Genomic DNA, 57671 nt, shown 5'->3' on the forward strand with positions numbered 1-57671 from the left:
TTTTCATAGAGCAATCAATCCCAATAATATTTTCAGACTGGAAGCACCGGAATATTCGATGGAACTTGATCAGGAGTCAGGAGTTCTCAATGCGGAAGTTATTATTAAGTACGCCAAAGAACAGGCAGATTTCATCATAAAGAATCATCAGGAAAACACTTTCAATATCATGCTTGGAGGTGACTGCAGCATTTTGATAGGAACAGCCATAGCCTTAAAGAAATTGGGAAATTTCGGGTTATTTTATCTGGACGGACATACAGATTATATTCCGGCTCATCTCTCTCAAAGTGCCGCTGCTGCAGGAATGGATCTTGCTATTATTACAGGATTGGGGCATGAAAAACTGACTCATATTGATGGGCTTAATCCTTATTTTTCAGAAGAAAATATTTATTGCGTAGGAAATGCAGAAACTGATGATAAAGAATATGTAGAGCAGATCCTTAATTCCAATATTGAATATTTTGATCTGGATAAGCTCAGAAAAAACGGCTTTGGGAAAACCGCGGAAGATTTTCTAACAATGATTAACAGTAAATCGCTGGACGGATTTTTTATTCACCTTGATGTAGATGTTTTGAATGATCAGCTGATGCCTGCAGTAGACAGCAGAATGGAAGACGGAATTGATTATGAAAATCTCAGAGAAATTCTGCAGCCGCTTATCAATTCTCCCCTTTGCTTTGGAATAGAAATCACTGTTCTGGATCCTGATTATGATGAAAATGGCACGTACACGCAAGCATTGGTGAAAAATTTAATTCAAATTATCAAATAAAGAAGACTAAATGAAGAAGACTATAAAAAGAACGTTCAGAGTTTCAAAATATGTGATTTATAAGGAAACACTGGTTGACTATAAAGAACATTTCTGGTCGTTTTTAGGGGCATTTTTTGGAATTGGACTGATTGCATTTATCCAATCCCATTCCTTGTTAGAAACTGAAAATATATTCCTGATCGGTTCTTTTGGGGCCTCCAGTGTTTTGATCTATGGCGCTATACAAAGTCCTTTAGCACAACCCAGAAACCTTATAGGCGGTCATGTTATTTCAGCCATTGTGGGCGTTACAATCTATAAACTGGTACCCGATATTATCTGGCTGTCTGCCCCGTTGGCAGTTGCTTTCTCTATCGTGTTGATGCAGTATACAAAAACTCTTCATCCACCGGGCGGTGCTACCGCTTTAATTGCGGTAAGCTCAACCGGAAAGATCCCGGAATTAGGATATTGGTATGTTCTCTCCCCGGTTCTTTCAGGATGTATCATATTGCTGCTGGTTGCTCTATTTTTTAATAATATTACTCCCAACAGAAGTTATCCCAATCACAATAGATTTAAAAAGTTACTAAAGAAAAAACACAATCATACCCTGAAAAAATAATGAATTGCCTAGAATGCGGCGAAAAAATTAACGGAAGGTCAGATAAAAAGTTCTGCAATGATGCCTGCCGGAACGCCTATAACAATAAGCAGAATAAAGATTCCAGTAACCTGATGCGGAATGTGAACAACAAACTTCGTAAGAATTACCGGATCCTTTGTGAAATCAATACAGACGGTAAAGCAAAAACAGCAAGATCCAGACTGGATAGTTTAGGTTTTGATTTTGATTATTTTACGAATCTGAAAATCTATAAAAACGGTTCTGAATACAAATTTATTTATGATTACGGCTATAAACTCTTAGACGATGATTATGTTTTAATTGTAAAAAATCAGGCTTAATTTTCACCATTTACATTTTTAATTATGAAAGAAATTGTTTTAATTACCGGTGCCGGCGGATTTGTTGCCCGTGAACTGTCGAAAAAGATTGAACAACAATATACGGTAAGGTTTTTAACCCGGAACAAAAAACAGGCTAATGAATTTGAATGGGATGTAAAAAAAGGAACCATTGATGAATCAGCCTTTGACAATATCTCTCACATCATTCATTTAGCAGGAGCTAATATTTCTGAAAAGCGCTGGACTGATGAAAGAAAAAAAGAACTGATTTCAAGCCGTGTTGATTCTGCAAAACTATTGTTGAACACTTTACAAAAGAAGAACATCAAACTTAAATCTTTTATTTCTGCTTCAGGAATTAATTTTTACGGGACGACAACCACAGAAAAAATTTATACGGAAAACGACCAACCCGGTAATGATTTTTTAAGTGAAGTCGTGGTTCTTTGGGAAAAATCAGCAGATGAATTTCAGGAACAAAACCTGGCCGAACGGGTCGTGAAAATACGTACTGCAATTGTCCTTTCTGAAAAAGAAGGAGCCTTAAAAAAGATGATGCCTCCGATTCAGTTGGGGATCGGTTCACCACTGGGAAGCGGCAGACAGTATATGCCCTGGATCCATATTAAAGATATCTGTTCTGTTTATGAATTTGCTTTACAGAATCCCAACATCCAGGGCGTTTACAATGCTTCTTCTCCCCAGCATACTACGAATGAAAATTTCACAAAAAAGACGGCCGAAGTTTTAAAAAAGCCATTATTCATGCCGAATGTTCCCACATTTGTTCTGAAAATACTATTTGGAGAACTCGCTGATGCTTTACTGGAAGGTTCTAGGGCTTCATCACAGAAAATTCAGGATGCAGGCTTTCAGTTTAAATTTCCTGATCTCAAGCAAGCACTTGAAGATTTACTAAAAAAATAAAAATCATTATAAAAAGAAATAATCTCTATGCAGCAAAATAAGAATATCAATATTATAAAAACAGAAATTTTATCGGATAACTGGTATACATTACATAAAATCACCTTCGAAAAAACTCAAAGTAACGGAACAATACAAACTCAAAGCAGAGAAGCTTACGACAGAGGAAATGGCGCGGTCATTCTGCTTTACAATAAAGATAAAAATACGGTGATTCTTACCCGTCAGTTCCGTCTTCCTACCTATATTAATGGAAATTCCACGGGAATGCTTATCGAAGCGTGTGCAGGCTTACTGGATAATGACAATCCCGAAGAATGTATAAAAAGAGAAACTGAGGAAGAAACAGGCTATACAATTACACAGGTTGAAAAAGTCTATGAAGCTTATATGTCGCCTGGCTCCGTTACTGAAATATTGCATTTTTTCATTGCAGCCTATTCTGAAGATATGAAAATGGCAGATGGCGGCGGTCTTGAAGAAGAAGGTGAAGATATTGAAGTGCTGGAACTTTCATTTCATAATGCACTGACCATGATTGATAATGGGGAGATTAAAGATGCCAAAACCATTATGCTCTTGCAGTATTTACGTATTAAAAATATCCTGTAGATTAAACAGTATTGTATTTCCTAATCCAAAAATATGATCTAGTTTTGTGCCTCCAAAATTAAACTGATCTTTTACCATGAAAAAAACAATACTAATTATAATCTCCATCTTATCTATAAAATGATTGAACATGTAAAACTCGCTATTAATCCTCAGTTTCAAGATTGGGTTCTCTTCAAAAACGGAACGTATATTATTTTCGATCATGCAGATACTATAAAAGATATACATGCAGAAGCCATAAAGCAAATGAAAGAATTTGGTCCCGTTTTAGCTGGTGGTCCTGCCGGTGATTTTAATACAATTACTTTAAAACACACAGAAGGTTGGATTGTTGCCGGACACGGCTATGGAATGTATACGTATGTAAATCCGATTGAGATTGAAAACAATACTCCCAATGACCTTGAAATTGGATTATTTGGAAGGTCTAAAAGAGATCTCGATGGAAAACAGCCTCAAATCATCTACACCAACCGTAACAATAAATAACGAAAATTATGCTTCAAGATACAATTACTCTACAAAATCAACATAAAAATTTCATAAAAAAAGTAAGTGAATCACAAATTGTGTACGCTCTGAAAGGTGATAAAGGCTATGCTGTCTCCTACTCCAACGATATGGAACATGAAGACGGCAGTCCTGTACAGGTCGTTTGTTTCTGGTCTGTAGAGGCCCTTGCAAAATCCTGTATTGAAAATGAATGGGAGGAATATATTGTCGATTCCATCCCTTTAAATGATTTTCTTGAAAACTGGTGTCTAGGAATGAATAGTGACGGCATTATGACGGGAACTGATTTTAACAGTAATTTATTCGGGAGCGAAGTAGAACCCATTGAGCTAATCCTTGATATTATAGAAGAACTGAAAAGAATTGAAAAACCATTGGAATTTATAAAGTTTGAAAATATTGAAGATCTGGAAACCCAGATCAGAGAGGTTTTAAACAGTTAGAATAGATGAGTTTACAGGAAAAAACAAAGTCCTTTTTATCGGATTCATATGTACGGTTTTTAATTATATTCATCCCGCTTATGTGTATGGAAACCTTCTTTTTAAAACCGTTCATTAAAAATCATTATTTAGATCAGGATCTGACAAACTTTAAAGACGGTTCATGGAAGTATTTAATTCCTATAACATTTTTATTAACTATAGTTTTAACCATCTGCTTAAAAGTTAAAACAATATCCCACTTTATTACCACATGTATATTTTCTACAGTATTTATCTTTTTTGTATTTAGAACAGTACTCATCAGTATTATGTTATATATCAATACCCAAACTGAAAAATCGCAGATAACAAATACTTATAATGTAATCAGATATAAAGAAATGAAGATCTTTTGGCTTAATTCGGACAAGAAAAATTCTATTAATGACAATGATAAAATGAAACTGATTAACAAAAGAAGAAAGGAAAAAGGTCAGAAATCATTGTTTGAATATAAAATGAACGATACCATACAAGTGAAGTTAAAGAAGGGTGTTTTTAATGTAAATTATATTGAGTAATCAAAATCTAAATAACTCATCTCAACCACAATTTTTCAAAAAAGTAATTGGTTTCAGGAGTGAAGAATATTCGTACAACCTGTTAAAAATAAAAAAATGGAAATCCAAAACATAGACCACATTGTACTGACGGTAGCTGATATTGATGCAACCGTTACTTTTTACACTGAAATTTTAAATTTCAAGGTGGTTACTTTCGGTGATAACAGAAAAGCATTGACTTTTGGAAATCAAAAGATCAATCTTCATCAAAGGGGACATGAATTTGAGCCTAAAGCCCATCAACCCACATGCGGTTCTGCTGATCTCTGCTTTATCTCATCAACCGATATTGAAACGGTTTTGGAGGAATTGCAGGAAAAAAGTATAGAGATCATTGAAGGAATTGTTGACAGAACAGGAGCATTGGGAAAGATTAGATCAGTGTATTTCCGGGATCCTGATATGAATCTGATCGAGGTAAGTACCTATCCAAATAAACAATAAGGATAAAAACAGGGAATTGCATACAGATGATTTCTTATTTTTGCAAAACCTGTCATATCATAGAATTATAAACTATTATTAATACCATGAAAAAAATTTTCATCTGCTTTTCAATTATCCTTTCAGCGATGAGTTTTGCGCAGAAAAAAGGAGCTAAACCCAGTCTTCCTTCATATTCTTACCAGACTTTTAATTGCTCCAACATAGGATATTTTGATACTAACACCTATAAAAAAGAAGAAATAGACGGAGTTTACCAACTTCTCTATACCTTCACGGGTGTTAATTTCGATTCTCATCCTGTTTTTAAACTCTCAGACGTTGAAGATATCCGGAAAAATAAAGATACCTATCTCCAACAGCTGGAAAAACAGTATCAACAAAAGAAAAAAGAATTGTACAGCCTGAAAATCATCAACCAGCCTATGTGGAAAAAACTGCAGCAGGAAACCATTCAGACTTTTGAAAATGAATATCAGCTGAACAAAGATAATATCATGGGCTTTTCTGATCCATCTTCACTGAAAAAGAGTCCTTATTACAATACCTGCAAAGAATATGTGGATGTGGCCACGTCTGGTGACAAACAGAAAATGTATTCGGTCTGGAAGAAATTTGTTGAGGCAAGAAGCAAAGATAATGCAGACCCCAAAGGTGTCATGGCTAGATTTAATGAAAAATTAAACGATCCCAACAAAGATGATTATGCCCTGATTGATCTCATTGGATTTGGATTTCATAATTGTGCCAACAGCAGTTTCAGACCTGTTACGGATGATGAAGGAAAAGCTTATACAGCATTTGATAAGATCTTCACAAAGCTAAAGGCAGACTGTGACGAGCCTTAATGGCTAAAAGTGGAAAGTTAAACGTGATGGAGATTGTAGGTAAAGAACAAATCTGAAGATCTATTATCTTATCAGTTTAAGGGTTTAACGTTTGGATATCTTTATTGATCAACGTTTCAGTTGCTGCTCTTATCACTAAAACACATCGTTCTTTACCGTTCAAAACTAACGGTGTTGATAAAAAATAGTGAATTCAAAATTAAAAAACACGGCCAGTATATGATTCAACATATATTATCTGTACTTTTTTTATCGTAGAAACAGTATGATTCAAAAAAATAAAAAACATCAATCAACCATTCCTTATAAAGGTTAATCCCATCGAAAAAAAATGTTTTCAGGATCTATAACTTCTTCCGACCTTTGGAATATAAATACGACCTGTGGTTCTGCAGATTTATTCTTTATTTCTGCAACCGATATTAAAGTGGTTATAGAAGAATTAAAACAGAAAAACATTGAGATTGTTGAAGGCGTTGTAGACCGAACCAGTGCATTGGGAAAGATACGATCTGTTTATTTTCGTGATCCTAACATGAACCTGATTGAGGCAAGTAATTATTCAAAATAAAATTCTATAAACTAATCATATTAAAGTGTAAAATTTGCAATTTAAGTATGTTTAGTTTAGATTCGTCAACAAATACCTTCATGAATAAGATTCTTTTTACCACAGCCTTATGTTTAAGCTTAAACCTTCTGTCTCAGCGTATTATTACCGACAAAGACTATAAGATTCTGAATGCCTGCAGTAAAAATTCTTATATATATGCGGAAAAGCTGTATAAAAAAGTAACTGAAGATGCAGATAGAAATCAAAAATACGTTGATGAAGAGGAATTCTATGATATCATTTGTGATTCGAAATGCAGCTTGTACACCCCTATCATTTTAAAATACTGGAGTGATAGAAGATTTATCTCAAAAGAGTCTTTCGAAAAGTACTTTGTAAAACGTCCAGAGAATTACCCAACATTTCTAAAAGGACTTTTTGTTAATCTCCCTTACAATGACCCCTATGATAATCTTCCTTATGAAGCTTTAATGGAATATGTATACCGGATTTCTCCGGCAGATTTTGACAGACATATGGACTCTCTGCTTACAACCGATGATCTATATGGAGCAAAATTTGTCGAAATGATGACATTTTTGAGGGATAAAAAACTTACTGAAAGTTACAAAAAAACCTTATTTTCTTATGTAGAAAAGTGTACGCCACAGCAGAAAAACATTTTCAAAATGCATAGAATTATTTTTGATCTTTTGCAAAATACGGAAGACAAACAGGCTATTCTCAGGCTGCTTGAGAAAACCCAAGACTGCTGGGAAAGTATAGAGGAAAATAATCGCCTTTCATTTTATGGTCTTTTATGGAATTATAAACTCGATTATCAGACCAAAAACCCCTATTTTCGGTTGAATAAATATTTCAATACCCTTTTCAACTTTGAACCCTATTTATCCGACAAACAGAAAAATAAAATTGTGGGTAAAAATCCAACGGTTCTCGATGGGAATATGAATAAACTCCAGTACAAAGAAGGTGAGCTGATTGATAGAATGAATGAAATAGCAAAAGATAGCCAGATCTATTATATCTATGTCGCCGATCAAAAAGCAACAGCAGAAATCAAAAGACTGTATGGGATAGAAAATCCGGATGGAATTATTATCTATTCATCCAGTCCGTATACAAAAGAATAAACATCCTCAATTTCTCCTTAATAGTTAAGAATATACAGATTTCAATCATTTATATCGTAACCCCATGATTATTCTTCACTTCGGCCATCACAAAGGTACTGTGGGTACTTCCGATAGAATCTACGGAACCTAATTTATTAAATACGAAATCCTGATAATGCTTCATATCTCTTACCTGAACTTTAAGCAGAAAATCAAAATCTCCTGAAATATTATAACATTCCACCACTTCTTCGATCTGCACAATATCTTTCACAAATTTATTCCCTACAGACCGGTCATGAATCTTTAATTTCACCTGACAGAAAACAGTAAACCCCCGATTGAGTTTTTCAGCTTCCAAAACAGCCGCATAGTGCTTAATGTATCCTTCCTGTTCCAATCTTTTTACCCGTTCAAAAACAGGCGATGGAGAGAGGTTAATTTCTTTAGCCAGCTCTTTCACGGTCAGTTTTGCATTTTTTTGCAGGATTCTCAGCAGCTGAAGATCCTTTTCGTCAAGTCTTTCCACAGGATAATATTCTTTTTACGGTTTATTTTTTCAAATTTACAGAATATTTATCTTTAAAAATAAATAACAACAACGTTTTATACTTAATTTTTGACATTAAACCAATTAATTAACGCAATTCAATACCTTTATCCCACAATCTGTTCTTTAACATACTTCATCAAACGGAAAAGGTTTTACGTAGCGTAAATGAATAGGGAATCGTGTGAAAATCACGAGCTGTCGCGCAACTGTAAGTAATATATCAAAGGTTTTTGTCCACGAGTATCCACTGCTATAAGCGGGAAGGACGACAAAAACTGTTACCAGCCAGGAGACCTGCCTGTTCCGGATTGACAATGCTTTCGCGGTTTGAAGCTTTGAGTCATACAGATGATACTTTTTGAACGTATTGGGTCAGTTTTAAAATTAGAGAAATCGGAAGTTTAAAACTCTCCTGATCTATCTCATTATGTATGAATGGGATAATTACGTCCTTATGGTATCTACTCTATTCCTGAAAATTCTTTCTTTGATAGCATTGCGAAGCATTCTAAAGGAACTTTTAAAATAATGATTTACTAATTAAAAGTTTAAAAGAAAATGCAAACACACATTCTAGGCTATCCGCGTATTGGTAGCCACAGAGAACTGAAAAAAGCCTGCGAGCAGTATTGGTCAGGCAAAACCACATTAACCGATCTGTTGGAAACGGGTAAAAACCTTCGTCTTCAGCATTGGAAAATCCAGCAGGAAGCAGGTATCGATCTTATTCCATCCAATGATTTTTCTTATTATGATCAGGTGCTGGATATTACTTTAACTGTGGGAGCGATTCCAGAGCGTTATCAGGAAATAACGTCTAAAGAATCCAATACCGAACTGGATCTGTATTTTGCTATGGCCAGAGGATATCAAAAAGATAGTTTGGATATTACCGCTATGGAAATGACAAAATGGTTTGATACCAATTACCATTATATCGTCCCTGAGTTCAGGAAAGACCAAAAATTTAACCTTTTTTCCACTAAAATAATTGAAGAATTTACAGAAGCAAAACAGGCAGGAATCAATACCAAACCTGTACTTATCGGACCGGTAACGTATCTATTACTGGGTAAAGAAAAAGAAAGTGGTTTTGATAAATTGGATCTCGCTGAGAATCTTTTACCCGTTTATTTGGAAATTCTTAAACAACTTGAACATCAGGGAGCTGAATACATTCAGCTGGACGAGCCCTTTTTAACCTTAGACCTCAATGAAAAAGCAAAAGAAACATATCAGTGGGTCTACAGTGAAATTAAAAGACAGTTTCCAAATCTTACATTCATTGTAGCCACTTATTTTGACGGATTAAAAGACAATCTTAGTCTGGCAGCTGCTTTACCTGTTGATGTTTTACATATTGATCTGGTACGTGCTCCGGAACAGCTGGAGGAGGTTTTATCTACTATTCCATGGTCATTAAGTCTTTCTTTAGGCCTTGTAGACGGAAGAAATATCTGGAAAAATAATTTTGATCAATCTCTGGTTTTTATCCATAAAGCAGTAGCAGCATTGGGTACGGAAAGAGTTTTTATTGCCCCTTCATGCTCATTGCTCCACGCTCCTTTTGACCTGGATCTGGAAAAAAATGAAGATACTTTATCACCGGAAATCAAGCAGTGGCTGGCTTTCGCTAAACAGAAAGTTCAGGAGATTGTTATCTTGCAGAAACTCGCTTCAGGAAATCCGGATTACAACGTTTTGCAGAAATTGGCTGAAAATAAAAAGGCCATTCAAAATCGGGCTACTTCTACTTTAATTCACAATCAGGAAGTTAAGAAACGGGTGGATGCTACGACTGAAGAAGATGCACAAAGAAATAACCCGTTCAATGTGCGAAAAGAAGTACAGCAAGAGGTTTTGAAGCTTCCCTTGTTTCCCACCACGACTATTGGTTCATTTCCACAGACCATAGAAGTAAGAAGCTGGAGATCAAAATTCAAAAAAGGGGAATTAAATGCCCAGCAGTACGACCAATTACTGAAAGAAGAAACCCAGAGAACTATCCAGTGGCAGGAAGAAATCGGAATTGATGTGCTGGTACATGGAGAATTCGAACGCAATGATATGGTGGAATATTTCGGGGAACAGCTTTCCGGATTTACTTTTACTCAAAATGGATGGGTACAGAGTTATGGAAGCCGGTGTGTAAAACCACCCGTTATTTATGGAGACGTTCACAGACCGCATCCGATGACGGTATACTGGTCGGAATACGCCCAATCTTTAACTCAAAAATGGATAAAAGGCATGCTGACAGGCCCTGTAACAATTCTTCAATGGTCTTTTGTACGGGATGATCAGCCGCGCTCTTTAACCTGTAAACAGATTGCCCTGGCCATTCGTGATGAGGTACAAGATCTGGAAAAAGCAGGCATCAGAATTATCCAGATTGATGAACCCGCCATCAGAGAGGGACTCCCATTGCGTAAAGCCGAGTGGCAGAACTATCTGAAATGGGCTGTTGAAGCCTTCCGGCTTTCTGCAAGCGGTGTGGAAGATGCTACACAGATCCACACGCATATGTGTTATTCCGAGTTCAACGATATTATTCAGAATATTGCTGATATGGATGCTGATGTCATTACGATAGAATGTTCCAGAAGTCAGATGGAACTATTAAATGCGTTCGCAGATTTCAAATATCCTAATGAGATCGGTCCGGGAGTCTATGATATTCATTCCCCTAGAGTTCCGTCTAAAGAAGAAATGGTCGAGCTATTGAAAAAAGCACAGTCCGTTATCCCGGCACAGCAGCTTTGGGTGAATCCTGACTGCGGTTTGAAAACAAGACACTGGGAGGAAACTGAGAAAGCGCTGATTGCAATGGTAGAGGCTTCAAGAGAACTGGCAGCTTCATATGTGGCAGAAGAAGTTTAACATATATTTTTTTATGAAAAGCGGGAGTTTACTTCTGCTTTTTTGTTTTAATTCCTACTTCTATTTGCTCCCAATGTAAAAAGAAACTAAATTACAAGCTTAAAATTAATCCCATAATTAAAAATATTTTCCGAACAAATTTGAAAAGAATTTAGATTCTTATAATCTTTTTCATTTTATATATGCTCTTATGAGACATATAAATTCAAATGCAATTATCAAAGTATCTAAATTTTCATGAAGAAAGTATGGAAAATGATTATAAAAAATAAAGTATGTTACTTTAACATGTAAAGGAAAACATAAATTAATATAATTAAGGACTGCATAATATTTAAAAACAAATGACCCCCGAAGAATTCGTAAAAAACTTTTACCAGGAAAAACAAAACATTCTCAATTTAAGTTTTGATAGAAAATCAGAATATAGAACTCTTGTTTCAACAAAAATTGAAGAATTAGATCTAAATGAAGTCAAAACTGAAAAATTAAAAGAAATAGTTTCTCATCTTTTGACAGATAGCTTTTATACCATCTTATTAGGCTTGGATGGTTCTGCAAGTATTGGAGACTCTCAAGAAAGTTTTAAGATCTATGATGGAGAAGACAACTTAATCTCTGAAGGCGGAGATTTGGAAGAACTTGCCTATGAATATTTTCATGAAGATAAATAATATGAAACTTTTATTTCTTTTACTATTAATTTCAACAGCATTGTTTGGACAGTCAAATAATGAAATACAAAATCAAAGAAAGCTAAAAAATTATATTCATTTAGATAGTATTGATGTTTATTCAAAAGATTATCCTACCAAACTTATTGAAGGTTCTGGACTTTTTAAAAATAAGAAAAACAAAGATATCGGATCAATAGGCTATTCTACAGAAATAACAAAAGATAAAAATGGTAAAATTGTTCGTGTTTTAAAATCTGAATCTGATCATTATGATGAGTATAATAAGAAGCCTCAAAAAAGTGTAATTAGTAAAATAACAATTTATTTTGATGAATTTCAACAACCTGATTTGGCAAAATATATTTCAAAAATTTTTATATCCAGTTCATTAGTAACTACCAAAACAAAACTCTTTGATTTAAAAGCAGATAATGAAGACACTTATGAATTTAGACAAGTTAAAGATGTACTAAATGAAATAAAAGAGAAATAAAACTACATTTTCACCCTCCAAATAAATTAATAATGAATAAGTTATGATTTTTTAAATTAAAAAGCTTAATTTTGCACCCCGAAATAAGGATCATACATATGAAAAGAGTTGTTGAGCACAGAAAGCTTCTTGGGGTTGATAAAACTGTTACGTTAAAAGAATTGAAAACAATTTACAGAAATACGATGAAAGATACTCATCCTGATAAATTTGTGAATGATGAAGCCGGGAAAGAAGCAGCTGAAGAAAAAAGCAAGTCTGTAATTGAAGCCTACCACTTTTTGGTAAGCATTAACCAGGAAACACAGGAAAAATATAAAGAGGAATATACTGAAACAATCACAAAATCTAATATTCAGGATTTTTATCTTGAAAAAGCGGTTTTGAAAGTTCAGCATTTGAATGGAAAGATGTATGAATATATCGGTGTTCCAAGAAATACGTATATAAAAATGGTCAACTCTGATTCTCCAAGCCGTTTTGCAAGAAGACACATTTACGGAAGTTTCATCTACCGAAAGTCCGGAGAGGCTATGGAAGATTAATATTCCACTACAAATAAAGCGAAGGCTTTCAGTTCATTCTGAAAGCCTTTATTTTTTTAAATTTTTCCTACATCCATTACAATTTCAGTCAGATTTCATTATTTTAGAATTCGAAATAATCATTCAGTCCCTATGAAAATCATTCCTATTCTATCTTTCGTCATACTCTTGTCATTAGCATCGTGCCAATACAGTCAACAGCAGAAAGATATGATTCAAAAAATAGCATCATCCGATAAAGATCGATTTGAAAATCAGTTTAGAAGTGACTTATTTAAAGAATTCTCAAAAAAGGATATGATTAATCTGTCTTCGCATGAAAACCCGGAAGTGGCACTCTATTTTTTTAACATCTTAATTGAGAAATATCCCCAGGAATGTTTTCAGGTTCTGATGAAAAATCTTGACAATACAAAGACTTCCGATATCTGGACAAGCTATGACACTATAAATGAAATGACTGTTCCACAAGCCATGATATTTTATACCATGTACAAAGGAAATACTTTAACTGAAATACAAAAAGAAAAGCTCTTTGAAGCCATTATCATGGATATTGATAACAAAAGACATCTACATGGAGATCTGTTTTCTTATCTGGGTGAACATCAAAACAATCCAAACCCCAAGTACTATAATATCCTCAAAAAAGAAATGAACAGAAAGGAAAATATCCTTTTTTATGCCAACACTTATTTACTTAACTATTTTGCGAATTATAACAGATATGAAGACACTCTCATCATTAAAAACTATCTCGAAAAAAATATCGACGATAATGGTCCTATCCATATGAATATGTCCGTAGAATTCATCAATAAACATCCAAAACCGTCTTACCTTCCTATATTGGAAGAGTTTTACAGCAAAAGAATTAAAGGAAAAGAATTTACAGCTGATCCAGTTTTTTTTGAATTGGAAGACCTTACTCTTGCTACCCTGAAATACAATACGGAAAGTTCAAAAAACTTATTGAAAAATATCACGTATCACACCCAATATAAACCGGATGAAGAATTGGCCGCGAATGAGCAACTTTATTTCTTCATCAATACCTATGACCGATCCAATTATTTCGCTGATATCAAAAACGATCTAAAATCTAAACTCAACAAAACAAAAATGGATTCAGTTATCTCAAAACATGAGCGTTGGGATCTGTATAAAAAATAAGAATAGAAACTATTAAAAATAAAAAGCGCATCAGAAATCTGATGCGCTTTTCGGTTAATTAAGGTTGTTATATTAGTCTATGTGTTTCGGAGTGTATCCATCTTCACTTAGTTCTTTATGTACATAGTCGGCTTTCATTTCAGCTTCGTAGTCTACTTTTTCATTTTTACCCATTCTTCTAAGAATAGAGTCGAAAATTGAGTATACTACCGGCACAATGATCAGGGTAAGGAATAATGATGATGTTAAACCACCAATAATTACCCATGCAAGACCTTTGTTCATCTCGGCTCCTGCTCCACTTGCCAATGCAATCGGAAGCATCCCGAAGATCATCGCAATCGTTGTCATCAAGATCGGACGAAGACGTGCATGGTTAGCCTGAACTAAGGCGTCATGAGTATTCGCTCCCGCTGCTTTTCTCGCATTCGTAAAGTCGACAATAAGAATCGCGTTTTTGGCAACAAGACCAATCAACATGATCATCCCCAACATCGTAAAGATGTTCAGTGAATTGGCTGTTAAGGCAAGAATCACCATAACCCCGATCATTGCTAACGGAATTGAGAATAATACCACAAACGGATATACAAAACTGTCATACAGAGACACCATTACAAGGTATACCAATACAATAGCTGCCAATAAAGCAATTCCTAACGTACCGAAACCTTCTTCCTGATTCTCCATATCTCCACCCCACTTATAGTTAACCCCTGCAGGTTTTTTATCACTATTCATGAATTGAGCAGACCATTCGTTAGCAACGTCTCCTACAGGGCGACCCACTACTTTAGATAATACTTTTACCGATGGAGACTTATCTCTACGCTGTAGTAAACTTGGCCCTGAACTCATATCCACATTCGCAAACTGGCTCAAACGAACCTGCTCTCCTGCCGTATTGGTAAAGATGAGGTTTTTAACATCGTCAATAGACTTTCTGTTGTTGTCTGCAAGGCGGATATTGATATCATATTCATATTCTCCGGCTCTGAACTTCCCGTCGGTATTTCCGTTGAATGCAGTCTGCATTGTCTGTCCTACACTTTGAAGATTAAGGCCTAATGAAGACATTTTATCACGGTCGATATTTACACGAACTTCAGGGCTTCCTGTATCTGTGGATAATTCAGCATCTACAGATCCCGGCACTTTTTTAAGCAATTCCAAGATTCTTGTTGCTTCTTTCGTTGCTGTTTCGTTATCAGCAGCAGTTACTACCATTTCAATTGGCGCATTATCTGCTCCCATTAATCCGATTGGTGCTGTTTTAAATTCAACTCCGGTGAACTTTTCTTCAAGGTCACGCTTCATTTTTGCAGCGATAATATCAGTACTTTCAGCACGCTCAGACTTATCGGTTAAGATTACCTGAATCTCAGACTGGTATACGGTAGCCTGTGCCCCACCAAATCCTGAAGACTGCTGTCCTACTGTAGTAATCATATCTACTACATCTTTGTTTGCTCTTAAATATTTTTCAACATTTAAAGTAACCTGGTTTGTTTTTTCAACGGTGGCATCTTTTGACAGCTCCATTTGAACAAGGAACTGACCACGGTCCATTTTAGGGAAAAATTCCCCTCCAATAAATCCGAACGCTACCAACATGAATGAAGAAAGTAAGATAATGAATGTCACAACAACAGTCATAATTCTTCTTAACGTTGATTTTAAACACCATTCAAGAATTCCTGTGATCCAGTGCGTAAATTTATCAATCATGCTTTCAAACCAAAGGATAAATTTCTGGAACCAGTTTTTCCCTGTTAAATGCTCCAGCTTACCAAATCTTGAAGATAACCAAGGAATAATGGTAAATGAAGATAATAATGAGAATAACGTTGCAATTACCACCGTGACGCAGAACTGCGCCAGGATGTTTGCTACTAACCCTGAACTCATCGCAATCGGTAAGAATACCACCACGATTACCAAAGTGATCGCTGATACAGTAAATCCAATCTCGGAAGCACCATCGTATGCAGCTCTGATCTTACTTTTACCCATCTCCATGTGACGGTAAATGTTCTCCAACACTACAATCGCGTCATCCACAAGGATACCTACTACCAGAGACAATCCAAGTAAACTCATCAAGTTCAGGGTATATCCCATTAAGTTCATTCCGATAAACGTCGCAATCAACGATACAGGAATAGAAACCATTACAATAAAGGCATTTCTTATACTGTGAAGGAATAACAACATCACGATGGCTACCAGGATTACTGCCAGGAATAAGTCAAAAATTACGTGATTGGCTGCTTCCAAAGTAAAGTCGGTACTGTCATCAACGGTTTTAATTTTAATTCCCTGAACTTTATAATCTTCCTGAACTTTAGCAATGGTTTTCTGAACACTTTCAGAAACCGCCACCGCATTGGCATCAGACTGTTTCTTTACCTGTAATAAAATCGTTGGATTCTGGTTAAATCTCGCTACTTTTTCTACATCTTTCTGGGTATCAAATACGGTAGCAACGTCTGATACACGAATCTGAGCTCCATTTTTAGAAGAAATAACAAGATTACTCATTTCCTCGGTAGATTTATATTTACCGGATAATCTGATCGTTGCCTTATTAGTTCTTGTCTTCAAAAATCCTGTCGGGAAATCAAGGTTTGAAGAAAGAATTGCCTGCTGAACATCTCCAATAGAAAGTCCGTATCCCTGCAGTTTTTTCTCATCAATATTCACCTGAATTTCTCTCTCCTGTCCTCCTACAAGGTCAACCTGAGCCACACCATTTACACGGGAGAAAATAGGTTCTATTTTTTTATCTAATAAATCGTAGAGTTCTTTATTATTCAGCTTATCACTTGAGATACTCAAGGTCATAATCGGAAGATCATCCAGTGAGAATTTATTCAGTGACGGTGCTTTGGCATCATCCGGAAGCTCCGAAAGAATGGCATTTACCTTACGCTGGGCATCATTCAACGCATAGTTGACGTCGGCTCCGTCGTTCAGCTGAACCATAATCACCGATAAACTTTCGTATGATGAAGATTCTACTTTTTTCACGTTTTCCAGGGAACCTACGGCATCCTCTATCTTTCGTGTAACGGAAGTTTCCACCTCAGCAGGTGAAGCTCCCGGATATACTGTAGAGATCGTAACCATGTTGGTTTCAAACTTAGGAATAAGCTCGTACCCCATCATGGTATAACTCAAGATCCCTCCTAACGTCAGCAATGTAAATAATACAATGACTAACGTGGGTCTTTTAATCGATATTTCTGCTAACTTCATGGATCTACTACTTTACAATATTGATTTTTGAACCATTATCAAGGTTGATCTGTCCGCTGGTAATTACCTGTTCACCACCGTTTAGACCGCTTAGGATCTGTACTTTATCTCCATATATTTTTCCAATCGTTACTTTGATCATTTTAGCGGTTCCGTTTTGAACAATAAATAACTGTCCTGAACTTACTCCGTTAACGAAAGCTTCTGCAGGAACGGTTAACATATTTTGAGTTTCAGCACCATGATTGGTTTTAAATACTGCCGTAGCGTACATCCCTGCTTTAAGATTCCCCCTGTTCTGCACTTCAATTTCCACTGGGAAGTTTAAAGAAGCATCACTTTTAGGAGCAATGAATGTAATTCTACCACTGAAAGAATCTTCCGGTAAAACATTCACTTTAATAGGAACTTCCTGACCTAACTGGATTCTTCCGATCTGGCTTTCATCCACTAAAACTGAAAGTTTCAGAGTATTAATGTTCACAATTTCAAACATGGAAGTTCCAATTGAAACAACAGTTCCCGGCTCTACCATTTTCTTGTTGATAGTACCGCTGATTCCTGCACGGATGCTTGTATCATTTACTTTTACTCCCTGAGCTCTTACAGCCGCCTGTGCATTTTTAAGCTGTAATCTTGAGTTGTCAAGCTGTTGTTTGGTAACGCCTCCGGTTTTAAATGCATTTTCATAACGCTGGTTATCAATTACTGCATTCTGCAAATTGTTTTGAGCTTGTGCCACATCAACTTCGATCGCATCTCTTTTGATTGTAGCCAATACCTGACCTGCAGATACTTTTGATCCTTCTTTAACCAAAACACTAACGATACGTCCTCCGATCTCGGAAGCCTGATTCATTTCCTGTTTTGGAAGAAAAGTACCGTTGGCTGAATAATCTGTATTAATGTTCTCTCTTGATACCGTTACTACATTTACGTTAATTTTATCAACCTGTTTTGCAACTTCAGCAACTTCTTTCGTCTGCTTTTCTTTATTGCCGGCAATCTTGTAAGCGGCCAAACCGATTAGGACAGCTGCTACGATGATATATATTAAAGTTTTTTTCATTTCTAGTTTATTATGATGGGTTTTGTAATGTGTTGAGTTCTCCTTTAGCTTTAATCAACTTGATCTCAGCCTGTTTGTAGTCGAGCAATGCATTGGAATAATTCTGTTTTGCCTGTGTTAAAGCATTTTCAGCATCCAGAACTTCGGTAAGGGTTGCTAAACCGTACTGATAGTTGGACTGTGTATTTTTCTGCACTCGTTCTGCTAAATCAACATTATCTTTCATACTCTGGATATTGATGATGGCATTTTCCATATTGGAAATGGCATTTTTATACTCTAGACTCAAATTCAGCTGTGTGTTTTGAATATCAAGATCAAGATCCTGAATATCGATTTCAGCCTGCTGGATCTTAGCTTTGGTAGCTCCACCGGTGAAAATCGGAACATTGATGTTAAGCCCTATCGCTGAATAATCACTCCAAAGTACCCCATTATTCAATCCATTGGTAAGAGGGAATTTCTTTCCTGTTCCTGCCCATCCATAATTCGCCTGAAGGCTTACGGTAGGATAAAGATAAGCTTCAGTAGCTTTTTTATTGTATTGAAGAAGTTCTCTGTTTTTGTTCTTTACTTTGATCTCCAGGCGGTCATCCAGGTTTACATTGCTGGCAATAAGCTCCGGTCTTGGTTCGATCGTTTTTTCTTCAAGTTCAATATCCGTGTCTATGGGAACTCCCATATAAAATTTCAAAGAATTTTTTGAAAGCTCTACAGAATTGATCAGCTGCTGTCTATTTGATCCGATATTGGTAAGCTGTACATTGGTACGGTCTAAATCAATAGATTTTGCAAGTCCGTTATCTACTAAGCTTTTGATTACGTTTCTTACTTTTTCCGTATTTGAATAGCTTGCTTCTACAGTTTTAAGGTTTTCTTCCTGTACAAAAACCTGATAATATGCTGTGGCCACATTTTCAATGATCTGCTCATTGGTCAGCTGTGAATTCAAAACATAAAATTCTCTTGTAGATTTTGCAGCTTTAAGACCGGTAAAAACTCTCTGGTCAAATATAGCCTGCTGAAGACTTACGACTGCACTGGAGCTCCATGGCTGTCCCAACTGAGCGGTGATTCTTTGTCCGCCGAATTCAAGTAAAGACTGTTGAATAACCGGATTGTACGTTAATCCTGCTGTCCCGCTTATCTGTGGCAAAGCACCTGCTCTTGCCTCATCAATTTTATATTCAGCTTTTTTGATCTGTAAAGCAGCTTTTTTGGCTTCTGCTTTATTTTGAAGCGCCTGCTTGATGGCTTCCTGTAAAGAAACCTGCTGTTGGGCAGACACTGATGAAAAGCCGAAAATCATAAATGCTGCAGCTATCCCAATTTTTAGCTTTTTAGCAGTTATACGTTTTCTTTTCATAATTTTATACTTCGTTTATTTTTTTAATATAATTTTCCCGTCACAGTTTTTATTTCTAAAGGACGAATCATTTCTTAAAATACTTTAACATTTTCTTAATTCTTAAAAAGCATATTGAGAATGATCTCTTTTCTTTCGGAAATAATCTTGTCATATTCCTCATCACTGATCATCAGATTCTCCATAAATAAAGGTCTGATAGCACTTGGGAATACAAGCAGAGATACCATATTGAGAATAAACTGAACCGGAGCCATTTTATCTATGTTTCCAAGTTCCATCTCTTTTTCGATATCTTTATAGAGTGTTTCTAAAACATCTTCTTCAATTTCTCTCTGATGGCAGTTTCCTTTATTAATCTGTGAAACGATATAGGTTTCCAGATAAGGATACTGAAGACTGGTGGAAAGGCTGCCTTCTATAAACTTGCTGATCTTTACTTTAAAAGGAAGATCTGCATTCTGAATGATCTTGGATTTTTCCTGTTCTACCCGCTGAGCTTCATCGAAAATAATCTGAATGAGATTATCTCTTGAACGAAAATAATAATTGATAAGCGTTCTGTTGACTCCGGCTGCATCGGCAATTTCCTGGGTAGTAGCATCAAACTTCCCTTTCACAAAGAATAAATTCTTCGCTGTCTCTTTGATTAATTCCTGTGTTTGGTCTTTTTTCGCTTGATTTGACATTATTGTTAAACAATTTTGTACAAATGTAAAATAAATTCTATTTTTGACAAAATTGTTAAACAAAATAATTAAACAATTTTGTATGATTTACATCATATTTCTGGGATCTGGTTTTAGATTATCAGGCTTAACTCGCCGAAAGGAGAGTATTTTCGATATATTTGCCGAAAAATTAATAATCGATGAAAAAAATTTTATTTCTGTTCATGGCTTTGAATAGTATTTTGCTATTTTCACAAAACTTTTCCTGGGTAAAGCAATTCAGAAGTTATACAGATTATGAAGATTTTATTACTAAAAGCGATAAAGACGCTGATGGGAATATTTATTTGATTGGCAGAACCCTTGGATTTAGCGGTATTGATGCAGATCCAGGCCCTAACGTAAATCTAATAATACCAACAAATTACTCAAGTAACGGAACTTATGGAACTACATTCGTTATTAAGCTAGATAGTAACGGAAATTATATATGGAGTTATAAAATAAGCGATCGCCATAATGACTATGATTATGATCTCAAAGTAAAAAATGGAAAAATATATGCATTAACAAGTAAATCCGAACTACAGGGAATTTATGGTTACAGTTACGCAACTATAACCATATTGGGCACAAACGGAAATCTCATTAATGAAACCAAGCTTACCAATTCCACACCCAATTCTCTAGAGGTAGATCATAATGGAAACATATATCTAAGTACATTTACTTTTTCCAACCTCGTATTTTCACAGACCTCAAATTCTGTATTTAATGATACCAATTCCGGTCCGGCATCATATATCATTAAATTTAATCCAAATCTACAGGTTGAATGGCTGAAAAAAATTGCTGGAGGCATGGAAAATAAACTGGCCTTAAATTCTAATAATGATGTTTATTTTGCTATGAACAAGGTGTATGGTCCCGGAGGATATTTATTACGAAGATATTCTCAAAATGGCAATTTATTATGGTCCGGAGAATTGGAAGACCAGAGGTTTTCTGATATAGTAATTGATAAAAATGACAAACTGGTCATATCAGGAGAATGGCAGGCTCAATTCTTCCCGATTGATGTGGATCCATCCAGCCAGCAATATTTGCTGCCATCAAACACTTACGAAAGTCTTTATCTATTATGGTTTGACACCAACAATAATTTATTTGACGTAAAAAAGTATTTGAATACCGGTCAGAACTTCCCGTTGGTTATTTACGGAATGAATTGCGATGATAATAATGAAATTCACATTAACGGAACATTTGAAAATAACTTTGATGCAAATCCTGATTTAGGTGTTAATATGCTCACTAAAGGAAATGGCTATGTAGACGGATGCTCTATTTCTTTTGATTCCAACCGACAGTATAAAAGTTCTTTTAGAATAGGATCTACCAATATAAACTCTCCTAACTCACATTCAAAAATATACCAGACCATCAATAACGGCAATTCTTATTATTATACCGGAACTTTTAGCTGGCATTGTGATTTCGATCCATCATCCAACGAATATTTTCTGAATTCAGTCAATACCAACCAGATCAATACCGATGGCTTTTTACTCAAGATGGAGAAATGCAATAATATTCCACCGAACTCAAGTCAAAACATTTGCCTGGGCTCTACAATACAGTTAAATGCTTCTGGTGGTACTATATATAACTGGAGCGGTCCCAATGGATTCACTTCTAATTTGCAGAATCCGATAATTCCAAACTCTTCTACTGTTAATTCAGGTCTATATACCTGTCACATTTCTGGAACAACAAACGGCTGTGATGGCAGTTTCATGATTCAAATTGTTGTCGGTGACAATACTCCACCAGTTCCAAATATTGCAAGCTTACCAACTATCACCGGAGATTGTCATACGGTTATTTCAACGCTTCCTACTGCTACTGATCATTGTGCAGGACCGATAACTGCAACTACCACAGATCCTCTTTCCTATTCCCTTCCGGGAACTTATATCATCCACTGGACGTATAACGATGGTAACGGGAATATTTCCACTCAAAACCAGAATGTAATAGTAACTTCTCCTGCTCTGCCAACAACAGCAAATCAGGCTCAAATATTTTGTGCAACGAATAATCCCAAAATATCGGATCTTCAGATCACCGGACAAAATATTCAATGGTATAATGCTGCTGGAAATATTCTGACGTCAACAACAGCTCTTGTTACCGGGCAAACCTATTATGCTTCCCAAACGATCAACGGATGTGAAAGCAACAAAATACCTGTTACCGTAACAGTAAACAGTACCCCAAAACCAACCGCCAATGCTGCACAGGATTTTTGTGCTTCTGCCAATCCTACATTGGCAAATTTAGTGGTTACAGGAACTTCTTTAGTATTTTATAATGCTGCCGGAAATATTCTGCCTATAACTACGCCGCTTGTTCACGGACAAACGTATTATGTTTCACAAACGGTAAATGGATGTGAATCTGAAAAACTAAGCATTTCCGTTACACTTTCTATTAATAACGTTCCGGCTAACAATTACGCAGAAACCCTTTGCAACAGCAGTACAGGAAATACTATGGCGGTCAATCTGCATTCTTATGAAGGAAACATCATTAATAATCCAACCAGTTATATTTTCAGCTATTCGGATATTACAGGTAATGCAATTCCCAATCCTTCCAACTATGTCCTGCCTATCGGTACAACAGTTATTCATGTAAAAGTTGCAACCACAGACGGATGCTTCACTGTTGTGAGGCTGACTTTAACCATAAACCCAAAGCCAAGCATTGATCTTCCCGAAAAAATGGATTTCTGTGCAGGAAAAACATTGACTTTAGATGCCGGACCAGGATTTAAAACTTATGTATGGAATACCGGTGCAACAACGCAAACGATCACTGTTTCAACCCCCGGAACTTATACAGTAAAAGTAACCAACAATTTTGGATGCGAAAATACGGACAGCGTCCAGGTAACCTATTCTGTACTGGCACAGATTGTCTCTGTGAATGTCACGAATAATTCAGCAACGGTTATTTTATCTACCTCCGGAAATTATGAATATTCTTTAGACAATTTCATATGGCAGGATTCCAATGTGTTCAATAATCTTAACCTTGGACAGTACACGGTTTATGTAAGAACAAAATCGGGATGTATTATCGGACAAAAAGAATTCACGATCTTTAGTATTCCAAATACCATCACTCCAAATGGCGACGGACTCAATGATACCTGGAGAATTGCCGGATTGGAAAATTATCCGGGAACTGAAGTCTATTTATATGATAGAAAAGGTTTTATGATCCTGAAACAAACCATTAATAAAAAACCTTTCGAATGGGACGGAAAATACAACTCCGGACCGGTATCTACCGGAAATTACTGGTATACCATTAAAATCTCAGACGGAAGATTGTATAATGGCTGGTTATTGGTCAAAAATAGAAATTAAGATAACAAAATAGGCTGTCCGTTGAGACAGCCTATTTTTTGTATTGTTCATCGAGTACTGATGAATGAATGTTTTAAATTATACATTTTTTTATGGATTAACACTTAAATGAGTGAAGCCATGATATAAAAAAAGCTGTTTCAAAAGGATTGAAACAGCTTTTTTTGTTTTTTTTTATACTAACTTGATCTTATCGTCTAAGATATCAACAATCTTATCTTTATAAAGTCCTCCGAGTGCTTTTTTAAAGTTCTTTTTACTCATGTGAAGCTCTTCTTTGATCTGTTCAGGAGAAGATTTGTCTGAAAGATAAAGCAGTCCGTAGTTTTCATTCAGTTTATCGAGTATTTTCTGCTTGAATTCATCAATATTTTCAAATCCTTCAGGCTGCAGGGAAACATCTATTTTCCCATCTTCACGAATGGCTTTGATGTAACCGGTTTCTTCTGAAAGCGGATATAATTTTTTGAAAACATCAGAGGCATATACCAATCCGATGTATTCTTTGTTGACTACAACATTCCAGCCCAGCTCACTTTCGTTCATTAAAATCAGATCGACTTTATCTCCCTGCTTAAACGGCAGATCCTGGTATTGCGGGTTTCTTTTGAATTTCGTTGTTCCGGTAATTAGTTCCAGGTCTTCATCTACATACAGATGAACCAGGTATCTTTTACCTTCAATAATTTTAGACTTCTGCTGCTTGTAAGGAACGAAAAGGTCTTTGATAATTCCCCAGTCCATAAATGCTCCGCTTGGAAGACTCTGTACACAGCTCATTACAGCGAACTGACCAACTTCAGCCAAAGGAATTTCAGTAGTCGCTTTTAATTTATTATCATCCTGATATACGAAAACCTCGATCTCATCATCGACTTCTTTATCATCCTGAACGAAGATTTTGGGCAAAAATGCTTTTTCGCCTGAATCATCTGTTAAGATCCATCCTGAGGTATTTTTTTCTGAAATTTTTAAAGTCTGAGTTTTTCCGAGTTGCATTGAATGATAGAATTAGTCTGCAAAGGTACGGAAATATAAAATTATCGGGCTGTAAATAATCAGTTCTCTTCATTAAATTGCAACATGGTTAAATAAAAATCTACATTTGAAAAATATTAACGTCACAAAAATTATGAAATTATATTATTCCTTTCTGATTGTATTCGCAGGATCAGCAATGCAGGGACAAATTCTGGATAAAACGGTTATCAGTGCGGCGTATCGTTATACCGGGAGAAATGTATTACAGGGAGGGTTAGAATATAAAATGAATACATCCACTTCCGAATCCTTTATTGTCGGCGCATCATTATTATACTCTTCTATACATGATAAAGCTAAATTCTTACCGGAAGCCAATATGTATTATACCAATCGTAAAGGCCAGCTGCTGGGAATATCTTTAAATCCGTATTCTATAGAACCCAGAATCGGAATTTCTTTATTCAGCATCTTCTATCTCAATACCGGATATGCGTTTCCTATTCATAAGGAAAAGTATTTTAAAGGAATCACTTTGGGAATACAGCTTAATATTGCTCCTTTCAAAAACACTACATTCTATGATCAGTTCAAAATGATGTAAATGAAAAAGAGAAGCAAATACTTCTCTTTTTTTATTATTTTGGCAGCTGTGGTGCCCTCATCTTATACTGATAACTGTGCAGTGTATTCAGGAAATTTTCGATATCCGTGAGTTCGCTGTCTGTAAGATTCAGCTTTTGCAGCATCAGCGATTTTTTTGGTGCCAGCGGGCTGTCCCGGTTTCTTTTTTCATTCGGCATTCCGGCATTGTACATATTCAGGACTCCCCTGATATTGGGAAACAATCCATTATGCATATACGGAGCTGTTTTCGAAACTTCCCGTAAGGTTGGCGTCTTAAATTTGCCGACATCTTCATTTTTCTTGCTGATGTTGTACAGTCCGAGATCTTCATATTCCCTTCCGAAATAAGTCAAACCTAAATTATGAAATTTCTTGTCAGAGAAATAAGCTGTGTTGTGGCAGTTGATGCAGTTAGCTTTTGTTCTGAACAAATGCAGACCATTGATTTCAGAATCAGTCAATGCAGATTTCTCACCGCTTACAAACTTATCAAACTTGGATTTTGGGCTAATAATGGTTCTTTCAAATGTAGCAATTGCTTTTGTAATGTTTTCTTCCGTTATTTTATCCTGACCGAAAGCTTTCTGGAAATATTCTTTATATCCTTTGATTTTAGCAATTGTTTTCACGGCTAACCGGGAATGGAAGTTCATTTCCACCGGGTTTTCAATCGGTGCCTTTGCCTGCTCTTCCAAACTTGCCGCTCTTCCATCCCAAAAATATTCTTTGGCATATACGACATTAAGGATCGTCGGAGCGTTTCTGGTTCCTAACTGCCTGTCGTGGCCGTATGCGACCCTTCTTCCATCTGCCCAGGCCAATTCCGGATCATGACAGTTGGCACATGAAATCTGTCCGGATTTAGAAAGCCTTGGGTCGAAGAAAAGCATTTTCCCCAACTCCTCTTTCTCCTTTGAATAAGGATTATTCTTTGGAAATTCCGGTGCTGATAAAGATCCGATATCTTTAAAACCTTCTTTAGCATCATCAAACAAATGCGGCTTGGGCCAGAGATTCTGGTTTCCGCTTCCATAGAGGTCTCTCAGTTCCTGATTCGTATAGCCCTTTTGGGGGCTTTTAAAATCACAGAAAGAATACACCACAAACAAAACTGCCGACAGGGGCAAAATATACTTCATCATCTTTTAATAAAACAGGGATATTCCCGCATTGAAATACAGGTTCGGATTTCCGTTATACTCCGTATTCTGTTCAAACCTTTTGTTCAGCGGAAACAGTGTGGCAAAATTAGTAAATATTTTCAGGGTTGTTTTCGCACTTACTTTCTGATACAACTGAAGTCCCAGCTGCGGTCCCAATTTCGAAGTACTGTCAAACTCATGGTCATTTTTGATTACCTGATCATACAGCAACGTATTAGAAGATGCGGCAGTATATTTCAGGCTCTCACTTACAGGGAAATAAGACATAGCACCCACCTCAAGATTCACTTTCTGGGTATCTCTGTAAAAGATATCTTTATTAAACTTAATATTCAGATCTAAGCTTTTGACGTATTTATGCGTAACTCCCAACAGATCTATAGCTGAAAAATCATTATAAACCGCTTCCACAGTCGCCCCAAATTTTATCTTTTGATTGTCTTTCAAAATCATGCTATTCACGGAAGATAACTTATCTAAAGTCATTCTGTAATTCTGTCCGAATTCAGCATTGTTGTAATTATCTCCGGTGATGCTTTGAAAATTAACGTTTGACGTAAAATCCATTTTGTCTCCTTTATACCAGTAATTGGCATCGGTTTTATAAGTAACAAGACGGTATTTCATCTTTTCCAGACTTTCATCGAAATACGTATAGCCGCTCGTTCTGCCGTCTCTTTCCCCTGTATTTCCGAAGAGATCCTGCATAGATTTACTATACGTAAAATTGATGTTAAAAAAGTTTTTAGGCGTTTCAAAACTATATCCTCCCCCAAAGTTTCTGTCAACGGTTCTGTAACTGTAATCGGTATAAGAAGGGAAATAAATCTGCCTTCCGTACCCGTTTGAAAACCGCACATAATATTCAGGGTTGGAAGTTGCATTCATTGTTTCGTTTACCGACAGAATATCATAGGTTTCTGTTTTTCTTCCTAATCCGCCAAAAACCGACAACTGATGTTTTCCTAAACGATATCCCGCGAATATTTTACCGGAATAATCTGCTGTTTTAATTTCGGGTCTGGGATCAGACTTTCTGTAAGAACTCAGGTTTTTGTAATCTACCAGTGCTCCAAGTTCCAAGCCTTTCCATATCTGGTAAGACAATCCTCCTTTCAGGTGGTAGGTTTGGGTTTCCCAGTTAGCTTTTTTGGGAACAAACAGATAGTTTGGATTCAGTACAAACTGGTCTTCTGTGCGATCGGTAGTCAAATTATAACCTAAATTCTTCTCCGTTAAAAACTGATAATCAAAGCTTCCCAAAAGCCTCAATTTTTCTGAAATATTATAAATACCCTGAGTTTTAAACCCAAACTGGCTGGAACTCTCTGCGGTTTGCACTCTTTTCATATTCAGTTCTTTTACCGTAGCACTAAGTTCTGTTTCTGTAAAGTCTGAAAACTTCTGCTTTGAGAACTGAATGGGGTTATCCCAAACGCTCTCCAGCTGATTATAGTAAAATTGATTTCTGGGGATAAAAATGCTGTCATTCAGCTGTGCCGAAGCCCAACCGAATGACAGAAAAGATGCGATATAAAAAGTCTTGAATTTCATTAATTAATTATTGTTGGAATCCTCTTGGATTAGCCGTTTGTTTTACAAAATCATTCGCCGAATTATTGGTGTCTTCCAACACTTTTCTCTTAGAACCATTAGGAAGCGTGATCTCTTCTTTTGTTTTTCGGATCACAGCCTGAGAATTAAATGAAGCATCACAAGCTACAGATGAAGCGTCTATAGAAGCATTCAGCATTTTAGGTCTTTGAGAATTCGGATTGTAATGTTGTAGTTCTACTCCGTCGATAATAGTACTGTTCGGGATCTGTACGTAGAATTTGGTACTTGAAGTAATCGCCGCAAAAGAAGGATCTGCATAATTCGGAAGTAGGCTAAATTTATCCGTTCTGAAAATCACAAAACTGTCTCTTCCCAGCGTATCAAAAATAAGGTCATTATTTCCGTTAGAATATCCCGGTCTTCCCCAGTAGGCAATTTCCATATCTTTCACTGCCGGATTCTGGATATCAAATTTATATACAGGTTCACCAACCGATAGGTTGAAATTCCCCAGATAGACTTCAAAATCAGAAGTACTTAAGTCAACCGTTAAACCAGGATTTTGAACCGTAATCGGGCTTCCGGTATTGTCTACCAAAGGCGCTTTATGATTGATTCCTGTCTGTGCAATCACCATACTCTCTCCCGGGAAAATAGGATATTGAGATCCGTTTCCAGGAATCCTGATTACATAATCTGCGTAGACATAATCTGTATTGGCGGCACTTCCTAATGTCATTCCTATAGATTTACTCCAGTCATACTGGCCGTTGGCCTGTGAATAGCTATTATTAGTTGCTGTATTTACTTTACCGTACAGCTGAGCAATGTATAATCCATCAGCATAGATAACTTCATTGGAATTATTATAAAGTTCTATAAACTGATCCCTGAATCCTGCACCCTGTATGGCATTAGAACCTGAATAAGAAATCTGTTTGATCAGTAAATCACCAATTCTTGCCCCTTTCAGTTCAATGAAAGTAGTCTGTACGTTGACATTAATAGTAGCATTTTCCTGGATTCCATTAAAACTGATTTCAGAAACAGGAGCGCTGTATCCAAATGTTGTATTGAATTCGCTGGCCAGCATTTTTTTAGCCACCGTCACTTTATACGTTCCCGGAATTACACTTTCAAAATTAGCAAAACCATTGGCATCACTGGTCTGGGTATACGTATCTCCGGAATTATTATTGGTTAAAACTACCGTCGCATTTTTAGCATGCAAAGAACCGTAGTTCGAATCATATTTTACTTCTACTCTGAAGCTTGTCGGTTGAAGATTGGCACCGTTTCCTCCAAAATCATCATCCCTGCAGGAAATCAGCAATAACATGATGGTTAAAAAGCTCAATAGCTGTTTCATAGTCTTTATTTTATAAGTAATTTTTAAAATTGATATTCTATTTTAGCACCGAATGAAAGGTTTAATAAATCCGTTTTCAAAGATTCAACAGGTCTTCCGCTGGTGTAGGTAATCTGTGTCTGTTTAAGATCCAGGAAATTGTTGGCATAGAAAGAAAATCTAAATCCGTTCTGGAAATCTTTAGAAATCTTAAGGTTAAAGTTATGAAAGACCTTTCCCAGCTTCTGATTGATTTCGTCCATATTGGTAGTTTTAATATTGGCGAATTTCGTCGGATCATTGATCTCGTCCTGCGTCAGCATCACTTTTTCCAGGTCTTTATTGATGTAAGCATACAATATTCTTGGATTATACTGCAGTTTATCATCAATAATAAAGTGCTGGGTTCTTAATGTGATCACTAAGCCAGCTTTAGGTAAGTGAAAATTTAAAGCGGCCCCGATATTAAACTGTTTGTATTTAGTTTCATAAGGTTTGTAGACACCATAGATCGCTTCCTGAGTAATCGTTGTAGAAATAAAATAACGATCCGTATTCGAATTATTCCTTGTATCTACATAGCCTCCGGTGATATCTAAACTCACGTTCTTCACTGGAAGTTTGTTAAGTCCTACCATCAGCTCAAGCCCTTTATCTTTGGATTTTAAATTATTAACAATCCTGTTTTGAAGGTAATAATAGTCTTTATATCCTATTATATCATACGTAGGAGTATTGGTGCCGTTGTAATTGATCTGAAGCTGTGCTGCACCTCTTTTACCAGCAAAATATTCATTCGTAAAACCATCATATAAATTATTATAATAGGCTGTTAATCCTATATTCCCAAAAGGAAATTTATAATCCAGCCCTATTTCCGAGCGTATACTTTTGGAGGGTTTTAAATTTTTATTATCGGCATAATCTACGAAAGTCTGCATAATCCCAAGATTATAATAACCTGGTAAACGGACATCTGCCAAAACATCATCATAATATCTTCGTCCTGTATAAATCATATTGATTCCCGGAGCCTTTGAGGAGATACCGAAACCTCCTCTGATCTTGAAATTCTTGTAAATTAAGTAGGAATTAATTCTGGGTTGCAGAACAGAAGCTCCAAACTGATTGTCAAATCGTAGTCCCGCATTCATATTGAAGATATAGCTTCCAAACTTTTTGTACATATTATCTTCGGCATATAGAGAATACTGATATTCTGCTCTCACATTTTCTCCAAAATTATAAGGTCTGAAGGCCTGGCCTCCACCAGAAAACTGAGTTAAGATCGTTTCCGGGCTTCCCAATCTTCCTCTTCCTTTATTGTCGCTGCTTCTCACCGAAGTTCCGATCAGAACATTATGAATCCAATTGGTTTTGGTTTTTATATTTTTCTTCAGATCTGCAGAAAAGAACATCGAAATAGGTTTTCCTTCCACTTCCTGAACCTGCGTATAGTTGGGCGGAGAGTAGGTCGCAGTGTACACGCCTTCGCTGATACTTGTCCCTACAAGCTTTCCTCCATTATTTAAAATCTGGGATTTAAAAGAATTCTGGGAAGCTTGTGAATAGTTCGCACTGATATTTAAATTATCAAAAAAAGCATCTTTAAACCTCCAGTTGAATCGGTTGGAGATACGAATATCCTGTTTCTTATTTTTGACAATCAGTTTACTTTCATCCTCTTCCTCGAAATTGGCGTTATCGAAATTATTTCCATAATCTACAGACAATGAATTGCTGATTCTTTTATTTTTGCTGTACACCGTCCACATCAAATTTGTGGCTATCCTTTGGTAATTGTTGAACTTGGTTCTGGGCTCAGAATTTGAGCTCAGATAATTCACATTTACGTTTATGAAACCTAATCTCTCATTGATCTGAAACCCTTTGTTGATATTATATTCCTGTGTACCATCTCTTAAAGAAAGATAAGCTCTGTACGGAGTTCTTCCACTTTTTTGTTGAATCGTTACCAAACCGGAAGTCAGATCACCATATTTTGCGGAAGGAATTCCCTGTACCACTTCTACACTTTCAATGTTATCAACCGGGATTTCCCTTAAATCAACACCATAATTCGTATTGGAAAAATAGCCGCTGCCAACTCCAAAACCAATGGTATTAGGAGAGAACACAGCACCCTCATGTTCCAGACTTCTGGATATGGGAGAATAGTTTCCTGTGTAGCTCTGCATATTCTCGTTATTGGAAATCGGGATACCGTCTACCACAATGGCAGTACCGAAAGATTTATTTCCAAACCCTTCATCCGTTACGCTTGTAGGAAGAATTGAACGGAATACGATAGGTTTAAATTCGTTAAGGTTAAGATTTTGCAGCTTTTGTCCCGGAATTTGTTCCAATACTTCGTTCAGTGAAAATGCCTGGATGTTCTTCAGGGCCTCTTCCTTGATCTCGATTTCAGAATAATTCTTCTTTTTAGCGGAAAGAGACACTTCATCGATACGGATGGAAGCCACCTTCATCTCAACCGTAATCCGGTTAGCCGGAACGGTGATATAGCTTTTCTTTTCTTCCAACAGCCCCGATCTTGAGAAAACTAAGGTTTCACTGGTATTATAATTAATCTGAAATACACCTGAATTATCGGTTACCGTCCAGATACCGGTATTCTCAATACCGACCTTGACTCCCGAAATAGGCTTCTTGTTGTCTGCTGCCACCACAACCCCGGTCAAAGTCTGACCACTGACGGAAAGGATAACAAACTGAAAAGCAAGAAGTAAAACTCTCTTCTTCAATTTTAACAATTTTTGGCAAAATTATTTATAATTTTTCTAAATAAAAATAAGAAATGAAAATTTTTTTGTGATATATCTCATAGAGAAACAGATTTCACTGTAAAATGAACTAATATTTTCGTTATATATATGTAAAATTTTCAACACAAATCGAAAAATATTGTGTTTTTATCAAAATATATGCTGCCGATGTTTTTTAACATTTCAATAAAAATATTATAATAAATAACCCCAACTCTAATGAATTGGGGTGTATGATAGTTTAAATAATCCTTTTTTCTTGTTAAAGTTTACGATTGAGTTATAAACTCCATGAGTTCACGCTTGCTGCCATCGAAATCAAAAGCGTCATACACCAGAAAGTATTTGTTTTTATCTGCACATTGACGGTATAATAGTTTGGCCATCATCAGTCTGTTTTTATCAAAACTCAAAGATTTCACCAGGTCTCTTATCTGTTGGGATGTAAATGAAGTAGTGTTGGTTTGCTGTCTGATCATCATAATTTTTCCGTCATCAAACTTTTCATTTTTCTGCAACATCTGGAAAAACTGCATGAAGGTGGTATTATCCATTACATTTCCGGATGGATATCCATTTCCCGGCTGATTGCCGTACGGATTATTCCAGATATCATTCCAGTCATTAAAACCATAGGACTGATTTTGCACAGGATAAGAATCTAACAGGTATAATCCTTTATCAGTAAAGAAATCCAATACCATTCTGTTATTGTTTCTGAGTCTAAGGGTAGTTTTATAAATCAGATATCCGTTATCATAAACTGAAATCGGAATTTTACCTGCCTGCAAATCAAAAAACCGGTATTTCCCGGAGGCATTTGAAATAGCCTGATCATCAACCTCAACGGTAAAAAATCCCTGTTCCGGAATTCTTACAAAAACTTCTGCATATCCGTAATTCTGATTCCACTGATAATTTGGATTTTTCTTCGTGTTGCTTTGAGGATTACCTTTATCAGATCTGGAAAAATCAGAATTATTGTTTCTTCTCTCTGTATTTCCGGAAGTTTGCTTTTCGATGGTGGAAACTTCATTTTTCAAAAGTTCACCTGCTTTTCCTGCTTCCTGGGCAAATGAATTTATTCCTGCCAAAAGCAGTAAACTCATAAAAATATTCTTCATGGTTACATTTATTACGTCAATCTCCATTTCTATGCCAAAAAAAAAGAGAAACCAGCAATTGGTTTCTCTTTATCTATATTTCTTGAATTTTTAGTATTCAATACTGATTACATATGGATCGATCTCTTACCTGTCGCATCCAATGCAGCTTCTTTAATAGCTTCTGCATACGTTGGGTGAGCATGAGAACTTCTTGCAATATCTTCAGCACTTGCACGGAATTCCATCGCGATAACGCCTTCTGCGATTAAATCGGCAGCTCTTGCTCCAATGATGTGCATTCCTAATACCTCATCTGTTTTTTCATCCGCAATGATCTTAACCAAACCGTCAACATCCCCGCTTGCACGGCTTCTTCCTAATGCTCTCATCGGGAAAGAACCTACTTTGTAAGTTACTCCTTCTTCTTTCAACTGCTCTTCGGTTTTACCTACTCCAGCAACTTCAGGCCAGGTATAAACAACTCCAGGAATTAAGTTATAGTTGATATGTGGTTTCTGACCAGCCAATTGTTCTGCTACCAATACTCCTTCTTCTTCAGCTTTGTGAGCAAGCATTGCGCCTTTAATCACGTCACCGATAGCATAAATGTTAGCAACATTAGTCTGTAAGTGGTCATTTGTTTTCACTCTTCCTCTTTCATCCAGTTCAACGCCTGCTTTTTCAAGACCAAGACCGTCTGTGTAAGGTTTTCTTCCTACAGAAACTAAACAGTAATCTCCTTCTACAACTACTTCTTCTCCTTTTTTATCTTTAGCAGTAACTTTTACAGAATCTCCTTTTCTTTCAACCGCAGAAACCGCCGTAGAAAGCATGAACTTCATTCCCTGCTTTTTCAGTACTTTCGTCAATTCTTTGCTTAATGCACCGTCCATTCCAGGAATGATCTTGTCCATAAACTCAACAACCGTTACCTGAGCCCCTAATCTTAAATAAACAGAACCTAATTCAAGACCTATAACACCACCTCCGATAACTACTAAATGTTTAGGGATTTCTTTAAGGTTTAATGCTTCGGTAGAAGTGATCACTCTTTCTTTATCTAAAGTGATAAATGGAAGTGAAGACGGCTTGGAACCTGTTGCAATGATCGTATATTTTGATTCGATGGTTTCAGAAGAACCATCTTTTTTCGTTACTTTGATCTGAGTTGCAGATTCGAAACTTCCAACTCCTTCAAAAACAGTAATCTTGTTTTTGTCCATCAGAAAGTTAATCCCTTTGGTTGTCTGATCTACCACTTCGTTTTTACGCTCCACCATTCTTGCAATATCTGCCTGCGGCTCATTGATAATGATTCCGTGACCTGCAAAATTGTGTTTTGCATTTTCGAAGTGCTCAGAGCTGTCCAGAAGTGCTTTTGAAGGAATACATCCTACATTAAGACAAGTTCCCCCCAACGTTGGATATTTTTCAATAATTGCTGTTTTGAAGCCTAATTGCGCAGCACGAATTGCAGCAACATAACCACCAGGACCAGAACCTATTACGGTAACATCGAATTGACTCATGTTATTTTATGAATTTGTTTATTATTATCTTACTTAATTCTTACAAATTTACATATAAATTAGCAAGAACCAAAGTGAGTTTTATCAATTTTTACCATCGAAAGTTTTAATGTAATCCAATATTTTATGAATCTACATTCACTTTCCCCTGACCGAATTCAACAGTATTTCCAAAAAAGGAACCGCCATACAGATACCACTCAAGGCTTTCCAGATAAGCTACTGCATTTTCAGGAGTAATTCCTGAAAGATCTTTTTTGGCAACAATCCCTTTGTACCATCTTCCTGAATAGGAATAATGTTCAAATTCCACAAGATAATGAACCCATATTCTCTGGCAAAGTTTGCACTGCTGAATACTTACCTCTCCATATCTTCCGTTGGTATGGTCTATTCCTACTTCGGAGCTTCTATAATCATTGTGATTCATAGGTGGTTTTTCGCAGATACATCCTAATTTCGGGATCTTTTTCATGTATTGAAGATTGATTTTTTAATAAAATTAATGGACTTCAAAGATAATGAAATATAAGAATCTGTGTCTATTTCCGAATCAAAATAGGTTTATAATTTTTGAAACTCGGATGCTCTCGCAGATTCAACGGATTACATTAATTATTAAAAACATGAGTATCATTAATTGGTAAAAGCAACGAAAAGAAGAAATAAAAAACAGTTATTTTATTTGTTCATCAAATCCAGCAATACTTTCTCGTATTTGTCTAAAATAATATCTTTTGCAAATCTTGATCTTATCGAGTTTTTAATAGCGTCTTTATCATAGCTCTGATGCAGAATTCTCATGATATGCTGAGAAAAATCTTCATGATTTTCAATGTCGGATACTTCACCGTTGACACGGGACTGGATGATTTCATTGATTCCTCCCGGACAGTTATTGGCCAGTGAATAGGTCCCGCAGGCTCCTGCTTCCAACAGGACATTCGGAAAACCTTCATATCTTGAGGAAAGAATAAAGAGGTCTGCATATTTCAGAAACTCATAGGGATTATCCTGTCTGCCGTGAAAAAATACATTTTTAAGTCCCAAAAATTCTTTCATCTGGTGCAGAATCTCCCGGTCCTGGCCATCGCCCAGGATATGCAGTAATATATTTTCATTTTTAAGCCTTGAAAACACCTTCAGCAGGTTATCAAAACCTTTTCTGGAGGATAAGTTCCCGATGGCCACTACATTTTTGTAGTTATATTTAAAACTCTCAGGCTTTTTGGAAGTTAATAATTTGTGATCAATAAACTCAAAGTCTACCGGATTGTTTATTTTAATAATCTTATCCGATTTGATGTTAAAATTCTTGGTAAGATCTTTCAACATGTCATCACTCTGTGCAATGATTCTCTGATAGTTATTATAAAAATTATAGAAGAATTTTATTTCCTTTCTGGTTACATGCTGCGTAACAACATTGGTTTCCCGGGCAATGAATTTTGTCCTTGGAAAAAGTTTGATAAATAATGATAAATAGGCATTTACTTCTCCGTATCCTGAAAACACAATATCCGGTTTTCTGCGGTAGATCTCGGATAATATCGGCTTCAGAGAATGTCTGATCCTTTCTGTATTAATATCAATAATCTCCACATCTTTTTTAAGAAGGCTAAGATAGCCGCCGCGTTTGCGAAGAAGCAAAATCTTAGGTTCAAACCGATCCCGGGAAAGATGGTTCGCAATGGTAGTAATAATTCTTTCTGCACCTCCGGTTTCTAAATCCGGCAGAATAAACATAACAGAAATCTTTTTCATCTTAGGAAAAAACCTTACCCACAATCAGGTAAGGTTAATATTTTTTTAATTAGCAACATCACTAATGAATTTAATTCTCAACATTCTCACTTCTTCATCAGAAAGTTCATCTCCAAATTCATCAAGCAGGATTTTCATACTATCGCTTTCAGAGTCGTTCATAAACTCCATGAAACCGTCTACGATATCTTCATCGAAATTATCTTCAATATAATAATCGATATTCAGTTTGGTCCCCTGATATACAATCCGTTCCATTTCTTTCAACAAATCATTCATGGAAAGATTTTTAGCTCTTGCTATATCTTCAAGATCAATTTTTTTATCCGTACTCTGAATGATGAATACTTTATGGCTGGATTTATTAGCCACCTGTTTCAGCACCATATCCTGGGTACGTTCGATATTGTTGTCTTCTACATAGGTTTTAATGAAGTCTGCGAATTCTTTACCATATTTTTTCGCTTTACCTTCACCTACCCCATAGATTTTTGCAATTTCTTCCACTGTAATCGGATACTGAACCGTCATGTCCTCCAAACTGGGATCCATAAATACCGTATAAGGTGGAATTCCGTATTTCTTGGCTACTTTTTTTCTCAAATCTTTTAACATACCAAATAAATTTTGATCTAAACCGCCACTCGCCTGCATCTGAATCTGATCACTGTCAGCCTTAGTCTGGCTTAAATCAAATTCCCTGTCTTCAGCAATTAAAAAGGTTGGAGCTTTTTTATCTTGTAAAGCCTGTTGTCCTTTTTCAGAAATTTTTAAGACGCCATAAGTTTCAATATCCTTCACCAGGAAATTCTGAACGGTAGCCTGTCTTAAAATTGTTTTCCAATAATTGTCTTTTTCGTGTTTTCCAAAGCCAAAATAAGATTCTTTTTCCATCTTATAGGATTTGGTTACTGCATTTTCTTTCCCTACAATCACAGAAATTAAATCTTTAGATTTGAATTTCTCACCTGTATCTCTGATTAGTTCCAATACCTTTTTAAGATCTTTAGAAGCATCTTTTAGGGTAGGAGGATTGGATGCATTATCACACATATTGGCCCCATCTCCGGTTACCGGATCAAAATTTTCACCAAAATAATACAAGATATACTGTCTTCTGCTCATGCAGGTTTCAGCATAGCCCACAACTTCATTCAGAAGCTGCAGACCGATCTCTCTTTCAGAAACAGGTTTTTGTGCCAGAAATTTTTCCAGCTTTTCTATATCTTTTGGATCATAGAATGCCAGACAATGGCCTTCACCGCCATCTCTCCCCGCTCTTCCCGTCTCCTGGTAATAACTTTCCAGTGATTTTGGAAAATCGTAGTGGATTACAAATCTCACATCCGGTTTGTCAATTCCCATCCCGAATGCAATTGTCGCTACGATCACGTCAGCTTCTTCCATCAGGAATTTATCCTGATTCGCTACTCTTACTTTTTGATCAAGTCCGGCATGATAAGGAAGTGCATTCACTCCATTTACCTGCAGAAGCTGGGCAAATTCCTCAACTTTCCTGCGGCTCAGACAGTAAACAATTCCTGATTTTCCTTTATGCTGATTGATAAACCTAACGATTTCCTTATCTACATTCACTTTCGGGCGTACTTCATAGTACAGATTCGGACGGTTGAAGCTCTCTTTAAACACCAATGCATTCGCCATTCCCAATGTTTTCTGGATATCATCCTGAACTTTAGGCGTAGCGGTAGCCGTTAGTGCTATAACCGGAACATCAGCTATTTTGTCTATAATAAATTTCAAATTCCTGTACTCAGGTCTGAAATCATGTCCCCATTCTGAAATACAGTGTGCCTCATCGATAGCAAAGAAAGAAATTTTAACATCTTTCAGGAAATCCAGATAATCTTCTTTAATTAAAGATTCCGGAGCTACATATAAGAGTTTGGTCTTCCCGCTTTTAATGTCGTCGAAGACCTGCTTGGTCTGCGTTTTATTTAATGAAGAGTTTAAAACATGGGCTACCCCATCTTCGGACGAAAGCCCGTTTACCGCATCTACCTGATTCTTCATTAACGCTATTAAGGGCGAAACTACTATTGCCGTACCTTCTGATATAAGAGCCGGAAGCTGGTAACATAATGACTTACCTCCTCCCGTCGGCATCAGAACAAAAATATCCTTCCCTTCTAACAGGTTTTCTATGATTAGTTCTTGCTGGCCTTTAAAAGTAGAAAACCCGAAATACTTTTTCAATTCGCCTGATAAATTGGCTTTTTTTGCGCTCATCTAATTTTCTATTGCTAAATTTGCATCTATCCCAAAGTTATAAAAAATTCACTTAAAATAAAAGCGAACGAATTTATAAAAAATAAAATTTATATTAAATATTCTTTTTTAAATATAACGTTTTTTAGTGGATTTTTTGTATAACTCATAAAATAAAATTTGTAGACCCCATCAAAATAAAAATGGAAAGAGCCCATATTATTTCAATAGCCAAAAGTACGTTGGAAATAGAGATTTCTGAACTTGAAAAATTAAAAAACAGAATTGATGACGATTTTGCAAAAGCAGTAGAGATCATCCATTCCGCCGAAGGGAAATTAATCGTTGTAGGAATTGGTAAATCTGCCCATGTCGGAAATAAAATTGTTGCCACTTTAAATTCTACCGGTACGCCTTCACAGTTTCTTCATGCTTCGGAAGCTATTCATGGTGATTTGGGGGTTATCCAGAAACAGGATGTTGTTCTTTGTATTTCCCACTCCGGAAATTCTCCTGAAATTGCAACGCTTGTTCCTTATTTAAAGAGCTATTCTTCCGCATTAATCGGAATGACAGGAAATAAGAGCAGTAAGCTTGCCGAATTCTCGGAAGTCATTTTGAATACGCATGTAGATATGGAAGCCTGCCCCAACAAACTGGCACCTACCAGCTCCACTACTCTGCAAATGGTTTTAGGAGATGCTCTGGCGATTGCTTTAATGGAATTGAATGATTTTAAAGCCAATGATTTTGCGAAATTCCATCCGGGGGGAAGTTTGGGTAAAAATTTAATCTCAAAAGTAGATCAGTTCGTTTCTCCGCAAAAACCTCAGGTGACTGAAGATGCACCGGTTAGAGATGTGATCATTTCAATCAGTGCTTCAAGCCATGGAATTACAGTGGTAACCGATCAGGAAAAAATTATTGGAGTCATTACTGACGGCGATTTACGAAGAATGCTGATGAATGGCAGTGATATTACCACAATATCGGCTAAAGATATTATGTCTGCCAATCCGAAGACCGTAGAAAAAGATATGCTGGCAAAAGAAGCCATGAAGATTTTAAAAGAGAATAACATCGGGCAGCTTATCGTTACAGAAAACGGAAAATACTTTGGAATCATTGATCTTCACAAGCTCCTTGATGAAGGAATAAACTAGGCAGGAAGCCGGAAAATGAAAGTTGAAATTCAAACATCTTCATCATAAGACCAGAAGAAAAGTTTTTAATTTTTAAACTTCCATCTTCTCTTATGAAACTTCCCACTTTACTCAAACATTTTTCATAAATTTGAAATCTTAAAAAATTATTCTGTGAGTGAAGGTAAAGAAATGTCCTTTCTTGGACATATTGGAGAATTAAGAGGCCATCTTGTCCGCTCAATGATCGCAATCATAATTGCTGCTTTTATTGTTGGTTTTAATATTAACTGGATCATGGACCATATTTTTTTCGGTCCTACGAGAAATGATTTTCCAACTTTTGAGATTGTGAATCATTTTTCCAGAATGATTTTGGGAGAAGACAGCATTCATCTCCCTAAGGAATTCCCTGTACGTGTGCAAAGACTTTACCAGCAGTTTAATGTCATGATGGCGGTTTCCATTTTTGGGGGAATCGTAGCCGCATTTCCTTATATAGTCTGGGAATTATGGCGTTTTATCGGTCCGGCTTTGCATCCCAGAGAAAGAAAAAATTCAATTTTCATCATCAATTCCGTATGGATTCTGTTTATGACAGGTGTTTTATGCGGTTATTTTTTAATCCTTCCTTTCGCCGTGAATTTTGGGGTTATTTTTAAGATTTCTGACATTATTATCCCTTTATATGATTTAAGTGATTACACGACGTTATTTCTACAGGTAGTATTGGGAATGGGTATTGTTTTTCTTTTTCCGATTCTTATTTATTTCCTTACCAGTATCGGGATTCTGAATCCTAAATTCATGAGGACGTACCGCAGACATGCCATTGTTCTTATTATGGTGGTGGCAGCAATTATTACTCCTGCAGATGTTTTAAGTATGATTATGGCTGCACTGCCGCTGCTACTGTTATATGAATTCAGTATCATTATGTGTGCTTATACGTACAAAAAGGTTCAGAAAAGAGAAGGAAATCTTCCGGCAGTACAGGAATAAACCATTATTATACAGGTAAATTCCAAGAGAAAATTACCTTTTATCATAACATTTTTAAAGGCTCCTATATTTTAAGATTTTATAAAATATGGGAGCCTTTAGCATATCTTACCATCAGTATTTTCAAACGATTCCCTTTCATGGAATTACCGTAAACTTATTTATTTTTTACGTCAATTGGCATTAAATTTTCTACTTTTGGGTAGATTAATTTAATTTATAAATGAAAAAGCTGTCATACACTCTTTTATTTGCATCAGGACTTGTTTTCGGACAAGTCTTAGAGCAGCCCAAAAACTTCACCAAACAAGATACTTTAAAGGGTTCTAACACGTCATTCCGAAACTTTTGGGATGTAAAAAAATATGAACTTTCTGTAGAGCCTGATTTTGATTCAAAAAGTATTAAGGGAAGTAACAGGATCAGCTTTGAAATTATAAAAGATGTTACCAATCCGGTATTCCAGATTGATCTGAAGCAGCCTATGAAAGCAGATAAAGTAGAAGCCAGCTTTGCGATTGCCTCCTACAAACAGGACGGGGATTTCATTTTCATCACCACCAAGAAAAAATTTAAGAAAGGAGAAAAATTCACTATCGACGTAACGTATTCCGGGAACCCAAGAATCGCTGAAAATGCTCCGTGGGACGATGGCTGGGTCTTTACCAAAGATCATAACGGAAATCCGTGGATCAGCGCTGCAGATGAAGCAGGCGGTGCATCTGTCTGGCTTCCTACAAAAGATATCTGGAGTGATGAACCTGACAATGGCGTCGTAATGAAAATTATTACTCCACAGGATCTTGTAGGGGTTGGAAACGGAAGATTAATCAATAAAAAAACGGAAGGCGGGAAAAATATTTTTACCTGGGAGGTTAAAAACCCGATAAACCTTTATTCTATTATCCCGAATATCGGTAAATATGTGAATTTCAAAGATACTTTTAACGGAGAAAAAGGAAAACTGGACTTAGATTACTGGGTACTGGATTATAATTTGGATAAAGCCAAAAAGCAATTCGAACAGGTGAAACCGATGCTTTCGGCCTTTGAATATTGGTTTGGACCTTATCCTTTTTATGAAGATTCTTATAAGATTGTAGAATCTCCTTATCTGGGAATGGAGCACCAAAGCAGTATAGCTTACGGAAATGGATATCAGAACGGCTACCGCGGAAGAGATCTTTCCGGAACGGGAGTCGGACTGAACTGGGATTATATTATTGTCCACGAAAGCGGGCATGAATGGTTCGCGAACAATATTACGGCCAAAGATCAGGCTGACATGTGGATCCATGAGAGTTTTACGATGTATTCTGAAGTGCTTTTCACGGAAAAATATATGGATAAGAAGTCTTCGGAAATGTATGCAGTAGGACTTCGTAAAAAAATTGATAATGATATTCCTATCATCGGAAAATATGGTGTAAAAAATGAAGGCAGCGGTGATATGTATCCGAAAGGAGCCAGCATGATTCACACAATCAGACAGGTGATTAACAATGATGAAAAATTCAGACAGATCTTAAGGGGGCTCAGCAAAGAATTCTACCACCAGACAGTAACCACAGAACAGATTGAAAATTATATTTCATCCAAATCAGGAATTGATTTCTCGAGTGTATTTAACCAATATCTGAGAACCATCAAAATTCCGACTTTGGAATATTCTCAAAACGGAAATATTTTAAAATTCCGTTATACGAATGTGGTTGAGAATTTTAAACTTCCTATCAGAATTGATGGTGAACAAACCATTAATCCTACGGAAAGCTGGCAGACCGTATCCCTGAAAAAAGGAACACCAATTCAGTTTAATCCCAATTATTACATCAATTATACTTCTGTACAATGATCATACAAGGAGAATAATTCCATATGCAAGGCTAATTTTTTAGCTTTTATTAAAAATTAAGAAAAGTTTAATACTGTAATTCGTAACGAATTGAAATTTAAAACAACTACTTAACTATAATTCAGACTCAATGAAAAAAATTGCACTTAGCTTAGGTATGGCCGCCTCTTTTCTGGCCACTGCCCAATCTGTTAAAACCAATATCGATCTGGTGAATGTAAAGGACGATAAAGTGGCTGTTACCATGGAATTTCCGAAAATGAAATCCGGTGACGTTAAGTTTCATTTTCCTAAAACGGTTCCCGGTACGTATTCTCTGGATGATTACGGAAGGTTTATAGAAGGCATCAAATTTTTTGATAATAAAGGAAGAGAACTGGCTTTTACGAAAGTGAATGACAATACGTATTCACTTAAAAATGCCCAGAACTTAAGTAAAATCACGTATCTGGTTAATGACAGTTTCGATGATGAGATGGATACTTCAAAGCATAAAGCGGTATTCTCCCCTTCCGGAACTGATATTGAGCAGGGTAAAGTATATCTGATCAATACCCATGGTTTTATCGGATATATCGATAATATGCAGGATGTCCCTTATCAGCTGGTGATTCAAAAACCTACCGATTTCTATGGAACCACTGCTTTGGTTGATCAGGACAAATCTGAATCTACCGATACGTATACTTTAGCCAATTACGCTAAGGTAACGGATTCTCCTCTGATGTATACCAAACCGGATTATATTACCTTTAATGCAGGCGGAATGGACCTTGTACTAGGCGTGTATTCTCCGACAGGGAAATATAAAGCGGCAGATTTTAAGGATAACTTAGAGAAAATGGTGGTTGCCCAAAAGAAATTCCTGGGTGATATGAATACCAATAAGAAATATGCAATCATGCTTTATCTAGCAGGAACAGACGGACCGCAGATCAAAGGATTCGGAGCTTTGGAGCATCATGAATCTACCAGTGTGGTTCTTCCTGAAATGATGCCGAAAGATGCCATCGATAAAACGATTACGGATGTGGTGTCCCATGAGTTTTTCCATACGGTAAATCCTTTGAAAACGCATTCTGAAGAGATCCATTATTTTGATTATGCAGATCCTAAAATGTCGCAGCACCTTTGGATGTATGAAGGCGGAACGGAATATTTTGCGAATTTATTCCAGATTCAGGAAGGTCTGATCAATAAGGATGAATTTTTACAGAGAATCGGTGAAAAAATTACCAATTCTAAAAATTACGATGATACGATGCCGTTTACGGTGATGAGTAAAAATGTATTGCAGGAGCCTTATAAAGATCAGTACAGAAATGTGTATGAAAAAGGAACCCTCCTTGCCATGTGTCTGGATATTGAACTCAGAAAACTCTCCAACGGAGAAATGGGCTACCGCGATATGATCCGAAAACTGTCTCAGAGATTTGGAGAAAACAAGCCTTTTAAAGATGATAAGCTTATTGATGAACTGGTAACGGTAACCGGATATCCTCAAATCAAGGATTTCTATACCAAATATATTGCAGGAAGCCAGCCGACTCCATATGCCGAATACCTGAATATGGTAGGGGTAGAAGTGAAGAAGCAGGAAGTTCCGCCTCTTTTCTGGTTTATCAAGGATCCGAATCAGACAGGATATAACGAAAAGAACAAAACTTTTATCTTTGATGAAAACTCAGCGTTATCATCATTTTCAAAAAGTATAGGATTTAAAATTACAGATGAAATTCTGGCATTAGATGGTAAAACCGTCGATATCAAAAATGTACAGGATTTTATCAGTTATTCTAAAACGATTAAAGACGGTCAGAACGTTACGGTAACTATTCTGAGAAAGAATGGTGATAAGACCGAAAAATTATCCCTGAAAGGAAAAGCAATCCTGGATAAACTGACTATAGAAAACCTACAGTTTAAAGCAAATCCTAGCCCGGCAGAACAAAAACTGCAAGATCAATGGTTAACTGGAAAGAAATAATAAAAGCGGGAAAAAATTCCCGCTTTTTGTTTTTTTATTTTTAATGATAAATCTCCTTTTTTCCTTATACTTTTCTGATCGTAATTCTAAACGTAGTTCCCTTTCCTACTTCGGTATGAGAGATTTTAATATCTCCGTTATGGTATTCGTGAATGACCCTTCTTGCTAATGAAAGGCCAAGCCCCCAACCTCGTTTTTTGGTAGAATAACCAGGCTTAAAAGCATTTCTGACCTGTTGCTTGGTCATTCCGCTTCCGGTATCTTTCACTTCAATCAAAATGTTTTTATTTCTCTCAAAAACTGACATTTGAAGTGATCCTTCTCCCCTCATGGCATCTACCGCATTCTTAACCAGATTTTCAATCACCCAGCTCATAAGAATTTTATTATGAGGGACCAAAAGTGTATAATTGGGAAGCTGCAACGTGAAATTGATTTTCTTCGAGATACGCGTTTTCAAATAACTGTAATTCTCCTGAATGGTCTGGTTAAAATTCATGTCATTCAGTTCAGGAACGGAACCAATTTTTGAGAATCGTTCAGAGATTGTTCTTAATCTTTCAATATCTTTTTCAATTTCCTGTACGCCTTCAGACTCCGGATTATCTAATTTCATAATTTCCATCCAGCCGATCATTGAAGACAGTGGTGTCCCAATCTGATGGGCGGTTTCTTTGGCTAAACCTGCCCAAAGGTAACCTTCGTCCGTCTTTTTAATGGTCCTTAAAAACCAGAATATAAAAATCAAATAGGAAAGTATGAATAATCCTAAGAAATAAGGATAATACCTTAAATTATTAAGCAATGCTGAGTTATCATAAAACACAAGTTGTTTATCACCATTGGCTACCTCAATTTCAAATGGCTCATAATTGTTCTCCATCTTTCTAATAAGCTTTCGCAGTTCACTAGGATTTTTAAGGATTTCCTGCTCAATATTCCGGGAGCTTCCATCAAATATGAACGGTTTTTTATTTTCGTCGGTAAGAATCGAAGGAATCTGATCGTTTTCAGTTAAAATAGCGAACAATAATTCCTGAGTTTCTGAACTTTTCTGTTGATTATCCTGCAGTATTTTAATGGCCGTTGCAAAAACTTTTATTCTTTCTGCTTCTTTTTCTCTTAAGTTTGTAATGAGAATATTTGAAGAAATAATTAAGGCAATCACAATGACCGTCAGTAATATAAAAACAAACCAATTATTGATTCTCGCTAAGAACGGACGATTTTTCATTCAATTTTATTTTAAAACATTCAGGATTTTCTGCAGTTCCGCACCTCCGCTTCCCTGATAGTTATTAATGATGATTGAAAAAACATATTTCTTACCGTCTTTTGCAGTATGATACCCTGCAAATGATTTGGTATCACGCATGGTTCCGCTCTTCATTTTCATGCCGTTATCCTGAGTGGGAAAACCGTCATAATAGGATTCGAACCAGGGTTGTTTTTTCGCGTACAGCAACGCCTGAACTTCTGCTTTTGCAGCAACGTAATTCTGCGGGGAAAGTCCGCTTCCGTCTGCAAAATTAATCATATTCGCATTAATTCCTTTTGACTTCCAGAATTCTTTAAGATAAGCCACACCGCTTTTAAAGTTCGAATTTCCTCTTTTTTCTTTTCCTAAAGTTTTAATGAGCGTTTCTCCATAAAAATTGATGCTCTTTCTTAGAAACCAGTACACGATTTTATCTAACGTCGGCGACTGGTAGGTAAGGATCATATTATTTTTAGGGGCCATTAAGGGCTGTTTTCCATCGATTTCAAGCTGAGAATTGGTGATTACTTTCCCCGAAAATTCAATTCCCGATTCTTTCAACCATTGTTTCACTTCTACGCCAAGCTGTAAAGGCGGATTGGGTGTAGAACCTGAAACCGTAACCGTTTTTCCGGCCGGCAGCGTTCCATTGATTACCGCAACATCGGAATGAGGCGCCGTAAAAATCAAGCTTTGGTCTGAACTTCCGCCTGTTTTTAAGTCGTTCAGCCACTTTACACCTTCCAGAGGATAGGAAAAACTTTTAAAATCCGTTCCATTAATGTTGATGTCAAACTGATTCTCTCTCCAGTTAATTCCCCAAACTCCTGCGCCATAATAATTTCCGAGATCATCCCAAGGCCATCCTCCCGGAGTCGTCTGATGGTCAAAATAAGAATCATCAATGATCAGATCACCTGAAATTTTTGCAATCCCCGATTTTTTAACGGCTTCTATTAATTTATTTTTAAAATTTTCGGGTTTGTATCCTTCATACCGCCAGCTGCCCAATGTAGGGTCTCCATTGGAAGAAACGAAAAGGTTTCCGTTTAAAGTACCTCCGGAAATCGTTCCGGAATACCCTGAAGTTGTGGTATAGGTATAATTTTTTCCCAACGCCTCCAATGCCGCTCCTGCCGTAAATATTTTCTGTGTAGATGCTGTGGAAAGACCTTTATTTCCCTGGTAGTCATACATTACATTTCCATTTTCATCGGAAACATAAAAAGATAAACCGGAGGCTACAGCCGACGAAGAATCCATGAGATCCTTGGTCACTTTATCCAGTTTTTGGGTGATATTCTGAGCATAAAACAGCTGTGCTGAAAGCGTAAGAACAGCAATCGTTTTTTTCATTGCATTGTTGTTTATCAAATATAATTAAAATAAGGCTTTAGTTAGTACAATTCACTTCCCGACTCTATTTCATAAGGTTCTTTTCCTTTTTCGAAGATTCTGGTCAGCTCACTTCCTTCCACGGTAATGGCATCGCCTTTTCTTCTGATCCAGTTCCCTTCCCGAAGCCCAACTACTTTAAGATCATTCTGGGTTAAGAATTCCAAAATTCTGGTTTCTCTTGTTTCTCCATTATGCTTTAATTCAGGATTAGGATCTAAATAATGAGGATTAAGATTAAAAGGAACCAATCCCATGCAGTCAAAACTTGGCGGATAAACAATCGGCATATCATTCGTTGTTTTCATATTCTGACCTCCGATATTACTTCCTGCACTGCATCCCAGATATGGTTTTCCAACTTCCACATTCTGTTTCAAGGCTTGCATTAAACCTTCTTCATGCAGCGTTTTAACGAGTAAGAACGTATTCCCACCGCCTGTAAAATAGCCCTTGGCCTGATCTAAAGCTTCGGATTTATTTTCAAATTCGTGAAGTCCTCTTATTTTAATATGGATGGTTTCAAAAAAAGAACGTGCTTTGGCTGTATACTCGTCATGAGAAATACCGCCGGGTCTTGCAAAAGGAATGAAAATAATTTCATCAACACCTTCATACAACTTGATTAATTCTTCTTTTAAATATTCTAAATAGGCTCCACCAAAAAGTGTGGAAGTTGAGGCTAATATGATATTCATACCGGGAAATTATATTAATTATTAAAAAAATAGTTGAATGACAAAGATAACTTAAACGCGAATGAATCAAAAATTAAGCTAAAAAAAAACCTATACCCGTTAATATTTTCTAAAAAACCTTAAAGCTTCTAAAATTTATGCTTTTCTGGAATTATTATTGAATTTTAGTACTTAGAAATTTTAAAAAAGTAAGATTATGAAAATGACTAAAATTAATATCAAGACTCTGTTTTTAGGTTTATTCCTTGTAGGAAGTGCAACTTTCATACAGGCACAAACAACTCAGACAGATACCGCAAATAGTACAGCCGCTACCACTCAGGCAGCTCAAACAGCAACTAATCCTACTATTGAAGGACTTAAAAAACAAATTGAAGCCAATCCAAAAGATACGGAATCATTAGCAAAACTGGCTAACGCTTATCAGGAGGCTTCTGATTGGACAAATGCAGTAGCTACATGGAAAAAAATCTCCGTATTGTTACCTGATTGGGCTCCATCATATTACAGCCAGGCGTATGCATATCAATCTGCTAAAGATGATGTGAATGCAAAAATGGCTTATGAGAAATATATTGCTACCGTAAAACCGGAAGAAGTGGAACAGAATAAGAAAAATCTGGCCTACGCTTACTTCTATATCGCGTTTGCAGAGCAGCAAAGCGATCCTGCTAAAGCCAAAGAGCACATTGCTAAGTCGATACAGTATGATCCTACCAACCAGGATGCTGTGAAACTGAGTAAAGCTTTAAATTCATAGTTAAAAATAAAATCCGGAAAATTTTCCGGATTTTATTTTTTATAATATTAAATGATCTTAAAATATTTATTTTTGATTAATCCTTTTACCGAAAAAGTCTGTTTCTCCCTGCAGATGTCTGATGATTTTTTCAATGTTCCTCTGGATCCCTTCTTCTGTTTTTAAATTGTTGATATAACGGATGAGTTCCAGCTTTCTTGAGGGAATAAGGTTTTCAAAATTCTGTAAGGTAACGGGATTTTCTCTGATCGCTTTATCTAATTGAGGATGGATAGAAATTGTTCTGTCCGAATCATCAAATTCAACAGAAACTTCGATAAGTTCGCCTATTCTTTTGGGAGAATTATTTAACATGGTTGTATTGATGTACAATCGCCATTCGCCTAAGTATTTCATTAGGTTTTGCTTAAATTCTTTACCATTTACAGTTCCTTTTACCGGAATCGGGCTTTTATTTTTCTTCGAAGCTTCAAAAACTTTACCTAAAATATCCTCAGGAATGAATACAAAAGGATTGATCCCGATGATCTCGAGCTGAGTTGTAAAGTGATTTTCCATTGAATTTCCTAGTTAACTTTTACATTTGAAATACGTGATAAACAAAATTAAAAATTTCTCACTCAAAAAAGGAATGTTTATCTTTGTAAAAATAAATCTGTAAAACAAATGAAATTTTTTATTGACACAGCCAATTTAGAGCAAATTAAAGAAGCAAAGGATCTTGGAATTTTAGATGGGGTAACCACTAATCCTTCATTAATGGCAAAAGAAGGTATTCAGGGAGCTGAGGCGATCAAAAACCATTATAAAGCAATTTGTGAAATCGTAGACGGAGATATTTCTGCTGAAGTACTTTCTACGACGTACGAAGAAATGATCAAAGAAGGTGATGAACTGGCTGCGATCCATCCTAATATTGTGGTAAAGATCCCAATGATCAAAGACGGTATTAAAGCGTTAAAATATTTTTCTGATAAGGGAATCAGAACGAACTGTACATTAATTTTCTCTGTAGGACAGGCTCTTTTAGCAGCTAAAGCAGGTGCTACGTATGTGTCTCCATTCTTGGGAAGATTAGATGATATCTCTACAGACGGACTTCACCTGATCGAGGAGATCAGATTAGTGTTCGACAATTATATGTATGAAACAGAAATCCTGGCGGCTTCTATCCGTCATTCTATGCATATCATTGACTGTGCAAAAATCGGTGCTGATGTAATCACTTCACCGCTTCCTCCGATCTTGAGTTTATTAAAGCATCCTTTAACAGACAGCGGATTGGCTCAGTTTATTGCAGATTCTCAGAAATTAGCATAATAACTTACTGTCATTTCAGATATAAAAATCCCGAAACTTTTGTTTCGGGATTTTCGTTTATTGTAATAAATCCAGCTCCAGAATATTATTGTCTTTGGCATTGGCTGCTTTGGCATTTTTCTCCCGCTCTCTTATGACCTCACTAATATCCAGCGGTTTTCCGCTTTCATTCACCAGCATTATCTTATTACTCCCCGAAGCCATTTCCTTAAGCCCTTTGGCAGGATCATTCCGGCTCTCCAGAAACTGTTTTTTATACTTTTCAGGGGTTACATTAATGAACTGCTTAGAATTCTTTTTTTCACTTTCACTTTGCCACTCCTTATTCTTGGACAGTTTTTTGGTTTCTTTTAATGTAAAACTGTGAGATTGTGTCTGATCTTCGATTTTTATAATTAGGCCCGGAAGTCCATGGAATTTGTAAGGTCCATCCTGAATAGGAATATCCGGAGCAAACCAGGCGATCCATTTTCTTCCTGAAAAATCCAAGGTTGCTTTTTGCACTTCGATATCACCTATTTTTGCTTTATCAGATACTATTTTCCAGTTTTGTACTCTACCGTCCGAGACTTTATACTGATCCATATCCAGACTTCCATAAAAAACTGTATTATAATCCGGATACGACTTTTCAATGACAAACGGAACAAAATCAAAATTGATTCCGCTGAAATTGCGGCCTCCAATTTTTATTCTTTCTTCACGCAGGGAATCAGAAACATACTTTTCATGGCTGTAAAATTTTGATCCTTTAGGAGCAGTATCTAAAAACATCAGTTCAGATTTTGTCTCGTCTCTGGCTGTAGAATCTTTTACAAATTTATATTCATAAACAAAACGCTGATTTTGTGCATAGCTGCCCATACTCAAAATTGCGGCAAAAACTATTATCATTTTCTTCATTCGTTTTTTTTACTAAAATATATTTTTTAATTTTCTTCTGCAATATCCTTTACTACTTTACAGGGATTTCCGATGGCTACTACTCCATCCGGTATATCTTTAGTAACAATACTTCCTGCCCCTATGACGGTATTACTTCCGATAGAAACGCCGGGCAGTACCACTACGTTGCCACCGAGCCAAACGTTGTCTCCTACCGTGATTGGACGGGCATATTCCAAACCTTCGTTTCTCTGTTTTGCATCCAGCGGATGTCCGGCGGTATAAAAACTGCAGTTGGGACCGATAAAAACGTTATCACCAAATTTTACAGTTGCACAGTCTAAAATCACAAGATTATGGTTGGCATAAAAATTTTCTCCAACCTCGATATTATAGCCGTAGTCGCACCAGAAGGAAGGTTCTATACAGATGTTTTCTTCTGTCTTTCCGATGATCTTTTTAAGCAGTGTATTTCTGTTTTGACTATCCGAATTTTTAAGCTGATTATATTCTCCGCAAAGATCTTTACAGGCTATACGTTCATTCAGCAGCTCTTTGTCATAATTGGCATCATATAAAAGTCCTGCAGCACATTTTTCTTTTTCTGTCATACTATTTAGGATTAAAGCTCTAAAATTAAGACAATAAAAAGAAAAACAGGATGGTCATTAATAACCATCCTGCTCTCTATTAAAAAATTATGTAATGTAATTTAATTTACCAAGTCCGGTTCTATCGGATTATTATTCTTAGCTAAAGATTCTTTGGTACGCTTTTCCATCTCTCTGAAAACCTGATTGGGATCTGACATTTCTTTTCCGTCTGCAGTTTTTACTTTAAAAGTAACTTTTGAAGTGTCTGTATTTCTCATCATCATTTCTCTTATGTTCTTGGTAGGATCGTTTACATAGGCTTTCCAGGCTTTTTTAAACTGATCTTTCGTGACTTCAATTTCTTTTCCTCCAAAACCTATTATTCTTATTCCTTCGGGAAGCTGAGTTTCCTGATCTGTCATTACCGGAGACTGAATGGTTTTATTTCCTACCAGTGTCATGATGTGTGAGCCTGTAGCATCTTCAATTTTCACGATCAGGCCGGGAAGTCCATAAAACTTATACGGTCCGTCCTGAAAAGGAATATCTGAAGCAAACCATGCCGTCCATTCTCTGCCGCCATAGCTCGTTGTAGCTTTTTGAGCATTGTATTCGCCGATTTTCTGTTTATCCGGAAGAATTTTCCATTCCGGTTTTTTATCTTCCTTCACTTTGTACTGATCAGTAGAAATACTTTTGAAAAGATAGGTTTTAAAATCCGGATAGTCTTTCGTCACTTTGTAGGAAACCTGCCCCGGCTTTTCTCTTTTATTTACATTCAGGTTGCCGCTTCCTGATTTTAACTGTCTTTCCAGATCCGCTTTTCCGATAGAATCAGAAACAAATTTGTCATGACTGTAATAGCTGGAACCATTTTTATTGATATCCAGAAACATTATTTCTTTTTTCACATCCTCTTTGTTGTTGGAATCCGGGATGTATTTGTATTCATAGAAAAATCTGTTAGTCTGTGCATGGGCAACTACGCTCAACAGTAAAAAAAGTAAAATATTTTTTTTCATAGTTTTATTTCATGTGATTTATGGAAAAAATAAGCTTTGTCAATAGAAATTCACAAAGCTTACTATTTCTTTATTTTTTAGTCTGGATTCTGATTTCTCCTTTTTTGGAATTCCCATCTTCCTGTTTATTGATATTAATACTGGAAACATTATTCATATTTAAGGCATTCAGTTCGTCTTTGGTCACTTGTTTGCCATCCACATAAATTTTAGTATCATCATCGCCGTTAAATTTAAAATTCTTAACGCCATTCATGGTAATATTCCCATTGCCATCTTTTTTTATAAAATCTGCGTGCATGAACATCGTGTTTTGATCTTTTCCGGATGGTGCTTTTATAGAGCTGTTATAGACGTAAACACTATTTGCTTTAGTATCTCTCATTATTATTCTTGCTTCTTTTCTTGCCTGTTGACCTGCTATTCTCGCCTGCTCGCCTGCAATCCGTGCTATTTCACCTTCTTTTCTTGCTTTTTCAGCTTCAATTTTGCCTCTAGCTCCCGCTATTCTTGCTTGTTCTGCTGCTATTCTGGCATTTACTCCTTCCAATCTTGCAATTTCACTTCTTTTGATAGCTTTTTCTGCTTCTTTCCGTGCTTCTTTTTCAGTTTCAGGGCTCCAGTTTTGATACGAGTAATCCTTTGTTTTATATATTCTGATCTTTGGAGCTTTTGGTGCGTTGGGAGCTTTAGGTGGTGCCGGAGGGTTTTCCGGAAATTCTATATTAAATTCCGGGATTTCTGGGATTTCCGGGATCTCAATGTTTAAATCTTTAAGCTCATTCATATTATCCTTCCATTCATCGGATTTGAAAAAATCATTCATTTTCTTCATATCCATTGCCTCTCCTTTGTATATCATCCTGAAATCATTGGAACTGGCAATCTTTCCGATCTCTGCAGACAAAGTTCCTATTTCGTCTACATTTTTTTTAAATTCTTCACTGTCAGGGTTTAATTTTTTTAAAGCATTGCTTTTTTCCTCAATTTTCTTTCCAAGGTCTGCAATTTTTTCCTGGCTGTTTGATTTCTCACCTGTTGCAGGCTGTATAGCATTATCGATTGATCCAGGTTTCAATGTGTCTCTTTTAATCTTTGAAACCGCTTCTTTAATGGCTGTATTCGTGTCTTTAATCTCTTTATTTTTCGCATTGACCATGTAGGCAAAAGCTATTGAAAATAAAACCGGCAATGCAAAAATTCTTCGCGCATACCCGAATTTGGTTTTAGGTTTTTGTAACATTTTGAGTCGTTTTTTTAGATTTGAACTTAGAAACGGACTGGTGGCAGGCAACTTTGTTCCGGAAAAGTGACTTGCTAAAAGCATCTGCGCAAATGCTTTGGTGTCCGATTGTTTAACGGCTTTTTTATCAGCCAGATATTCGTGGATTAAATTAATTTCTTTTTTGATGATATGAAAGAAAGGATTGAACCAGAAAACAGCGGTAACAATTTCAATAAAGATCTTATCGAAGGAGTGTTTCTGTTCAATATGGACCATTTCGTGCTGTAAGATCTGCTTTCCTATATCCGAGTTCAATACAATTGAATTCTTCCAGAAAAGGTTTTTAAAATATGAAAACGGCGCTTCAGTTAAGTTGGTCTGGTAAAAATTGATCCCATCAAAACTTTCTTTTTGAAATTGGCTCTTAAGCTGGCGGATTCTGAAGATTCCGTAGGTTAATTTTCCTATAAAATAGAGAGAAACCAATCCCAAAGCTGAAAAAATAATTCTAAAATAAGTGTGGTCATTGCTTATGTTTTGAGTTGTGTTAAAATTTTGCAATTTATCAATCAGCATATACACCTCATTATTTACCTCTATCGTAAAATCATCAACATGAATGAGTGGCAGCAGCAACGGTATCAGCATTGCCGACAGCAGATAAAATCTGTTATAATGATGAAATGTCTTGTCTTTTAAAGACAACTGGTAATACAAAAACATTACACCGGAACATAATATTACTTTTCCAAAGTAAAAAAGTGCTGCTTCCATAGCTAGTCTTTATTTTTGAGTTCGTTTAATAGCATTTCAAGATCTTCAACGGTCATTTCATTTTTTTCGACTAAAAAAGAAACCGCACTTTTATAAGATCCTTTAAAATAATTTTTCACCAGGCTTTTCATCGTTTTTCCTGAATACTGTTCTTTTGAAACCAGTGGAAAATATTCGTGCTGTCTTCCATAGACATTATAGTCTACGAATTCTTTATCCTTCAATACTTTCAAAATAGTAGAAACGGTGTTGGTATGAGGTTTAGGCTCAGGGAAAAGATCAAGAACGTCTTTTAGAAATCCTTTTTCCAGTTTCCATAAATACTGCATCACCTGCTCTTCTGCTTTGGTTAAAGTCTGAATTTTCATATCATTTTCATTTTAATTGTGATGTAAAATTGTCACTCAATTCCATATCACTAATAAATTAGTTATACAAATGTAGAAATAAAAATGATTCAAACAACTATTTTTTTAGTGATAGAAAATAAATCAAATTAAGTTACTGATAATCAGCCTAATAAATTTAATTAAAATATATTAAATTATCAACATACTGAATTTATCACCTCAATAATCGACAGAGAAATACATGATTAGACTTTAAATTCTTAAAACTTGTTAATTTTTATTAAATAAAATTAAAATGAATATGTTTAAACTGAGAAAATATATTTATTTTAGTGCTTTAAAAATTTCTCATGAAAAGATATAATTTACTGATTGTACTATTACTACTTATTTTTAACGTTACGACTGCCCAAAAGAAAGGTTCTCCTGCAGCAGATTTCAGCTCGGTAAAAGAAACCAAAACTAAAATTGAAAATACGGTTCCTTTGGTGATCCAACACCTTCAGGCTATTGCAACAAAAGAAGGCGACAATAATATCCTTACCAACGGAAAAAAGGCTTTAGGAAAAGAGTATGGGATTTTAGAATCTGAATGGCGTTTATACAGAATCAATATGAACAACTGTATCCTTAACAATTCTTCCAAAAAAGCTAAAAAGTGCATGGAATACCATACGCTATATCTTCGAAATACCTTAATCAACTACAACAACTACATCACCAACCTTACCAGAAAGAACGGATATTTAGGAGTTGAAGGCGATACGAAATTTGATTTTAAACCCGCTGAATTAGCTACTAAGCTAAGTGAGGCTTATTTTAATGGCAATGATGCTGCCGGCAGAATGAAAGGAAACCAGAAGAAAGAATTTTTGGGACAGACTTTAGCTGACGATTATAAGCTGAGACCTTACGCTGAAATGGCTCAATAATATATGATCCCGCTTTGAAGCGGGATTTTTTTTTATATGATTTATTTTTTTCCGAAATAATAACAGTTTCCATCTGTTTGAATTAATAAGATAAACATAAGATCATACATTTAATCTTTTTATATTTACCGAAATCAATCCCATGTTCATTTTCAATAAAAATAAAATTTTATTTTTTGCCGCTTTATTCATAACGTATATCCACTCTTATAGCCAAAACACTCAGAAAAGAAAGAATCTGGATCATCTATTTCAGCAAGCCCAACAATCCAAAGCTTTTAACGGAAATGTTCTGGTTGCTCAACATGGAAAAATACTGTACGAGAAAGCCTTAGGACGTGCGGATGCAAGCGGCACTATATCTTTAAACAATACATATCGATTTCATATTGGTTCTATTGCTAAAGAATTTAATGCCGTTGGAATTATGATTCTTAAGGAACAGGGGAAATTAAAACTTGATGATCCCGTTTCTAAATTCCTGCCGGAGCTTCCTACCTGGGCCAAAACTATTAAAATCATCCACTTACTTCAATATACAAGCGGACTTCCTCAAATCAAATGGAATGAAGTGAAGCAGGATTCTGACAATATGCAGGCTTTACAAAAAACAGAATCTCTTGATTTTGAACCGGGGACAAGGTATGATTACAACAACAATAATGTATTCCTACAGAGAAGGATTATAGAAAAGATTACCAACATGTCTTTTAATTCTTTTGTAGCACAAAAAATACTCGAACCTCTCGGAATAAAAAACGCACTCATAGATCCTGATGAAAAAGAAAAACTCTTTGCAAAATCATATAATAATAAAGGAAAACAGGATCCGATCGTCTATAATATTTCCGGCTGGACCGCATTAAATATAAGAGATTTTTATACGTGGTCTGAAGCCATTAATTCATTCAAAATCATTAATACTGAATCAACACTAGAGCTGTTCAAGCCTTTTTCCCAGGGAAACCAAACAGGTCTTGGGGAAGGAGCGATTCAACAGGGGAAAGTTATCAGGCATATTCACGACGGAGCTGCTTTTAATTATCAAGCATTACTTGTGAGCACGCCTGATTACACCATTATTTTAGTGACCAATAATAAACAGAATAATGTAGAGGAAATAAGCAACTCAATACAGTCGATACTTGCAGGAAAACCGTTTAAGGAAATTGAAAGGCCAACTCATTGATTGCAATCATTCAATTTCAATATATAAAATGCGGCAAATATTAATATTTCAGGTTGGCACATAAGTTTTGCATTAGACTTTATTGCCTACTCATTTCTGCTGTCATTCTGAATGTAACAAAGTGAAATGAAGAATCTAATCATGAACGAGATTCCTCCTTCGTCGGAATGACAATAGACGTAAAATTGTTTATAAAAACCATATTTCACTACTCATTACACATTTTTAAGGATTATAAATTTCCATACTTATA

Annotated in this window: 50 protein-coding genes and 1 riboswitch (1 of these 51 cut by a window edge); of the genes, 26 read left to right on the plus strand and 24 right to left on the minus strand. The window is 36.1% G+C overall.

From position 1 onward, the window contains the following. From IW15_RS11925 to IW15_RS11980, 11 genes are all read left to right on the plus strand, one after another. Nucleotides 1-781, plus strand: the 3' portion of a protein-coding gene (locus IW15_RS11925; RefSeq protein ID WP_034711496.1) for an arginase family protein. It extends 113 nt beyond the left edge of the window; 781 of the gene's 894 nt are visible here — the last part of the coding sequence; its start codon lies off the left edge, out of view; the stop codon is at nt 779-781. A 10-nt stretch (nt 782-791) separates the two neighbouring features. Continuing rightward, nucleotides 792-1388 (plus strand): HPP family protein, encoded by a 597-nt coding sequence (locus IW15_RS11930; RefSeq protein ID WP_034711498.1) that lies wholly within the window; start codon nt 792-794, stop codon nt 1386-1388. Then, complete coding sequence (locus IW15_RS11935) at nt 1388-1732, plus strand: DUF2116 family Zn-ribbon domain-containing protein (RefSeq protein WP_034711500.1); 345 nt, start codon at nt 1388-1390, stop codon at nt 1730-1732. Before IW15_RS11930 ends, IW15_RS11935 begins: the two co-directional genes overlap by 1 nt. 24 nt (nt 1733-1756) lie before the next feature. After that, nucleotides 1757-2662, plus strand: coding sequence for a TIGR01777 family oxidoreductase (locus IW15_RS11940; protein WP_034711502.1), 906 nt, complete (start codon nt 1757-1759; stop codon nt 2660-2662). 27 nt (nt 2663-2689) lie between these two features. Continuing rightward, nucleotides 2690-3274, plus strand: coding sequence for a GDP-mannose pyrophosphatase NudK (nudK, locus tag IW15_RS11945; protein WP_034711504.1), 585 nt, complete (start codon nt 2690-2692; stop codon nt 3272-3274). A gap of 120 nt (nt 3275-3394) precedes the next feature. Then, the gene (locus IW15_RS11950) at nt 3395-3766 is read left to right on the plus strand and encodes a hypothetical protein (protein ID WP_034711506.1); all 372 of its coding nucleotides are present in this window, start codon (nt 3395-3397) and stop codon (nt 3764-3766) included. 8 nt (nt 3767-3774) lie between these two features. Next, nucleotides 3775-4233, plus strand: a complete 459-nt coding sequence (locus IW15_RS11955; RefSeq protein WP_034711509.1) for a DUF2750 domain-containing protein — start codon at nt 3775-3777, stop codon at nt 4231-4233. Nucleotides 4234-4892: 659 nt separating this feature from the next. Beyond that, on the plus strand, nt 4893-5282 hold the full coding sequence (locus IW15_RS11965) for a VOC family protein (RefSeq protein WP_034711513.1): 390 nt from the start codon (nt 4893-4895) through the stop codon (nt 5280-5282). 86 nt (nt 5283-5368) lie between these two features. Continuing rightward, nucleotides 5369-6130: a hypothetical protein gene (locus tag IW15_RS11970; RefSeq protein WP_034711515.1), complete on the plus strand. Its 762-nt coding sequence runs from the start codon at nt 5369-5371 to the stop codon at nt 6128-6130. A gap of 331 nt (nt 6131-6461) precedes the next feature. After that, on the plus strand, nt 6462-6701 hold the full coding sequence (locus tag IW15_RS11975) for a VOC family protein (protein ID WP_051881977.1): 240 nt from the start codon (nt 6462-6464) through the stop codon (nt 6699-6701). A gap of 80 nt (nt 6702-6781) precedes the next feature. Continuing rightward, complete coding sequence (locus tag IW15_RS11980; protein ID WP_131368548.1) at nt 6782-7837, plus strand: hypothetical protein; 1056 nt, start codon at nt 6782-6784, stop codon at nt 7835-7837. A gap of 49 nt (nt 7838-7886) precedes the next feature. Here IW15_RS11980 and IW15_RS11985 read toward each other — a convergent pair whose 3' ends face one another. Continuing rightward, nucleotides 7887-8348, minus strand: coding sequence for an Lrp/AsnC family transcriptional regulator (locus IW15_RS11985; RefSeq protein ID WP_034711519.1), 462 nt, complete (start codon nt 8346-8348; stop codon nt 7887-7889). 154 nt (nt 8349-8502) lie between these two features. Continuing rightward, nucleotides 8503-8688: riboswitch (cobalamin riboswitch) on the plus strand. A 242-nt stretch (nt 8689-8930) separates the two neighbouring features. Here IW15_RS11985 and metE point away from each other — a divergent pair. From metE to IW15_RS12010, 5 genes are all read left to right on the plus strand, one after another. Beyond that, the gene (gene metE, locus IW15_RS11990; RefSeq protein WP_034711521.1) at nt 8931-11252 is read left to right on the plus strand and encodes a 5-methyltetrahydropteroyltriglutamate--homocysteine S-methyltransferase; all 2322 of its coding nucleotides are present in this window, start codon (nt 8931-8933) and stop codon (nt 11250-11252) included. Between the two features lie 344 nt (nt 11253-11596). Next, nucleotides 11597-11926, plus strand: a complete 330-nt coding sequence (locus IW15_RS11995; RefSeq protein ID WP_034711523.1) for a hypothetical protein — start codon at nt 11597-11599, stop codon at nt 11924-11926. Between the two features lies 1 nt (nt 11927). Next, nucleotides 11928-12422 (plus strand): hypothetical protein, encoded by a 495-nt coding sequence (locus IW15_RS12000; protein WP_131368549.1) that lies wholly within the window; start codon nt 11928-11930, stop codon nt 12420-12422. A 98-nt stretch (nt 12423-12520) separates the two neighbouring features. Beyond that, nucleotides 12521-12967, plus strand: coding sequence for a KTSC domain-containing protein (locus tag IW15_RS12005; RefSeq protein WP_034711527.1), 447 nt, complete (start codon nt 12521-12523; stop codon nt 12965-12967). Between the two features lie 132 nt (nt 12968-13099). Further along, nucleotides 13100-14140, plus strand: coding sequence for a hypothetical protein (locus tag IW15_RS12010; RefSeq protein WP_131368550.1), 1041 nt, complete (start codon nt 13100-13102; stop codon nt 14138-14140). 72 nt (nt 14141-14212) lie between these two features. On the opposite strand, the gene IW15_RS12015 is transcribed toward IW15_RS12010, so the two are convergent. The 4 genes from IW15_RS12015 to IW15_RS12030 form a co-directional block, all read right to left on the minus strand. Then, nucleotides 14213-17398, minus strand: a complete 3186-nt coding sequence (locus IW15_RS12015) for an efflux RND transporter permease subunit (RefSeq protein WP_034711530.1) — start codon at nt 17396-17398, stop codon at nt 14213-14215. A 7-nt stretch (nt 17399-17405) separates the two neighbouring features. After that, entirely contained in the window at nt 17406-18467 is a 1062-nt protein-coding gene (locus IW15_RS12020) for an efflux RND transporter periplasmic adaptor subunit (RefSeq protein ID WP_034711532.1), read from the minus strand. Nucleotides 18468-18477: 10 nt separating this feature from the next. Next, complete coding sequence (locus IW15_RS12025; protein ID WP_034711534.1) at nt 18478-19833, minus strand: TolC family protein; 1356 nt, start codon at nt 19831-19833, stop codon at nt 18478-18480. Nucleotides 19834-19928: 95 nt separating this feature from the next. Beyond that, nucleotides 19929-20522 carry a TetR/AcrR family transcriptional regulator gene (locus IW15_RS12030; protein ID WP_034711536.1) on the minus strand — a complete coding sequence of 198 codons (594 nt, stop codon included), beginning with the start codon at nt 20520-20522 and terminating at the stop codon, nt 19929-19931. 182 nt (nt 20523-20704) lie between these two features. Here IW15_RS12030 and IW15_RS12035 point away from each other — a divergent pair, with 182 nt between their 5' ends. Then, the gene (locus IW15_RS12035) at nt 20705-23941 is read left to right on the plus strand and encodes a T9SS type B sorting domain-containing protein (protein ID WP_034711538.1); all 3237 of its coding nucleotides are present in this window, start codon (nt 20705-20707) and stop codon (nt 23939-23941) included. Between the two features lie 174 nt (nt 23942-24115). Here IW15_RS12035 and IW15_RS12040 read toward each other — a convergent pair whose 3' ends face one another. Then, nucleotides 24116-24940, minus strand: a complete 825-nt coding sequence (locus IW15_RS12040) for a CvfB family protein (RefSeq protein WP_034711540.1) — start codon at nt 24938-24940, stop codon at nt 24116-24118. Nucleotides 24941-25073: 133 nt separating this feature from the next. Between IW15_RS12040 and IW15_RS12045 the strand changes: the two genes are divergently transcribed. Then, nucleotides 25074-25526, plus strand: a complete 453-nt coding sequence (locus IW15_RS12045) for a hypothetical protein (RefSeq protein WP_034711542.1) — start codon at nt 25074-25076, stop codon at nt 25524-25526. A 34-nt stretch (nt 25527-25560) separates the two neighbouring features. Here the strand turns inward: IW15_RS12045 and IW15_RS12050 are convergent, their stop codons facing one another. The 9 genes from IW15_RS12050 to recQ form a co-directional block, all read right to left on the minus strand. Beyond that, entirely contained in the window at nt 25561-26688 is a 1128-nt protein-coding gene (locus IW15_RS12050; RefSeq protein ID WP_034711913.1) for a cytochrome-c peroxidase, read from the minus strand. Nucleotides 26689-26694: 6 nt separating this feature from the next. Continuing rightward, nucleotides 26695-28266, minus strand: coding sequence for a DUF6850 family outer membrane beta-barrel protein (locus tag IW15_RS12055; RefSeq protein ID WP_034711543.1), 1572 nt, complete (start codon nt 28264-28266; stop codon nt 26695-26697). 7 nt (nt 28267-28273) lie between these two features. Further along, nucleotides 28274-29638, minus strand: a complete 1365-nt coding sequence (locus IW15_RS12060; protein ID WP_034711544.1) for a DUF4876 domain-containing protein — start codon at nt 29636-29638, stop codon at nt 28274-28276. 23 nt (nt 29639-29661) lie between these two features. Beyond that, nucleotides 29662-32382 carry a TonB-dependent receptor gene (locus IW15_RS12065; RefSeq protein ID WP_034711545.1) on the minus strand — a complete coding sequence of 907 codons (2721 nt, stop codon included), beginning with the start codon at nt 32380-32382 and terminating at the stop codon, nt 29662-29664. Between the two features lie 290 nt (nt 32383-32672). Continuing rightward, a complete protein-coding gene (locus IW15_RS12070; protein ID WP_034711915.1) occupies nt 32673-33527 on the minus strand; it encodes a DUF4476 domain-containing protein in 855 nt (284 codons plus the stop codon). Nucleotides 33528-33634: 107 nt separating this feature from the next. Then, complete coding sequence (gene lpdA / locus IW15_RS12075) at nt 33635-35038, minus strand: dihydrolipoyl dehydrogenase (protein WP_034711546.1); 1404 nt, start codon at nt 35036-35038, stop codon at nt 33635-33637. Between the two features lie 124 nt (nt 35039-35162). Beyond that, nucleotides 35163-35513, minus strand: a complete 351-nt coding sequence (locus IW15_RS12080) for a hypothetical protein (protein ID WP_034711547.1) — start codon at nt 35511-35513, stop codon at nt 35163-35165. 206 nt (nt 35514-35719) lie between these two features. Further along, nucleotides 35720-36802 carry a glycosyltransferase gene (locus tag IW15_RS12085; protein WP_034711548.1) on the minus strand — a complete coding sequence of 361 codons (1083 nt, stop codon included), beginning with the start codon at nt 36800-36802 and terminating at the stop codon, nt 35720-35722. Between the two features lie 45 nt (nt 36803-36847). After that, entirely contained in the window at nt 36848-39052 is a 2205-nt protein-coding gene (gene recQ / locus IW15_RS12090) for a DNA helicase RecQ (protein WP_034711549.1), read from the minus strand. A 182-nt stretch (nt 39053-39234) separates the two neighbouring features. Here recQ and IW15_RS12095 point away from each other — a divergent pair, with 182 nt between their 5' ends. The 4 genes from IW15_RS12095 (at nt 39235) to IW15_RS12110 (ending at nt 45017) form a co-directional block, all read left to right on the plus strand. Further along, nucleotides 39235-40194 (plus strand): KpsF/GutQ family sugar-phosphate isomerase, encoded by a 960-nt coding sequence (locus tag IW15_RS12095; RefSeq protein ID WP_034711550.1) that lies wholly within the window; start codon nt 39235-39237, stop codon nt 40192-40194. Nucleotides 40195-40347: 153 nt separating this feature from the next. Beyond that, nucleotides 40348-41175 (plus strand): twin-arginine translocase subunit TatC, encoded by an 828-nt coding sequence (gene tatC / locus IW15_RS12100; RefSeq protein WP_185097421.1) that lies wholly within the window; start codon nt 40348-40350, stop codon nt 41173-41175. A gap of 223 nt (nt 41176-41398) precedes the next feature. Continuing rightward, complete coding sequence (locus IW15_RS12105; RefSeq protein WP_034711551.1) at nt 41399-43030, plus strand: M1 family metallopeptidase; 1632 nt, start codon at nt 41399-41401, stop codon at nt 43028-43030. A 130-nt stretch (nt 43031-43160) separates the two neighbouring features. Continuing rightward, nucleotides 43161-45017, plus strand: coding sequence for a M61 family metallopeptidase (locus IW15_RS12110; RefSeq protein WP_034711552.1), 1857 nt, complete (start codon nt 43161-43163; stop codon nt 45015-45017). A 64-nt stretch (nt 45018-45081) separates the two neighbouring features. On the opposite strand, the gene IW15_RS12115 is transcribed toward IW15_RS12110, so the two are convergent. From IW15_RS12115 to pepE, 3 genes are read right to left on the minus strand one after another with little or no spacing between them, the layout of a single operon-like run. After that, nucleotides 45082-46251: a sensor histidine kinase gene (locus tag IW15_RS12115; protein ID WP_034711553.1), complete on the minus strand. Its 1170-nt coding sequence runs from the start codon at nt 46249-46251 to the stop codon at nt 45082-45084. Nucleotides 46252-46257: 6 nt separating this feature from the next. Beyond that, nucleotides 46258-47631: a D-alanyl-D-alanine carboxypeptidase/D-alanyl-D-alanine endopeptidase gene (gene dacB / locus IW15_RS12120; protein WP_034711554.1), complete on the minus strand. Its 1374-nt coding sequence runs from the start codon at nt 47629-47631 to the stop codon at nt 46258-46260. Nucleotides 47632-47672: 41 nt separating this feature from the next. Next, on the minus strand, nt 47673-48368 hold the full coding sequence (pepE, locus tag IW15_RS12125) for a dipeptidase PepE (protein ID WP_034711555.1): 696 nt from the start codon (nt 48366-48368) through the stop codon (nt 47673-47675). Nucleotides 48369-48564: 196 nt separating this feature from the next. Here pepE and IW15_RS12130 point away from each other — a divergent pair, with 196 nt between their 5' ends. After that, on the plus strand, nt 48565-49128 hold the full coding sequence (locus IW15_RS12130; protein WP_034711556.1) for a tetratricopeptide repeat protein: 564 nt from the start codon (nt 48565-48567) through the stop codon (nt 49126-49128). 66 nt (nt 49129-49194) lie between these two features. On the opposite strand, the gene IW15_RS12135 is transcribed toward IW15_RS12130, so the two are convergent. Continuing rightward, complete coding sequence (locus IW15_RS12135) at nt 49195-49686, minus strand: YdeI/OmpD-associated family protein (RefSeq protein WP_034711557.1); 492 nt, start codon at nt 49684-49686, stop codon at nt 49195-49197. A gap of 108 nt (nt 49687-49794) precedes the next feature. Between IW15_RS12135 and fsa the strand changes: the two genes are divergently transcribed. Next, on the plus strand, nt 49795-50448 hold the full coding sequence (gene fsa, locus IW15_RS12140; RefSeq protein WP_034711558.1) for a fructose-6-phosphate aldolase: 654 nt from the start codon (nt 49795-49797) through the stop codon (nt 50446-50448). 57 nt (nt 50449-50505) lie between these two features. On the opposite strand, the gene IW15_RS12145 is transcribed toward fsa, so the two are convergent. The 5 genes from IW15_RS12145 to IW15_RS12165 form a co-directional block, all read right to left on the minus strand. Beyond that, on the minus strand, nt 50506-51351 hold the full coding sequence (locus IW15_RS12145) for a GLPGLI family protein (RefSeq protein ID WP_034711559.1): 846 nt from the start codon (nt 51349-51351) through the stop codon (nt 50506-50508). Nucleotides 51352-51377: 26 nt separating this feature from the next. Further along, entirely contained in the window at nt 51378-51944 is a 567-nt protein-coding gene (locus IW15_RS12150; RefSeq protein ID WP_034711560.1) for a sugar O-acetyltransferase, read from the minus strand. A gap of 101 nt (nt 51945-52045) precedes the next feature. Continuing rightward, entirely contained in the window at nt 52046-52948 is a 903-nt protein-coding gene (locus IW15_RS12155; protein WP_034711562.1) for a GLPGLI family protein, read from the minus strand. A 70-nt stretch (nt 52949-53018) separates the two neighbouring features. Beyond that, the gene (locus tag IW15_RS12160) at nt 53019-54947 is read right to left on the minus strand and encodes a M56 family metallopeptidase (protein ID WP_034711563.1); all 1929 of its coding nucleotides are present in this window, start codon (nt 54945-54947) and stop codon (nt 53019-53021) included. Between the two features lie 2 nt (nt 54948-54949). Further along, nucleotides 54950-55315 carry a BlaI/MecI/CopY family transcriptional regulator gene (locus IW15_RS12165; protein WP_034711565.1) on the minus strand — a complete coding sequence of 122 codons (366 nt, stop codon included), beginning with the start codon at nt 55313-55315 and terminating at the stop codon, nt 54950-54952. Nucleotides 55316-55647: 332 nt separating this feature from the next. Here IW15_RS12165 and IW15_RS12170 point away from each other — a divergent pair, with 332 nt between their 5' ends. Continuing rightward, nucleotides 55648-56229, plus strand: a complete 582-nt coding sequence (locus IW15_RS12170; RefSeq protein WP_034711566.1) for a hypothetical protein — start codon at nt 55648-55650, stop codon at nt 56227-56229. A gap of 142 nt (nt 56230-56371) precedes the next feature. Continuing rightward, nucleotides 56372-57418, plus strand: coding sequence for a serine hydrolase domain-containing protein (locus tag IW15_RS12175; protein ID WP_051881983.1), 1047 nt, complete (start codon nt 56372-56374; stop codon nt 57416-57418). Nucleotides 57419-57671: the final 253 nt, after the last annotated feature.

The sequence above is a fragment of the Chryseobacterium soli genome, from assembly GCF_000737705.1.
Lineage (GTDB): Bacteria > Bacteroidota > Bacteroidia > Flavobacteriales > Weeksellaceae > Chryseobacterium > Chryseobacterium soli.

What these genes read in the sequence shown, in the direction of transcription:
- IW15_RS11930 (WP_034711498.1), top strand. Translation starts at nt 792, where the DNA reads ATGAAGAAGACTATAAAAAGAACGTTCAGAGTTTCAAAATATGTGATT.
- IW15_RS11935 (WP_034711500.1), top strand. Translation starts at nt 1,388, where the DNA reads ATGAATTGCCTAGAATGCGGCGAAAAAATTAACGGAAGGTCAGATAAA.
- IW15_RS11940 (WP_034711502.1), top strand. Translation starts at nt 1,757, where the DNA reads ATGAAAGAAATTGTTTTAATTACCGGTGCCGGCGGATTTGTTGCCCGT.
- nudK (WP_034711504.1), top strand. Translation starts at nt 2,690, where the DNA reads ATGCAGCAAAATAAGAATATCAATATTATAAAAACAGAAATTTTATCG.
- IW15_RS11950 (WP_034711506.1), top strand. Translation starts at nt 3,395, where the DNA reads ATGATTGAACATGTAAAACTCGCTATTAATCCTCAGTTTCAAGATTGG.
- IW15_RS11955 (WP_034711509.1), top strand. Translation starts at nt 3,775, where the DNA reads ATGCTTCAAGATACAATTACTCTACAAAATCAACATAAAAATTTCATA.
- IW15_RS11965 (WP_034711513.1), top strand. Translation starts at nt 4,893, where the DNA reads ATGGAAATCCAAAACATAGACCACATTGTACTGACGGTAGCTGATATT.
- IW15_RS11970 (WP_034711515.1), top strand. Translation starts at nt 5,369, where the DNA reads ATGAAAAAAATTTTCATCTGCTTTTCAATTATCCTTTCAGCGATGAGT.
- IW15_RS11975 (WP_051881977.1), top strand. Translation starts at nt 6,462, where the DNA reads ATGTTTTCAGGATCTATAACTTCTTCCGACCTTTGGAATATAAATACG.
- IW15_RS11980 (WP_131368548.1), top strand. Translation starts at nt 6,782, where the DNA reads ATGAATAAGATTCTTTTTACCACAGCCTTATGTTTAAGCTTAAACCTT.
- metE (WP_034711521.1), top strand. Translation starts at nt 8,931, where the DNA reads ATGCAAACACACATTCTAGGCTATCCGCGTATTGGTAGCCACAGAGAA.
- IW15_RS11995 (WP_034711523.1), top strand. Translation starts at nt 11,597, where the DNA reads ATGACCCCCGAAGAATTCGTAAAAAACTTTTACCAGGAAAAACAAAAC.
- IW15_RS12000 (WP_131368549.1), top strand. Translation starts at nt 11,928, where the DNA reads ATGAAACTTTTATTTCTTTTACTATTAATTTCAACAGCATTGTTTGGA.
- IW15_RS12005 (WP_034711527.1), top strand. Translation starts at nt 12,521, where the DNA reads ATGAAAAGAGTTGTTGAGCACAGAAAGCTTCTTGGGGTTGATAAAACT.
- IW15_RS12010 (WP_131368550.1), top strand. Translation starts at nt 13,100, where the DNA reads ATGAAAATCATTCCTATTCTATCTTTCGTCATACTCTTGTCATTAGCA.
- IW15_RS12015 (WP_034711530.1), bottom strand. Translation starts at nt 17,398, where the DNA reads ATGAAGTTAGCAGAAATATCGATTAAAAGACCCACGTTAGTCATTGTA.
- IW15_RS12020 (WP_034711532.1), bottom strand. Translation starts at nt 18,467, where the DNA reads ATGAAAAAAACTTTAATATATATCATCGTAGCAGCTGTCCTAATCGGT.
- IW15_RS12025 (WP_034711534.1), bottom strand. Translation starts at nt 19,833, where the DNA reads ATGAAAAGAAAACGTATAACTGCTAAAAAGCTAAAAATTGGGATAGCT.
- IW15_RS12030 (WP_034711536.1), bottom strand. Translation starts at nt 20,522, where the DNA reads ATGTCAAATCAAGCGAAAAAAGACCAAACACAGGAATTAATCAAAGAG.
- IW15_RS12035 (WP_034711538.1), top strand. Translation starts at nt 20,705, where the DNA reads ATGAAAAAAATTTTATTTCTGTTCATGGCTTTGAATAGTATTTTGCTA.
- IW15_RS12040 (WP_034711540.1), bottom strand. Translation starts at nt 24,940, where the DNA reads ATGCAACTCGGAAAAACTCAGACTTTAAAAATTTCAGAAAAAAATACC.
- IW15_RS12045 (WP_034711542.1), top strand. Translation starts at nt 25,074, where the DNA reads ATGAAATTATATTATTCCTTTCTGATTGTATTCGCAGGATCAGCAATG.
- IW15_RS12050 (WP_034711913.1), bottom strand. Translation starts at nt 26,688, where the DNA reads ATGAAGTATATTTTGCCCCTGTCGGCAGTTTTGTTTGTGGTGTATTCT.
- IW15_RS12055 (WP_034711543.1), bottom strand. Translation starts at nt 28,266, where the DNA reads ATGAAATTCAAGACTTTTTATATCGCATCTTTTCTGTCATTCGGTTGG.
- IW15_RS12060 (WP_034711544.1), bottom strand. Translation starts at nt 29,638, where the DNA reads ATGAAACAGCTATTGAGCTTTTTAACCATCATGTTATTGCTGATTTCC.
- IW15_RS12070 (WP_034711915.1), bottom strand. Translation starts at nt 33,527, where the DNA reads ATGAAGAATATTTTTATGAGTTTACTGCTTTTGGCAGGAATAAATTCA.
- lpdA (WP_034711546.1), bottom strand. Translation starts at nt 35,038, where the DNA reads ATGAGTCAATTCGATGTTACCGTAATAGGTTCTGGTCCTGGTGGTTAT.
- IW15_RS12080 (WP_034711547.1), bottom strand. Translation starts at nt 35,513, where the DNA reads ATGAAAAAGATCCCGAAATTAGGATGTATCTGCGAAAAACCACCTATG.
- IW15_RS12085 (WP_034711548.1), bottom strand. Translation starts at nt 36,802, where the DNA reads ATGAAAAAGATTTCTGTTATGTTTATTCTGCCGGATTTAGAAACCGGA.
- recQ (WP_034711549.1), bottom strand. Translation starts at nt 39,052, where the DNA reads ATGAGCGCAAAAAAAGCCAATTTATCAGGCGAATTGAAAAAGTATTTC.
- IW15_RS12095 (WP_034711550.1), top strand. Translation starts at nt 39,235, where the DNA reads ATGGAAAGAGCCCATATTATTTCAATAGCCAAAAGTACGTTGGAAATA.
- IW15_RS12105 (WP_034711551.1), top strand. Translation starts at nt 41,399, where the DNA reads ATGAAAAAGCTGTCATACACTCTTTTATTTGCATCAGGACTTGTTTTC.
- IW15_RS12110 (WP_034711552.1), top strand. Translation starts at nt 43,161, where the DNA reads ATGAAAAAAATTGCACTTAGCTTAGGTATGGCCGCCTCTTTTCTGGCC.
- IW15_RS12115 (WP_034711553.1), bottom strand. Translation starts at nt 46,251, where the DNA reads ATGAAAAATCGTCCGTTCTTAGCGAGAATCAATAATTGGTTTGTTTTT.
- dacB (WP_034711554.1), bottom strand. Translation starts at nt 47,631, where the DNA reads ATGAAAAAAACGATTGCTGTTCTTACGCTTTCAGCACAGCTGTTTTAT.
- pepE (WP_034711555.1), bottom strand. Translation starts at nt 48,368, where the DNA reads ATGAATATCATATTAGCCTCAACTTCCACACTTTTTGGTGGAGCCTAT.
- IW15_RS12130 (WP_034711556.1), top strand. Translation starts at nt 48,565, where the DNA reads ATGAAAATGACTAAAATTAATATCAAGACTCTGTTTTTAGGTTTATTC.
- IW15_RS12135 (WP_034711557.1), bottom strand. Translation starts at nt 49,686, where the DNA reads ATGGAAAATCACTTTACAACTCAGCTCGAGATCATCGGGATCAATCCT.
- fsa (WP_034711558.1), top strand. Translation starts at nt 49,795, where the DNA reads ATGAAATTTTTTATTGACACAGCCAATTTAGAGCAAATTAAAGAAGCA.
- IW15_RS12145 (WP_034711559.1), bottom strand. Translation starts at nt 51,351, where the DNA reads ATGAAGAAAATGATAATAGTTTTTGCCGCAATTTTGAGTATGGGCAGC.
- IW15_RS12150 (WP_034711560.1), bottom strand. Translation starts at nt 51,944, where the DNA reads ATGACAGAAAAAGAAAAATGTGCTGCAGGACTTTTATATGATGCCAAT.
- IW15_RS12155 (WP_034711562.1), bottom strand. Translation starts at nt 52,948, where the DNA reads ATGAAAAAAAATATTTTACTTTTTTTACTGTTGAGCGTAGTTGCCCAT.
- IW15_RS12160 (WP_034711563.1), bottom strand. Translation starts at nt 54,947, where the DNA reads ATGGAAGCAGCACTTTTTTACTTTGGAAAAGTAATATTATGTTCCGGT.
- IW15_RS12165 (WP_034711565.1), bottom strand. Translation starts at nt 55,315, where the DNA reads ATGAAAATTCAGACTTTAACCAAAGCAGAAGAGCAGGTGATGCAGTAT.
- IW15_RS12170 (WP_034711566.1), top strand. Translation starts at nt 55,648, where the DNA reads ATGAAAAGATATAATTTACTGATTGTACTATTACTACTTATTTTTAAC.
- IW15_RS12175 (WP_051881983.1), top strand. Translation starts at nt 56,372, where the DNA reads ATGTTCATTTTCAATAAAAATAAAATTTTATTTTTTGCCGCTTTATTC.